Source organism: Halorubrum hochsteinianum (assembly GCF_023702125.1).
Taxonomy (GTDB): domain Archaea; phylum Halobacteriota; class Halobacteria; order Halobacteriales; family Haloferacaceae; genus Halorubrum; species Halorubrum hochsteinianum.
Genome location: NZ_CP098415.1, coordinates 106892 through 163607 on the forward strand (window position 1 = coordinate 106892; position 56716 = coordinate 163607).

At 67.0% G+C, this 56716-nt stretch carries 52 protein-coding genes, 2 tRNA genes and 2 pseudogenes (2 of these 56 cut by a window edge); 45 read left to right on the forward strand and 11 right to left on the reverse strand.

What is annotated here, in order from left to right; all coding sequences use genetic code 11:
• The 3 genes in view from NAF06_RS00590 to NAF06_RS00600 are tightly spaced (at most 60 nt apart) and all read left to right on the forward strand, a layout consistent with a single transcriptional unit that may run on beyond the window.
• Positions 1 to 1881, forward strand: the 3' portion of a protein-coding gene (locus NAF06_RS00590) for a type II secretion system F family protein (protein WP_008586054.1). It extends 372 nt beyond the left edge of the window; the window shows 1881 of its 2253 coding nt (coding positions 373–2253); the start codon falls outside the window, past its left edge; the stop codon is at positions 1879 to 1881.
• Between the two features lie 44 nt (positions 1882 to 1925).
• Complete coding sequence (locus tag NAF06_RS00595; RefSeq protein WP_008586053.1) at positions 1926 to 2576, forward strand: class I SAM-dependent methyltransferase; 651 nt, start codon at positions 1926 to 1928, stop codon at positions 2574 to 2576.
• 60 nt (positions 2577 to 2636) lie between these two features.
• Positions 2637 to 5108, forward strand: a complete 2472-nt coding sequence (locus NAF06_RS00600; RefSeq protein ID WP_008586052.1) for a methyl-accepting chemotaxis protein — start codon at positions 2637 to 2639, stop codon at positions 5106 to 5108.
• Positions 5109 to 5185: 77 nt separating this feature from the next.
• Here NAF06_RS00600 and NAF06_RS00605 read toward each other — a convergent pair whose 3' ends face one another.
• Positions 5186 to 5470: a hypothetical protein gene (locus NAF06_RS00605; protein ID WP_006628748.1), complete on the reverse strand. Its 285-nt coding sequence runs from the start codon at positions 5468 to 5470 to the stop codon at positions 5186 to 5188.
• 13 nt (positions 5471 to 5483) lie between these two features.
• Complete coding sequence (locus NAF06_RS00610; protein ID WP_008586051.1) at positions 5484 to 6008, reverse strand: DoxX family protein; 525 nt, start codon at positions 6006 to 6008, stop codon at positions 5484 to 5486.
• Between the two features lie 237 nt (positions 6009 to 6245).
• Between NAF06_RS00610 and NAF06_RS00615 the strand changes: the two genes are divergently transcribed.
• The 5 genes and pseudogenes from NAF06_RS00615 (at position 6246) to NAF06_RS00640 (ending at position 14463) form a co-directional block, all read left to right on the forward strand.
• Positions 6246 to 6316 (forward strand) — tRNA-Gly (locus NAF06_RS00615).
• 152 nt (positions 6317 to 6468) lie between these two features.
• Positions 6469 to 7543, forward strand: a pseudogene (locus NAF06_RS15540) (tyrosine-type recombinase/integrase).
• A gap of 944 nt (positions 7544 to 8487) precedes the next feature.
• Positions 8488 to 8793 carry a hypothetical protein gene (locus tag NAF06_RS00630; protein WP_152418756.1) on the forward strand — a complete coding sequence of 102 codons (306 nt, stop codon included), beginning with the start codon at positions 8488 to 8490 and terminating at the stop codon, positions 8791 to 8793.
• 1953 nt (positions 8794 to 10746) lie between these two features.
• On the forward strand, positions 10747 to 14061 hold the full coding sequence (locus NAF06_RS00635) for an Eco57I restriction-modification methylase domain-containing protein (RefSeq protein ID WP_160162881.1): 3315 nt from the start codon (positions 10747 to 10749) through the stop codon (positions 14059 to 14061).
• Between the two features lie 320 nt (positions 14062 to 14381).
• Positions 14382 to 14463 (forward strand) — tRNA-Gly (locus NAF06_RS00640).
• 577 nt (positions 14464 to 15040) lie between these two features.
• On the opposite strand, the gene NAF06_RS00645 is transcribed toward NAF06_RS00640, so the two are convergent.
• Positions 15041 to 16117, reverse strand: a complete 1077-nt coding sequence (locus NAF06_RS00645) for an NAD(P)/FAD-dependent oxidoreductase (RefSeq protein ID WP_008586048.1) — start codon at positions 16115 to 16117, stop codon at positions 15041 to 15043.
• 190 nt (positions 16118 to 16307) lie between these two features.
• On the opposite strand from NAF06_RS00645, the gene NAF06_RS00650 reads away from it, so the two are divergent.
• Positions 16308 to 16625, forward strand: a complete 318-nt coding sequence (locus NAF06_RS00650; protein WP_008586047.1) for a hypothetical protein — start codon at positions 16308 to 16310, stop codon at positions 16623 to 16625.
• A gap of 90 nt (positions 16626 to 16715) precedes the next feature.
• Complete coding sequence (locus tag NAF06_RS00655; RefSeq protein ID WP_008586045.1) at positions 16716 to 18890, forward strand: prolyl oligopeptidase family serine peptidase; 2175 nt, start codon at positions 16716 to 16718, stop codon at positions 18888 to 18890.
• 1 nt (position 18891) lies between these two features.
• Here NAF06_RS00655 and NAF06_RS00660 read toward each other — a convergent pair whose 3' ends face one another.
• On the reverse strand, positions 18892 to 19572 hold the full coding sequence (locus NAF06_RS00660; RefSeq protein WP_008586043.1) for a metallophosphoesterase family protein: 681 nt from the start codon (positions 19570 to 19572) through the stop codon (positions 18892 to 18894).
• A 517-nt stretch (positions 19573 to 20089) separates the two neighbouring features.
• A complete protein-coding gene (gene msrA, locus NAF06_RS00665; RefSeq protein WP_008586037.1) occupies positions 20090 to 20629 on the reverse strand; it encodes a peptide-methionine (S)-S-oxide reductase MsrA in 540 nt (179 codons plus the stop codon).
• A 115-nt stretch (positions 20630 to 20744) separates the two neighbouring features.
• Here msrA and NAF06_RS00670 point away from each other — a divergent pair, with 115 nt between their 5' ends.
• The 16 genes and pseudogenes from NAF06_RS00670 to NAF06_RS00745 all read left to right on the forward strand — a co-directional run bounded on the left by NAF06_RS00670 (position 20745) and on the right by NAF06_RS00745 (position 35161).
• A complete protein-coding gene (locus tag NAF06_RS00670) occupies positions 20745 to 21059 on the forward strand; it encodes a hypothetical protein (RefSeq protein WP_008586034.1) in 315 nt (104 codons plus the stop codon).
• 476 nt (positions 21060 to 21535) lie between these two features.
• Positions 21536 to 21940, forward strand: coding sequence for a 6,7-dimethyl-8-ribityllumazine synthase (ribH, locus tag NAF06_RS00675; RefSeq protein ID WP_006628740.1), 405 nt, complete (start codon positions 21536 to 21538; stop codon positions 21938 to 21940).
• Between the two features lie 28 nt (positions 21941 to 21968).
• Entirely contained in the window at positions 21969 to 23123 is a 1155-nt protein-coding gene (locus tag NAF06_RS00680; protein ID WP_008586032.1) for a pyridoxal phosphate-dependent aminotransferase, read from the forward strand.
• Between the two features lie 88 nt (positions 23124 to 23211).
• On the forward strand, positions 23212 to 23727 hold the full coding sequence (locus tag NAF06_RS00685; RefSeq protein WP_008586030.1) for a universal stress protein: 516 nt from the start codon (positions 23212 to 23214) through the stop codon (positions 23725 to 23727).
• A 96-nt stretch (positions 23728 to 23823) separates the two neighbouring features.
• Positions 23824 to 24252 carry a DUF5788 family protein gene (locus NAF06_RS00690; RefSeq protein ID WP_008586028.1) on the forward strand — a complete coding sequence of 143 codons (429 nt, stop codon included), beginning with the start codon at positions 23824 to 23826 and terminating at the stop codon, positions 24250 to 24252.
• A 51-nt stretch (positions 24253 to 24303) separates the two neighbouring features.
• Complete coding sequence (gene gatC / locus NAF06_RS00695) at positions 24304 to 24606, forward strand: Asp-tRNA(Asn)/Glu-tRNA(Gln) amidotransferase subunit GatC (RefSeq protein WP_006628735.1); 303 nt, start codon at positions 24304 to 24306, stop codon at positions 24604 to 24606.
• Entirely contained in the window at positions 24607 to 25908 is a 1302-nt protein-coding gene (gene gatA, locus NAF06_RS00700; RefSeq protein ID WP_008586025.1) for an Asp-tRNA(Asn)/Glu-tRNA(Gln) amidotransferase subunit GatA, read from the forward strand.
• Positions 25905 to 26411, forward strand: coding sequence for a DUF5797 family protein (locus tag NAF06_RS00705; RefSeq protein WP_008586023.1), 507 nt, complete (start codon positions 25905 to 25907; stop codon positions 26409 to 26411). The genes gatA and NAF06_RS00705 overlap by 4 nt, the downstream gene beginning before the upstream one ends.
• A 63-nt stretch (positions 26412 to 26474) precedes the next feature.
• A complete protein-coding gene (locus NAF06_RS00710; protein ID WP_008586021.1) occupies positions 26475 to 26939 on the forward strand; it encodes an SHOCT domain-containing protein in 465 nt (154 codons plus the stop codon).
• Between the two features lie 97 nt (positions 26940 to 27036).
• Positions 27037 to 27282 carry a YhbY family RNA-binding protein gene (locus tag NAF06_RS00715; RefSeq protein ID WP_008586020.1) on the forward strand — a complete coding sequence of 82 codons (246 nt, stop codon included), beginning with the start codon at positions 27037 to 27039 and terminating at the stop codon, positions 27280 to 27282.
• Positions 27282 to 28208 (forward strand): annotated as a pseudogene (locus NAF06_RS00720) (mechanosensitive ion channel family protein). Before NAF06_RS00715 ends, NAF06_RS00720 begins: the two are co-directional and overlap by 1 nt.
• A 100-nt stretch (positions 28209 to 28308) precedes the next feature.
• On the forward strand, positions 28309 to 29646 hold the full coding sequence (trkA, locus tag NAF06_RS00725; protein WP_008586013.1) for a Trk system potassium transporter TrkA: 1338 nt from the start codon (positions 28309 to 28311) through the stop codon (positions 29644 to 29646).
• 7 nt (positions 29647 to 29653) lie between these two features.
• Positions 29654 to 31156, forward strand: coding sequence for a TrkH family potassium uptake protein (locus NAF06_RS00730; RefSeq protein ID WP_008586011.1), 1503 nt, complete (start codon positions 29654 to 29656; stop codon positions 31154 to 31156).
• 103 nt (positions 31157 to 31259) lie between these two features.
• Positions 31260 to 32828 carry a TrkH family potassium uptake protein gene (locus tag NAF06_RS00735; protein ID WP_008586010.1) on the forward strand — a complete coding sequence of 523 codons (1569 nt, stop codon included), beginning with the start codon at positions 31260 to 31262 and terminating at the stop codon, positions 32826 to 32828.
• Positions 32829 to 32871: 43 nt separating this feature from the next.
• Complete coding sequence (locus tag NAF06_RS00740) at positions 32872 to 33309, forward strand: universal stress protein (protein WP_008586007.1); 438 nt, start codon at positions 32872 to 32874, stop codon at positions 33307 to 33309.
• A 151-nt stretch (positions 33310 to 33460) separates the two neighbouring features.
• On the forward strand, positions 33461 to 35161 hold the full coding sequence (locus NAF06_RS00745; protein WP_008586005.1) for an acyl-CoA mutase large subunit family protein: 1701 nt from the start codon (positions 33461 to 33463) through the stop codon (positions 35159 to 35161).
• A 110-nt stretch (positions 35162 to 35271) separates the two neighbouring features.
• Here the strand turns inward: NAF06_RS00745 and NAF06_RS00750 are convergent, their stop codons facing one another.
• A complete protein-coding gene (locus tag NAF06_RS00750) occupies positions 35272 to 35508 on the reverse strand; it encodes a DUF7999 family protein (RefSeq protein ID WP_008586003.1) in 237 nt (78 codons plus the stop codon).
• 134 nt (positions 35509 to 35642) lie between these two features.
• On the opposite strand from NAF06_RS00750, the gene NAF06_RS00755 reads away from it, so the two are divergent.
• From NAF06_RS00755 to NAF06_RS00820, 14 genes are all read left to right on the forward strand, one after another.
• On the forward strand, positions 35643 to 36407 hold the full coding sequence (locus tag NAF06_RS00755; RefSeq protein ID WP_008585993.1) for a phosphopantothenate/pantothenate synthetase: 765 nt from the start codon (positions 35643 to 35645) through the stop codon (positions 36405 to 36407).
• A gap of 47 nt (positions 36408 to 36454) precedes the next feature.
• A complete protein-coding gene (locus tag NAF06_RS00760; RefSeq protein WP_008585991.1) occupies positions 36455 to 36904 on the forward strand; it encodes an Lrp/AsnC family transcriptional regulator in 450 nt (149 codons plus the stop codon).
• Between the two features lie 60 nt (positions 36905 to 36964).
• Positions 36965 to 38122 (forward strand): DUF63 family protein, encoded by a 1158-nt coding sequence (locus NAF06_RS00765; RefSeq protein ID WP_008585990.1) that lies wholly within the window; start codon positions 36965 to 36967, stop codon positions 38120 to 38122.
• A gap of 109 nt (positions 38123 to 38231) precedes the next feature.
• Positions 38232 to 38747 (forward strand): hypothetical protein, encoded by a 516-nt coding sequence (locus NAF06_RS00770; protein WP_239638718.1) that lies wholly within the window; start codon positions 38232 to 38234, stop codon positions 38745 to 38747.
• Positions 38748 to 38799: 52 nt separating this feature from the next.
• On the forward strand, positions 38800 to 39975 hold the full coding sequence (gene coaBC, locus NAF06_RS00775; RefSeq protein ID WP_008585985.1) for a bifunctional phosphopantothenoylcysteine decarboxylase/phosphopantothenate--cysteine ligase CoaBC: 1176 nt from the start codon (positions 38800 to 38802) through the stop codon (positions 39973 to 39975).
• 146 nt (positions 39976 to 40121) lie between these two features.
• Positions 40122 to 41366, forward strand: a complete 1245-nt coding sequence (locus NAF06_RS00780; protein WP_008585983.1) for a monovalent cation/H+ antiporter subunit E — start codon at positions 40122 to 40124, stop codon at positions 41364 to 41366.
• Positions 41363 to 41668, forward strand: coding sequence for a cation:proton antiporter (locus NAF06_RS00785; RefSeq protein ID WP_008585981.1), 306 nt, complete (start codon positions 41363 to 41365; stop codon positions 41666 to 41668). The genes NAF06_RS00780 and NAF06_RS00785 overlap by 4 nt, the downstream gene beginning before the upstream one ends.
• Positions 41665 to 41997, forward strand: a complete 333-nt coding sequence (gene mnhG / locus NAF06_RS00790; protein WP_008585979.1) for a monovalent cation/H(+) antiporter subunit G — start codon at positions 41665 to 41667, stop codon at positions 41995 to 41997. Before NAF06_RS00785 ends, mnhG begins: the two co-directional genes overlap by 4 nt.
• Positions 41994 to 42617, forward strand: coding sequence for a DUF4040 domain-containing protein (locus tag NAF06_RS00795; protein ID WP_008585977.1), 624 nt, complete (start codon positions 41994 to 41996; stop codon positions 42615 to 42617). The genes mnhG and NAF06_RS00795 overlap by 4 nt, the downstream gene beginning before the upstream one ends.
• Positions 42614 to 43297 carry an MnhB domain-containing protein gene (locus NAF06_RS00800; RefSeq protein WP_008585974.1) on the forward strand — a complete coding sequence of 228 codons (684 nt, stop codon included), beginning with the start codon at positions 42614 to 42616 and terminating at the stop codon, positions 43295 to 43297. The genes NAF06_RS00795 and NAF06_RS00800 overlap by 4 nt, the downstream gene beginning before the upstream one ends.
• Positions 43297 to 43806: a cation:proton antiporter subunit C gene (locus NAF06_RS00805; RefSeq protein ID WP_008585972.1), complete on the forward strand. Its 510-nt coding sequence runs from the start codon at positions 43297 to 43299 to the stop codon at positions 43804 to 43806. The genes NAF06_RS00800 and NAF06_RS00805 overlap by 1 nt, the downstream gene beginning before the upstream one ends.
• Positions 43799 to 45406: a proton-conducting transporter transmembrane domain-containing protein gene (locus NAF06_RS00810; protein WP_049908845.1), complete on the forward strand. Its 1608-nt coding sequence runs from the start codon at positions 43799 to 43801 to the stop codon at positions 45404 to 45406. The genes NAF06_RS00805 and NAF06_RS00810 overlap by 8 nt, the downstream gene beginning before the upstream one ends.
• Positions 45403 to 47595, forward strand: a complete 2193-nt coding sequence (locus tag NAF06_RS00815) for a cation:proton antiporter (protein WP_008585969.1) — start codon at positions 45403 to 45405, stop codon at positions 47593 to 47595. The genes NAF06_RS00810 and NAF06_RS00815 overlap by 4 nt, the downstream gene beginning before the upstream one ends.
• Positions 47592 to 49391 (forward strand): Na(+)/H(+) antiporter subunit D, encoded by a 1800-nt coding sequence (locus NAF06_RS00820; RefSeq protein WP_008585968.1) that lies wholly within the window; start codon positions 47592 to 47594, stop codon positions 49389 to 49391. The genes NAF06_RS00815 and NAF06_RS00820 overlap by 4 nt, the downstream gene beginning before the upstream one ends.
• Before the next feature lie 40 nt (positions 49392 to 49431).
• On the opposite strand, the gene NAF06_RS00825 is transcribed toward NAF06_RS00820, so the two are convergent.
• From NAF06_RS00825 to NAF06_RS00835, 3 genes are all read right to left on the reverse strand, one after another.
• Positions 49432 to 49785: a hypothetical protein gene (locus NAF06_RS00825; RefSeq protein ID WP_008585967.1), complete on the reverse strand. Its 354-nt coding sequence runs from the start codon at positions 49783 to 49785 to the stop codon at positions 49432 to 49434.
• 107 nt (positions 49786 to 49892) lie between these two features.
• Positions 49893 to 50231, reverse strand: a complete 339-nt coding sequence (locus NAF06_RS00830; RefSeq protein ID WP_049908844.1) for a helix-turn-helix transcriptional regulator — start codon at positions 50229 to 50231, stop codon at positions 49893 to 49895.
• Between the two features lie 106 nt (positions 50232 to 50337).
• Positions 50338 to 51108 carry an NRDE family protein gene (locus NAF06_RS00835; RefSeq protein WP_008585965.1) on the reverse strand — a complete coding sequence of 257 codons (771 nt, stop codon included), beginning with the start codon at positions 51106 to 51108 and terminating at the stop codon, positions 50338 to 50340.
• Between the two features lie 106 nt (positions 51109 to 51214).
• On the opposite strand from NAF06_RS00835, the gene NAF06_RS00840 reads away from it, so the two are divergent.
• The 5 genes from NAF06_RS00840 to NAF06_RS00860 all read left to right on the forward strand — a co-directional run bounded on the left by NAF06_RS00840 (position 51215) and on the right by NAF06_RS00860 (position 55114).
• The gene (locus NAF06_RS00840; protein WP_008585964.1) at positions 51215 to 52285 is read left to right on the forward strand and encodes a glucose 1-dehydrogenase; all 1071 of its coding nucleotides are present in this window, start codon (positions 51215 to 51217) and stop codon (positions 52283 to 52285) included.
• Positions 52272 to 52907 carry a transcriptional regulator GfcR gene (gene gfcR, locus NAF06_RS00845; RefSeq protein ID WP_008585963.1) on the forward strand — a complete coding sequence of 212 codons (636 nt, stop codon included), beginning with the start codon at positions 52272 to 52274 and terminating at the stop codon, positions 52905 to 52907. The genes NAF06_RS00840 and gfcR overlap by 14 nt, the downstream gene beginning before the upstream one ends.
• Positions 52908 to 53209: 302 nt before the next feature.
• Positions 53210 to 53554: a glutaredoxin family protein gene (locus NAF06_RS00850; protein WP_006628704.1), complete on the forward strand. Its 345-nt coding sequence runs from the start codon at positions 53210 to 53212 to the stop codon at positions 53552 to 53554.
• A 166-nt stretch (positions 53555 to 53720) separates the two neighbouring features.
• On the forward strand, positions 53721 to 54290 hold the full coding sequence (locus NAF06_RS00855; RefSeq protein ID WP_008585962.1) for a DUF7110 family protein: 570 nt from the start codon (positions 53721 to 53723) through the stop codon (positions 54288 to 54290).
• 110 nt (positions 54291 to 54400) lie between these two features.
• Positions 54401 to 55114, forward strand: coding sequence for a diphthine--ammonia ligase (locus tag NAF06_RS00860; RefSeq protein ID WP_008585961.1), 714 nt, complete (start codon positions 54401 to 54403; stop codon positions 55112 to 55114).
• Positions 55115 to 55139: 25 nt separating this feature from the next.
• On the opposite strand, the gene NAF06_RS00865 is transcribed toward NAF06_RS00860, so the two are convergent.
• A complete protein-coding gene (locus NAF06_RS00865; RefSeq protein ID WP_008585960.1) occupies positions 55140 to 56393 on the reverse strand; it encodes a Glu/Leu/Phe/Val family dehydrogenase in 1254 nt (417 codons plus the stop codon).
• 77 nt (positions 56394 to 56470) lie between these two features.
• Positions 56471 to 56716, reverse strand: the end of a protein-coding gene (locus NAF06_RS00870; protein ID WP_049908843.1) for an HpcH/HpaI aldolase/citrate lyase family protein. Its footprint extends 651 nt past the window's final position; the window shows 246 of its 897 coding nt (coding positions 652–897); its start codon lies off the right edge, out of view — the gene reads right to left on this strand; its stop codon occupies positions 56471 to 56473.

Consider the following 56716-nt stretch of genomic DNA (forward strand, 5'->3'; position numbering starts at 1 on the left):
GACCTCGGGCTCGGCAGGCTGTTCGTCCTGCTCGCGGTCGTCTCCGCGACCGTCGGCGCGGGGCTGGCGCTCGGGGCGTACCTCGCCCGGTGGCAGCTGCTCGACCAGCGCGCACACGCGAGGGCGGCCGAGATAGACGCCACCCTCCCCCGAACCGTCGCGTTCATGTACGCGCTCTCGCGGTCGGGGATGGCGTTCCCGCGGGTGATGGACACGCTCGCGGAGAACGAGGCGGTGTACGGCGAGGCCGCCACGGAGCTGTCGGTCGCGGTCCGGGACATGAACGCCTTCGGGACCGACGCGCTCACCGCGCTCCAGCGGGTCTCCCGGCGAACGCCCAGCGACGACCTCGCCGACTTCTCGGAGAACCTCGCGTCCGTCCTCGGGACCGGGCAGTCGGTGTCGGCGTTCCTCAACGACCAGTACGAGCGCTACCAGGCGGAGGCGGAGGCGAAACAGGAGCAGTACCTCGAACTGCTCTCGACGTTCGCCGAGGCGTACGTCACCGCGCTGGTCGCCGGCCCGCTCTTTTTCATCACCATCCTCGTCGTCATCGGACTCGTCTTGCAGGACACGATGCCGCTCCTGCGCGTCGTCGTCTACCTCGGCGTTCCGCTCGCCACCTTCGGGTTCGTCGTCTACGTCGACAGCGTGACGCAGGGCGTCGGCGGCACCGAGACGGTCGCGGAGTCGTCGCTCTCGGACCCGGACACGCCGTCGGTCTCGGGGGTGCGCCACGCGACGGACGAGCCGGGAGACCGCGGCGGCTCCCCGCGGTTCGACGGGGGCGCAGCGAGCGGACGCGGGCCGGACGGGGTGACGGCGGACGGACGCGGGCCGGACGGGGGGACGGCGGACGGACGCGGGGGAGGGGGTCCCGGCCGCGACGCCCCCGGCGCGGACCGGTGGGCGGCGAGCCGCGAGCGGCTCCGGGCGTACGACCGTCTCCGCTGGGTCAGACAGTTGATCGCGTCGCCCGCGGAGACGGTGCTGGCCTCGCCGCGGACCGTGTTGCTCGCCGCGGTCCCGATCGCGGTCGTCGGACTGCTCGTCTTCGCGTTCCCGATCACGCTCGGGACGCCGGTGGAGATGGTCGGGCAGGTCGACGGGCCGATCGTCGTCGCGACGGCGTTCGTCCTCGCGGCGTACGCGGTCGCCTACGAGTTCGGTAAGCGTCGGGTCCGGCGCATCGAGTCCGCCGTCCCCGACTTCCTCGACCGCCTCGCCAGCGTCAACGAGGCGGGGACCGCGGTGATCGGCAGCGTCCGGCGCGTCGCCGACTCGAACCTGGAGGCGCTGACGGCGGACCTCCGGCGGACGCGCCGCGACGTGGACTGGGGGGCGGACGTCTCGACCGCGCTCCGCCGACTCGAACGCCGGGTCCGATCCCCGATGATGTCCCGGGCGGTCGCGCTCGTCACCAACGCCATCCGGGCGAGCGGCGACGTCGGCCCGGTCCTGCGGATCGCGGCCGACGAGTCGCGCGCGACGTGGTCGCTCCGGCGCGAGCGGCGACAGGTGATGCTGACGTACCTAATCGTGATCTACATCTCCTTCCTCGTCTTCCTCGGGATCATCGCGGCGCTGTCGGTGTCGTTCATCCCCGCCATCGAGTCCGCCGGCGTCCCGGGCGCGGGCGGCGGCCTCCCGGACGCCGGGAGCGGCGTCCCCTCGGGCCCTTCGGGGATCACGGACGGGATCGGCGACATCGACGTCGCGGCCTACGAGCAGCTGTTCTTCCACGCCGCCGCGATACAGGCGACCTGCTCCGGGCTCGTCGCCGGCCAGCTGGGCGAGGGGTCGGTGCGCGACGGCGTGAAACACGTCGTGGTGCTGCTCGCGCTCACGCTCGTCGCGTTCGTCGCGATCGGCGCGGTGTGACGCGGTCCGGTCGGCATTTACCCGTCGCGGCCGGAGACCCCGGTATGGACCCGCAGTCGACCGGCGATCCGCAGTCGACCTACGACCGCATCGCGAGCCACTTCTCGAAGACCCGCGAGTACGCGTGGCCCGAGGTCGAGTCGTTCCTCGCGGACCGGTCGGCGGCGCGGGCGCTCGACGTGGGCTGCGGAAACGGCCGGCACACGGAGGCGCTCGCGGCGCGCGCCGAGACCGCGGTCGGGGTCGACCTCAGCCGCGGCCTGCTGGACGAGGCGGTTTCCCGCGCCCGCGACCGGGGGTACGCGGACGCGGCCGCCTTCATCCACGCCGACGCCGCGTCGCTGCCGGTGCGCGACGGCGCGGTCGACCTCGCGGTGTACGTCGCCACGCTCCACCACCTCTCGCCCCGGGCCGAACGCGTCGAGAGCCTGAACGAGCTGGCCCGGGTCCTCGCGCCGGGCGGGGTCGCGCTCGTCAGCGCGTGGAGCACGGCCCACGACCGGTTCGACCGCGACGAGGGGTTCGACACGACCGTCGACTGGACCCTGCCGGGCGGCGAGACCGTCCCCCGGTACTATCACATCTACTCCCCCGCCGAGTTCGAGTCGGACCTCGGGGCGAGCGGCCTCGAAGTCCGCCACACGCGCGTTTCCAGCGGGAACTGTTACGCGGCGGTGTCGGCACCGGGCCGCTGATTATCACGGCGGATACTGACGGGGGTGGATTAAAGAGTCCCTGTCGACCGCCTGATGGTAATGGCCGACACCCTTCTCGAACGGATCTTGCGCCGGGTCACGCCCGACGCGGTGGCGCGGAGCTATCTCACGAAGTTCCTCGTCGCCCTCGTCGTCGTCGTGCTCGCGATCGGTGCCGTCGGAGCCGTCACGTACGCGGAGACGACGGCGGAACTGGAGTCGAGCGCGCAGGACGACTACACCGCCGTCGCGGAGCTGAGCGCGACCGACCTCGACGCCTGGGCGACCGAGCGCCGCACGACGCTCCGGACGGTCGCCGACAACGACATCTTCTCACAGGACGCCGACCGGGTCGAGGGGTACCTCTCCTCGCACCTCTCGCGCGCCGACGAGTCGGTCGTCGCCCTCAACTACGTCGATCCGACCGCCGGCACCGTCCTCGCCACAACCGACGAGGCCGACGGCGGCGAGACGGTGGTCTCGAAGGCGTGGTTCGGCGACGACCTCGTGTTCGCGGACGAGGTGTTCCGGAGCCAGCCGTACAGCGTCGACGGCGAGCGGCGGATCGCGTACGTCACGTCGACGCCGCTCGGCGAGTATCTCGTGATGGAGGTGTCGCTCGCGCCCGTCACGGCCGACCTCCGGCAGCCGACTGAGGGCGCGTTCACCACCATCGTCGAGCAGAACGGCGAGATCACGGCGAGCGACAACGACTACGCCGCCGGCTTCCGCTACGACAACGACATCCGGTCGACGCTGTTCGGCGAGGAGGACACCGTCGGGTTCCTCCCGTCCGCGACGTTCGGCTTCGCGGACGGCGGCGAGTACCTCGTCGCGTACGCGCCCTTGGAGACCGAGGACTGGCTGGTCGCGGTCCACGTCCCGCTCTCCGAGGCGTACGCGCTCTCCGGGATGATCGGCCGGAACCTCCTCCTCATCGTCGGCGTCGCGGTCGTCGGCCTCGGGCTGCTCGGCGGGACGCTCGGCCGCGGCACCGTCCTCGAACTGAACCAGCTCCGCGGGCGGGCGGCGGCGCTGGCCGATGGCGACCTCGACGTCGACTTCAAGACGGAGCGGCGCGACGAGTTCGGCGACCTCTCATCGGCGTTCGCGACGATGCGCGACTCGCTGAGCGAGCAGATCCAGTCGGCCGAGACGCAGCGCGAGCGCGCCGAGGCGGCGAAGGCCGAGAGCGACGCGTTCGCCGAGCGCCTGGAGTCGCGCGCGAGCGACTTCGGCGAGACGATGGCGGCCTGCGCCGACGGCGACCTCACCGCCCGGCTCCGCGCCGACCCCGACGACCCCGAGGCGCTCCGCTCGATCGCCACGGAGTTCAACGACGCGATGGACGAACTGGAGGCCGCGATCGCCGAGGTCGACGAGTTCGCGGTCGAGGTGGCCGAGCGGAGCGACGCGGTCACGGACGGCACCGACGAGGCCGCGGCCGCCGGCCGGGAGACCAGCGACGCGGTCGACGAGATCTCCGCGGGCGCGGAGCGGCAGAGCCGCCAGCTGGCGGAGGTCGCCGGGGAGATGGAGGACATGTCCGCGACCGTCGAGGAGGTCGCCGCCTCGGCCGATCAGGTCGCGACCACCTCCCGGCAGGCCGACGCGCTCACCGAGGAGGGCCGCGAGGCGGCCGCCGACGCCGTCGAGGAGCTCCACGGGATCGAGGCGCGCTCCGAGTCCGCGGCCGAGACGATAGAGCGGCTCGAAGCCGAGATGGCGGAGGTCGACGAGATCGTCGAGACGATCTCGGAGATCGCGGACCAGACGAACCTGCTCGCGCTGAACGCCTCGATCGAGGCCGCCCGCGCGGGCGAGAGCGGGTCCGGCTTCGCCGTGGTCGCCGAGGAGGTGAAGTCGCTCGCGGAGGAGACGCAGGAGTCCGCCGCCGAGGTGGAGTCGCTCATCGACAGCCTCCGCGAGCGCACCGACGAGAGCGTCGACGAGATGGCCGCGATCCGCGAGGGCGTCGAGGACGGCGTCGACGTCGTCGAGGACGCCGAGGACGCCCTCGAAGAGGTCTCCGAGCGGGTGAGCGAGGCCGACGACGGCGTTCAGGAGATCTCCGGCGCGATGGACGCGCAGGCGTCGTCGGTCAGCGAGGTCACCGGCGCGGTCGACGACCTCGCGGGCGTGAGCCAGCAGACGACCGCCGAGGCGACCACCGTCGCCTCCGCGGCCGAGGAGCAGGCCGCCACGCTCGGCGAGGTCTCCGAGCAGGCGCACGACCTCCACGAGCGCGCCCGCGACCTGCGGGAGACGACCGAGGGCTTCGAGGTCGACGCCGACGGGGCCGCGGTCGGAGACGACGCCGCGCCCGCCGACGAGGAGGACGCGCCCGTCGACGCAGGTGGTTCGACCGAGCCGACGGACGAGCCTGAGTCCGGGTTCGCCTTCGGCGCGGGCGAGGAGTCGTCTGACGGCGCGCCCGCCAGCACGGACGGCGGCACCGCGGACGGAGGGGCCGAACCGAGCGAGTCGGACGCCGACGGCTCCGAGCGCGCGGAGCGGTCGCTCGACGAGTAACGGGTCGAACGGAAAAGCGGTCGTCGTCGTCCGCGACGGGGCTGCCGGTCGCTTCGCGGTCGGCGGTTCAGCCTTCTTCAGTCGGCCATCGACTCGTGGCTGACGCCCCCGTCGTCCGGGAGCGGTGCCACGAGTCGGTAGGCCGCGTACAGGCCGAGCACCGCGATGCCGGCCAGCACGAAGGCGGTCCGGATCTCCGGCGAGATAAGCGGCATCGCCGTCACCTCACCCGCCTCGTTCGTGATCGGAGCCGGACTGAACGGCTGTCCGGCGAGCGTCTCGACCAGTCCGAGGACCACGATGCCGAACAGCATCAGTCCCGCGCTCAACGCCCGCGCCGCCGTGTCGATGGTGTCTGTCATTGGAAGTCACCTCTCAGCCGAGCAGGTACCGCAGCTTGGGGTGTTGCTTGACGAGCGCCGTCTGTTCGATGAGCGCGTCGAGGCCGTAGTAGCGACCGGCCGCGAGCACGATCACGGTCAGGAACAGCAGCAGTCCCATGAGGTCGCTGTTGACGACGCCGTGACCGAACTCGGCGTTGCCGATCCAGAACAGGGACATGAAGATGACCCCGCCGAACGCGGCGAACCGCGTGAACGCCCCGGCGATCAGCGCCAGCCCGATGAGCGTCTCGAACAGGGGCACGCCCGGCTCGATGAGCCACGCGAGGTTGTTCCCCATCCAGACCGGGATCCCGCCGAGGGCGGTCCCGCTCATCTGTTGCATGTACGCGGGGCCGTAGCTGTACGCGAACCCGTCGGTGAGGATCTTGGTGAACCCCGAGTGGAAGAACCACCAGCCGGTGACGACGCGCAGGAACGCGATCCAGTACGTCGCCCACGGTCCGTCCAGCGCGAACTCCGTCTCGCCGACCAGCGGATTGCTAGTTTGGTATGACATCGGTGTCACCTCACGGGTGTACGTTGGGTGGGTAGACACATATGTACCGAACAGGTTTCTAAGCGCCTGAAAAGCGTTCTAGCGCGCTGGGAGCGGTCCGCAGTATCGTGGGTCTTTAAGTGAGTTACCCGTGGATCGGCGGGCCGGTCCCGGCGACCCGCGGGGCGTTCGACACGAACACGGAACGCTTATGAAACACGTTCCGCCTACGTATGGATGCGTCATCGACCGACGCGAGCGCCGGTGGTCTAGTGGTAGGACCTGAGCCTTCCAAGCTCATGGCCCGGGTTCAAATCCCGGCCGGCGCATAAGACGGCTCCGCCGTCTTGCGATTTTACTGGGGTTCGGACTGAAAAAATGTATCCGAACACCAAGCGTTATGTAGTCAGACAGTTGAGACAACGCCGCAGTCATGCGGTTTTTAAGAAGTGTCAGGCTCACATAGAAGAGGTCAAATAGGATGACCCGAATCCCGACCGTCACTCAACCAATCCAAGACCGGCTCAGTCCCCGCAAACTCGCCGATTACAAGGATTATAAACAGAAGCTCATTCGCTGGCTATCCAAACGAGGCAAGAACCCCGAACGCCGGAAAGGATACGCTGACGGGACAATCCGCAACGTAACCTACCACGTTGACCGCTTCTATCGCTGGAAGTGGGACCGCGAAGAGGCCTACACTATCGGTATCCTACCCGAAGAGGCCGATGAGTATCTCGACAGCCTCCTCCTTTCTGAGAAGGACTACAGCGATACCTACGTCCATACCGCGCAGAAATCTCTCAAACGGGTATTCAAATTCTGGAACTACGAGCGCGGCAAGAACCTCGACTACGATTCAGAATTCTCTTTCTCGGTCAGCCAGAACGAACCCCGCGACTACCTCACCCGGGAAGAACGTCAGGCCATCCGGGAAGCCTCATTAGAGTACGGAAGCGTTCCCGCCGCCACGAGTGTATCTGGGGAGGAGTACGACCGGTGGACTGCCTATCTTGCTCAACGGTTCGAGAAGCCAAAAGAGGCCATAACCGACGCCGACTTTGTCCGAGCGAACGGGTGGAAGATACCGAGTCTTGTCGGCACCTCTCTCGATACTGGTCTTCGTCCGATGGGTTGATACCGATAACGGCGTCCTCCGAATTCCAAAAGAGGAATCATCGAAGAACGAGGGCAACTGGATAGTCGCTCTAACCGAACGGACGAGTACCGCACTATCTCGGTGGTTAGAGGAGCGCGAGAATTATACTCGCTATGAGGGAACTGACGCACTCTGGCTTACCAAATACGGAAATCCCTACGGTTCGTCTTCTCTGCGGCGTCTTCTCCACACCCTTTGTGACAACACCGGAATCGATTACGAGTATCGGCAGATGAGCTGGTACAGTATTCGGCACTCGGTCGGGACGTACATGACGCGAGAAGAAGACTTGGCTGCCGCACAGGCTCAACTGCGTCACCGCTCCCCGCGCACGACCATGAAGTATGACCAAGCACCGATAGAAGACCGTAAAGACGCTCTTGACGGGATGGGCTAAACCCAGAAGACCCCTTCTGAATTATAATTTATCCGACATATTTATGCTATTCCGGTTCTAAATGGTATCATGGGCCTAAAACCCTCGAAACGGCAGGCTGTCCTTGTTCAGGAACGCGTTCAGGAGGCAATCCACGACGACCGGCTACCCGACAGCGAACGGGCCCTATTGGAGAGTTTCAATACAGACCTCGAACGGTACCTCCGATAGCCCACATAGGAGCCGAAGTCAGCAGGAAGGCGGCGACAATACCCAGAAAATAATGGAAGACAGAGTTCATTTCGCTACAGGAAAGGCGGTACAGGATGAGGACACAGGAGCTGTTCAGATTCATGGGCGTGGGTACGATACTGATGAAATCACGCTATGGCCGTCCGACGCCGACCGCCTCGGAAAGTGGTTACAAAACCGCTCGGAGGTTGACCCTTCGTTCTATGTGTACTACCGGAAGAAGTACAGAGACCATATCGTCAAAGATGGGGATACAATCTGTAGTATTGATGTTAATGTCCCCGGTCCTGACTCTGAGAAACTAAAGCCGTTAGAGGAGGTGACAGACCAAGAGTGGCAGTTACATCGGGCTCACGCAGACTTCTGTACGTATTGTTCTGGCATGGCTCGGCGAATGGATATTTGGCCTGATATACCACCAGAAGAGCCAGAATCATTTCGTTGTCCCGAATGTGATGACCCTGTAGATAGAGTCAGTATCCAGATGGGAACGACTATCGCTGAGCATGAGGACGGCCGACAGCACGAGATAGACCATTCTGATTTTCAGGAATGGCGTCAAGGAGAGAGTCACTTTTAATTATTGCTAGTTATTGTATACGCTACCTGAATTATCCAGAACAAGCGACCGGCACGGGAATACAGGAGACAGCTTTCCTGAACTGACAGACAGCGAGCTTAATTTGTAGCAAGTTCCTATTGAGTATTCTATAATGGTGTGGAGACTTCGCTTCTATGATAATGGAGGTGTAGAGATTGGGTACGCTGAAAAGCCCGACAAATCCACCTACAACGTTGTTATTACTCATCCCGACTCTGGGTGGGACGATTTCAGAGAAAAGTTAGAATTGTATGAGCGCCACGTCCCCGACAAAGACGAGGGCAATCTACAGTCCCCAGAGTGGATTGCCGAATCGGGACCGATGATTGACGAGTGGCCGCCGGAAGCCCACTTACAGAAAGTCCAAGACGAATTTTCCTATCCGGACGTTGCGGATAGCGTACTGAATGACGAATAGTATCGACATACAATCATAGACGGAGTCCAATATTGGAGTAAGCAACTTCGGAGGTCTCGGGTTCGGTAAGACGAGTTCTGCGGGAAGGGCGGCACTCTGGCAAAACCCGGCTTATCCTGTTTCGATGTAGACCTCTGTTTCACAGCGGAGTGGTTTTTGACGCCGCCTTCCTGCTGAACTCGGAATCAAACTCGGCTACTCTGGATATTTGACTGTTCCAGATTCCGTCAGCCCCCTCTTGTGTCTCCCTTAGCCCGGTAGTTCCTACTTATAGTAATAGACGACCTCTAATATAGGGTGTCGGGGGTTTATAAGAGACTTCTCGGATGAAATGATAGTATTACCAAGAGTGATTAGACAAAAACATAGCGTATAGACTATTTGTGCGACATAACTGATTATCTCGAACGCACTACGGTAATATGTAAAAGTGTCGTTGTTCTGTCACTCTCGGGCGCGCTCCAGTATAGAGAATGACAGGACCGATATGCTTAATATTCCTATTTACCTATGACATAACGGGGCACATCTCTGGTTGGGAAAGCCCCGTTTAAGTTGGGTTTGGTTGACCCCGGAGTCGGGTTAAATCGTGGTAGGCAAACGACTATCCTGACTCCTTACTCATTAGTTGAATATGATGAGAGAATAACTGGTGACTCTATATCACCGATATTTGCCATTAAAGTAATCAAAATTTAGATATTTTATCGAGTCGGGTAAGGTCGTATTTTGAAACGCGATTCCAAGTCGTGTTCTAACTCCCCACGTACATTATATCTTGCCGTAAACTTGGTAGATTATCGACAATCGTCGTATAGCAAAACATTTGAATAACTTAGATAAATTTAGTTCGAATAATTGGGCCTGCTCATTTCGGCTCTGACAGGCCCGTAGACAGCTTTTATTCTCTTGAACGTGGGAAACCATTCAGGCAGATTAAAAATCGCTCTGCGGGCGTCCTGTTGCGTCTGATAGGGCTCTGTACCCATAGCGGTGACCCAAACATCGGTGACAGCTCATGTTTGAGTCGTTCTGGGGAGAAGTAAACAGCAATAAAGGGGGATTTAGGGGGATTAGTACTGTAGGGTCTGTATAGGATAATAGAGTCCATATAGAATATACGGATTACCCTTCTTGGAGAATCCCTATCCAGCAGGAAGGCAACCGTCTAAACCGGATAGGTCATATCAGTGTCCTCCCAACCCTATATATCCAATTTTGGACCCATATGGACGATACGGGAGGTCTCTCCGGATAATCCGCTATCTGGGAAGGTCCGCTTAGGGTATGTGAGACCTCATAGCGGACGATGAGGTCGGTTATTATACTGGACACACAGCAAATGAGGGCAGCCCGCGAGAAGTTGTTCTGGCGTATTGCCCGGACGAGGCTCACAAACCGTATGTTACTATTTATTTACATGAAATGTGTCAGTTTTCAATAATAGACAATTGACGTAATAAATCGGCAAAGCAAAATAGTCAATTATCCTATTGAATCATTTCTTTACACGCTGGCCGCCTTCCCGCTGCACTCGACGGCGTCTGAGGAGACCAAGACCGAAACGATAGCCGATAGGCTGAAGATTGATGATGGGGGACTGAAGACATGCCCGAACGGAGACCCATACTGTGACGGCCCGGTAAGTGATAGCCTGCCGTGTTTCGACTGCTTCGAAAGAGAAGGAACCTGACTTTACCGGAGACAGAAACTGTTGAGGGCTTCTTCAGGGAGTCCGTTTGGTTGGACAAAGCCGGCTCGCATTTGCGATTATCCTTCTCATCGGGTTGTTTATCCTAACCGGCTTTCTGATGGCGTTCAGGTATGATATGTTGGGGTACATCTTGCTCACCCCGAAAATAGTCGTGGTTGTTGTTTCTGGCAAGGAGAGCTATTCTATCAAGAGTGGTGAACAGAAGATTAATTAGTTTTCTTTGTATGTTGAGAATTAGTATGTCATCCTCAGCATCAGACATCCAAGTACAAGACCGTGCTATGGAGTTTGCGGAAGAAGTCAATTCAGCGGCGAGAGCCGCAGATAATGAAGATGAACTCCGCATAGATGTTGAGCGTGCTATTCGTGAGCTTGCTTCCGACCTAGAAATGGAAGTCGACCCAGAAAACGAGCGGACCGTACTATCTGGCCGGCCTGACGCGGTCTACGGGGATTTAGTTATCGAATATAAGGACCCCGACCATCCTGGAGATTGGGTTGACGAGGCTTACAACGGACGAGATGAGAATGATAATGGCCTCGTGGATTACATGTATGATATTGCCGTTGAAAGGGCACACAATCTGGAGGAACAGGAAGCAATTTTGGACCAGATGGTTGGTGTTGGGACAAATGGGCACAAGATTTTTTTCTGTCGTTATCATCCGCAACAGAGAGTTGAATCAATTGAATCGGGGCAGGCCACACTGTCTGGCCTCACTAAGAACGAAGCACAATCGGGCATAGAAGTAATTGAGGTATATGACATTCAGGACGGCGCTAGAACGTTCCTCACTTACCTGCGCTCCCTTTCGCGGAAGCCACTCACTTCTTCCAAACTGGCAGAAAGCTTCGGTCCAGAAGGTGACGTAGCAAAGGAGGTGGTAAATCAAATTTATACTACACTTCAAGAGTCTAGAGAGGAAGATAACCCCAAGGTTTCAACGCTATATAACGAGTGGAATCGTGTCTTTGGTATAGTATACGGCGAGGATATTGACCTTGTTCGGGACGATAGACAGCTCTTTGGAAATCTATACAATATTGAAGACCCGGATGTCAAGCCTCTATTATTCTCTGTCCAGACATATTACGGTCTGCTGATGAAGATGCTAGTAACCGACCTCTTAGCTTCTGTGAGGAACGCTCCTATAGAAGAGGCTGGCCTTTATGAACCAGACGATGACATTCTTAAAGAAAAGCTACAGAAGGTTGAAAAGGGTGAGCAGTTCGAAAGGGCGGGTTTAGAAAACTTCTTTGAGGAAGGATTCTTTGGGTGGTATCTCAGTGCTTGGGACGAAGACGTTGCCTCTAGTGTCCGACAACTTGCCGAAGAATTAATTCAATTTGAGCCACGGACAGCTGCTATCAAACCCGAAGTAGTTCGCGACATTTTGAAAGACCTGTATCAGGATTTAGTTCCAAGAGATGTTAGACACGGGCTTGGAGAGTTTCTGACCCCTGACTGGCTTGCCGAATATATTATAGACCAGACAGGATTTGAGGGAGACGGGAGCGTTCTCGACCCTGCCTGTGGTTCTGGAACCTTCCTTGTGGAAGCTATTGATATTGTTAGACAAAACTCGGACGAGGATGATGAGGCGGAATTGCTACAAAAGATACTGGACAACGTCGCAGGTTATGACCTTAACCCAATATCAGTTATAGCATCTCGTACCAATTACCTCATCGCCCTCGGGGACCTCGCATTTGAAAAGTCCTCTATGCGCATTCCAATATATCAGTCGGACTCTATCCTAACACCTTCAAAATACGTTGATATCACATCAATTAATTCAGGAGGTAGTAGTCTCAGTGTTATGTCTCGTGAGGGTGTATTTAAAATCCCTCGACTAGACAGCCAGGGCGAAATTGAAGATTTACTCTCTTTAACCAGTTCGCATATTGAAATGGGTTCCAGTCCAGATGAATTTATGAACGTTGTGGACTCTGAGTTGGATATTGATGATAGTTATGAACAGCAGGTGACAGAGCTATTCGAAAAGATTCAAGGATTAGATGATGATAATAGAAACGGAATTTGGACTGAGCTGCTTCGCAATCGACTCGCACCTGAGTATATGGGTGAGTTCGACTATGTTGTTGGTAACCCCCCTTACGTAAGTTGGGAAAATCTCTCTCAGGAGTATCGAGAAATAACAGAGGATATCTGGGATGAGTACAACCTGTTTGAATTTGGCGGATATGAAGCAGGCATTTCCAGAGACGATATTTCAATTCTTATGACATATGTCGCGATAGATGAATATCTAAATGACAACGGGACACTAGGATTTGTTATCCCACAATCCCTGTTCAAATCTCATAGAGGTGGATACGGGTTTAGACAGTTCAAAATATCTAAACCCCAGTCTACATGCCCTCTCAGTGTTAATGAAGTGGATGACCTATCGCGGTTTGACCCATTCGATGCTTCGAATCAGACAGCAGTAGTAGTTATAAAAAAGGGAGTAGAGACAGACTATCCAGTTCCATATCGTATTTGGAATCAAAATTCGACTATTAGATTTGACGATACCCTCCAAGAAGCTCTAGACAAAGTTGATATGATTGATGTGGTGGGTGAACCAGTTCAAGAAGGAGACCCACAGTCTGAGTGGTTAACGCTTGAGCCTGAAGCGATAAAGGCTGTGAGAAAGGTACTCGGTCAGTCTGAGCTAACTGGGCGTGAAGGTGTAAACACGCTAGGAGCAGACGGATTGTATCATGTTGACCTTCTCATGGAAGAAGGCAATAAATTTAAGATTGAGAATATCCCCGAAGAAGGTAGACAGCAGGCAATTCTTGACAAGGGTGAGGTTGAAAGAAATATAGATAAGGACCTAATATATCCGTCAGTTAAGGGAAGACATATTGATAAATGGACAAGAGATGGTGCCCTTCATCTGCTGATTCCACACAAGAATGAGCGCGGCCCACATAACGGTATTCCTGAGTCAGAAATGCGTCAAAATTACTCTAGCTCCTATCAGTTCTTTCAGGAGTGGGAGAGTGTCCTGAGAGATACGAGGAGTCAAAATAGCAAGTTCTACGATAAGTCCAAGGACCCATTCTACCTCATGGATAATGTGGGCGAGTATACCTTTGCTCCGTACAAAGCTGCGTGGAGGGAACTCCGGTCTGGAGAGGTTCAGTCCGCTGTGCTTGAGCCAGCAGATGAAGGCTTGGGCAGAGAGAAGCCCATAGCAAACACCCACAAGGTGATGTTTATTCCTTTCCAAGAGCGTAAGCCAGCACACTTAGCAACCGCAATTCTAAATTCAAGTATTACAGAATTAGTCCTAAGAGGGTATACAGGTACAATCACTGGCTTATCACCGCATATCTTAGAGACGATTAATATTCCCAGATACGACCCGAATAATTCAAGTCACGTTGAGCTAGCCGAACTTTCTATAGAGGCACACAACACCAGTTCGGGGAGCGAAATCAACAGGATTGAGGACCAGATTGATAATGTCTTGGCAGATATGTGGAATATTACAGATGAAGAATTAGAGCAAATTGGAGAGTCTATTGCTTTCATAAACTAGATTCTAAATCATTTTGTCTAACCGAACAGCAAATACTCCAAGCGCTCATGTGGCGTAGATTGTTGATACGGTTCTCTCAAAGGGAGTGAGAATTGGAAGTGGCCGGTGGACCACTCAGACAGCTGGTTCTTTCCTAGGTCGCTTTATGAAGGAATCGCAAGACAGCAATACGTCAACAATTTGCTACCCATGAGCATTCTGAGTAAATGAGCCCAAGGGCTTATTACGTAGGTTCACCCAATTTCTGGGCCGAATGTATAAATACGGGTATGGCATATATGATTGTGAACCCCAGTAAAATCTGGCGCAGGAGCGTTCCTGTGGTTGTTTGGCGTCTCGCGCGGCCAGCGCGAACCTGAGCCTTCCAAGCTCATGGCCCGGGTTCAAATCCCGGCCGGCGCATTTCTCGAACGAAGTGAGAGAAATCGCCGACGGGTTTGAACCCTACCAGTCGCGCGCAGCGAGCGGAGCGAGCGAGCACGTCTGGTTCCGGTTCAAATCCCGGCCGGCGCACTCCCTGCGGTCGTGCGCCGGCCGACCTCCCGCTCGCTTCGCTCGCGGGAGTCCCGGCCGGCGATTTCCTCGCTTCGCTCGGAAATACTGAAAGGGATTTGAATCAGCGAGTTTCGCGAGCGAAGCGAGCAGAGCGACCGTGGTTCAAATCCCGGCCGGCGCACTCCCTGCGGTCGTGCGCCGGCCGACCTCCCGCTCGCCTCGCTCGCGGGAGTCCCGGCCGGCGATTTCCTCGCTTCGCTCGGAAATACTGAGAGAGATCTGATCGGAGAGTGCGGCCTCCAGAGGCGCGTACCGCACCGCACAACCTCACGCCTCCCCAGCCTCGTCGCTCGCTTCGCTCGCGACTCCCTCGCGCGACGCTCCTCGGCTGCGAGACAGCCTCGGAGGCGCGCGCCGACCGCAGGCCGTGCGGAGCGGATGCCGTGAACCCCCTCGAAAATCGAACCGAGCGGGTGACCCGCGGTCAGTCGTCGTCCGCGGCGGGCGCTTCGGTGTTCTCGGCGGCCGCCTCTTCACGGGGGCCGCCGGCGTGGCCCTCGTGGGCGACGGCGGTCGCCATGAGGTTCGGCGGGATGGCGGGCACCTCGTCGTCGGTGACGGGGCCGTCGGCCTCGATCTCCTCGGTCGAGCGCGGGAACTCGCGGAGGCTCTTATGGATCGCAATACCGGCTTTTGCCCCCTGTCCCATCGCGACCGGGACCTGATTGTGGCCCGGCGTCACGTCGCCGACGGCAAACACGCCGTCCTCGCTGGTGCGCCCGTGGTCGTCGACGTCGACCTCGCCGTCCTCCGTCAGGTCGCAGCCGAGGCCCTCCGCGAGGGAGGTGTTGTAGTCGGAGCCGTACATCGGGAAGCCGCCGCGGTACTCGCGGCGGCTTCCGTCCTCGAACTCCATCGCCTCCAGCCAGCCGGAGTCGGGGTCGTTCTCGATGCCCGTGACGTCTTCGTGAACGATGTCGATCGGGTGCGCGCGCAGTTGCTCGTCGGTCTCCTCGCTCCACGTCGGCTCCGCGCCGCGGGTCAGGAGGTCCACGTCGTCGGTCATGTTCAGCATGATCATCGCGACGTGTGCGGCGGCCTCGCCGTGCCCCATCACGTACACCGGCTCGTCGACGAACATGTACGCGTCGCAGTGGAGACACCAGTGAAGTCCCTTGGCGTTCCGCGGCAGCGGCGGATCGGGACGCTCGTCGGAGAACCCGGTCGCGAGGACGACGTGGTCGGCGACGATCTCGGCGTCGTTCGTCGAGAGCCGGAACCGGCCGTCGTCGGTCTCGACTGCGTCGGTGACGAACCCGCGCTCGAAGGTGCCGCCGTACGACTCCACCTGCTCGCGACCGGTCTGGAGGAGCTCGTTCCCGGACGTCTCCTCGGTGACGCCGATCACGTTGTGCGTGTCGGCCATCATCGCCGCGCGCCCGCCGCCGCGGTCGATGAGCACCGTCTCGTGGCCCAGTCGCGCGCCGTACAGCGCGGTCGTCAGCCCGGCCGGTCCGCCGCCGACGACCGCTATCTCGTACTCGTCGTCTGCCGAACTCATTACCGATCGTACGCGTCCCGCCGGCTTAAATGACCCCGTGCTGTGCGCGGCCGGCGACCAGCCACGCCGGGCCGCGGCGAGGCTGCGTCGGTCCGGAGCGCGTCGCCGCCGACCTCGACGGTCCGGCTCGTCCCCGCGACCCGACCGCGTGCCCGGAAGTTTATGCCTTCGTACCGCCTTCGCTGTGCCAGTGCCCTCTCGTCTCGTACTCGCCGTCTGCCTCCTGCTCGCCGGGGCCGCCGCGGACGTGGCGACGACGTACGTCGCCCTCACCGGCAGCGAGTACGTCGAGGGGTCGCCGATCGGTCGCCTCTTCATCGCCCGGTTCGGCCTCCTCCGCGGGATGCTCCTCACGAAGGTCGCCGGCATGGCCGTCATCGGGGTTCCGGTGGCGGTCGCGGGCGGCACGCGCCGGTTCGTCGCGACGCTGATGTGCGCGGGCGTCGGCGTCCTCTCGCTCGCCGTCGCCGCGCGGAACCTCCTGTTCGTCGCCGGCGTGTGGCCCTGACGTTCGGCGTCTCCGCCTCGGAACTGATCGACCCGCGGCGGCGGCCGCCGCGACCCCAGCGGTTTTGCGTCGCCGGCGACAGGCGATCGTATGTCACGCCAGTCCGCTCCGGCCCCGTCCCCGCCGGCGACCAGACGCGAGGTCGTCACGGAGACGCTCCACGGCGTCGAGGTCGACGACCCGTACCGATGGCTCGAAGGCGACGACGAGACGGTCCGCGAGTGGACCGACGCGCAGAACGACCACGTCGACGCCGTACTCGACGACGACCGCCGCGACCGGCTCCGCCCGCGGTTCGACGACCTCGTCGAGGTGGCCGATTACGGGCCGATAACCGTCCGCGAGGACCGCTACTTCGCGACGGTCCGCGAGCCGGGGGCCGACCACGCCCGCCTCGTCGTCCGCGGCGCGCCCGACGGCGAGGACCGCGTCCTCGTCGACCCCAACGCGTGGGCGGCGAACCGCGACGACGACCGCCCGCCCCGGTCGATGGCGTGGTACGTCCCCTCGCACGACGGCGACCGCGTCGCGGTCGGCGTCACCGAGGGCGGCGACGAGAACTACGACGTGCGGGTGCTCTCGGTGCCCGATCCGAGCGAAACGGCTCCGAACGCCGACGCGACCGACGGCTACGGCGCTGGCGTCGAGGAGGTCGCGGTCTTCCCAGAGCGAGGCCGCGTCAACGCGAACAGCCTCGCGTGGGAGGCCGACGGCGAGGGTCTCGTCTACGTCGCCACCGGCGGCGCGGCAGACGGCGCGCAGATGGACAAGGAGATCCGCCGATTCCGGTTCGCGGACGGGCCCGAATCGGAGGAGGTGCTGCTCGAACACGACGATCAGCACGTCTGGCCGAGAGTGACCGTCGACCCCGACTCCGGCCTGCTCGCGGTCGCCTTCTCCGAGATGGTGGGGGGCACCGAGTGGTACGTCCGCGTCGACGGCGACCTCCGCCCCGTCCTGACCGACACCGACGCCGAGACGTCGGTCCGGTTCCACGACGGGACCGCGTTCGTCTCCACCGACCACGAGGCTCCCCGGCGGCGACTGCTCACCTGCTCGGTCGAGCGGTTCCGCGAGGGCGACCTCTCCTTCGACGAGTGCCGCGAGGTGCTCCCCGAGGGCGAGGGGATCCTCCGGTCGGCCGTGCCGACCCCCGACCGCCTGCTCGTCCACCGCCAGCGCGACGCGCACTCGCGGCTCTCGGTCCACGACCGCGACGGGGCGCACCTGCGCGACGTGTCGCTGCCGGACTACTGCTCCGTGACGTGGGTCTCCGCGGCCCGCGACGCGCCGGAGGCGTTCTTCGGCGTGACGGGGTTCGACCGACCGCCCGCGGTCCGCGGACTCGACCTGGCGGACCGTGCGGGAGGTGACCCGGACGAGGACGATTCCGGGGAGGCCGCCCCCGCCGAGTCGACCGCGATCGACTCGGTGGACCTGTCGGTTCCCGACGACCTCGTCGTCGAACAGCGGTTCGTCGACTCGACGGACGGCGCGTCGGTCCCGGTGTTCGTCTGCTACCGCGAGGGCGTCGAGGTCGACGGGCCGCGTCCGACCCTGCTGTACGGCTACGGCGGGTTCCGCAACAGCGTCACGCCCTCGTTCGGGCGGTTCCGGCTCCCGTTCCTCGCGGACGGCGGCGCGTTCGCGGCGGTGTGCGCTCGCGGCGGTTACGAGTACGGCGAGCCGTGGCACGAGGCGGGGATGCTGGCCGAGAAGCAGCACACGTTCGACGACTTCATTACGGCCGGCGAGGCGCTCTGCGAGTCGGGGCTCACCGACTCGGACCGCTTGGCGGTCGCGGGCGGGTCGAACGGCGGTCTCTCCGTCGGCGCGGTGGTCACGCAGCGCCCGGACCTGTGGGCGGCCGCGCAGTGCGCGGTCCCGCTGCTGGACATGCTCCGGTTCCACCGGTTCCTGCTCGGCGAGTCGTGGACGACGGAGTACGGCCACCCCGAGGACCCAGAGGCGTTCGAGTACCTCCGCGCGTACTCGCCGTACCACAACGTCGACCCCGACGAGACTTATCCGCCCGTCTACTTCACCACGGCCGCGAGCGACACGCGCGTCCACCCCTCGCACGCCCGGAAGATGACCGCGAGCCTCCAGCACGAGGCCGAGGGCGGTCCCTTCCTGCTGCGCACCAAGTCCGAGACCGGCCACGGGGTCGGCAAGCCGACCTCGATGATCGTCGACGAGCAGACGGACTCGTGGGCGTTCCTCTACGAGCGGTTGGACGTGGAGCCGTCCGGCGGTAACGAGTGAACTACTCGCCCTCGTAGAGGCGCTCGGCGGTGAGCTCCGGGAGGTCGGCCTCGCGGACCGCCTCGGCGACGCGGTCGATGTCGTACTCCACCCGGTGCGTCTCCACCGCGTCGACTCCCTCGTCGGTCGCGTCGAGGACCGCGTAGCCGGCGCGCGGGTCGCCGTCGCGCGGCTGGCCGACGCTGCCGGGGTTACAGACGAACCCACCCGCCACCCCGCGGACGCCCTGAACGTGGGTGTGGCCGAGGACGATGCCGTCGTACTCGCCCATGTGGCGGTCGAGGGTCGGGAACTCCTCCGGGTAGACGTAGGCGTCCTCGCGCTCGGCGGCGGGGTGGGAGTGGACGAGCAGGTAGCGGTCGCCCGCGAACGTCTCGGTGCGGGGGAGCCCGCCGAGCCACTCGCGCTGCTCGTCGGACAGCGACGCCTTCGCGCGTTCGAGGCCGGCCTCGGCCATCCGGTTCGCGCGGTAGCGCTCGGGCGTCTCGACAGTCCGGTCGTGGTTCCCGCGCACCGTCGCGGCCGCGACCTCGCGCACGCGCTCGACGCACTCGGCCGGCCACGGGTTGTAGCCGATCACGTCGCCCGCGCAGTAGACCCGGTCGACGGCGGGCATGTCGTTGAGGACCGCCTCCAGCGCGGGGAGGTTCGCGTGGACGTCCGAGATGAGGCCGATCTTCATCGAGCGACGGTTCGATCGGCGGGAGGGAATAGGTTGTGCCGAGGGGCGGCATGGAAGGAGTAGTACGCGAACTTCGTGTCCGGGGTATCGACCGAAATTAGAAACACCTCACCCGCGGTGCGGTGGCGCGTGCCTGCGAGCGCCCGAAGGGCGCGAGACAGCACGCGCGAGGTCGCCGGCGCGTAGCGCCGGCTGCCAGAGAATCTTCGATTCTCGCTGGAGTCGGTCGCCGAGCGAAGCGACGGCGACCGACGAGGCTGGGGAGGCGTGAGGTGCGGTGCTGTGCGGGGTGGGACTCGAAGGGGCAGTCGCGAGGGAGTCAGACGCTTGCTGCGCTCCTCGTCACTCGCTCCGCTCGTTCCTGCGGTGCTTGCGTCGCCTCTGACTCCCTCGCGACTGGGGCTTCGGTTGTCGTGTGATCGGTGAGAAGCGGGCAGCGGCGAGTTGCCGAAGCCCTGACGATCCTCGCCGTGTCAGCACGGAGCCAATTCGCGCAGCCGATACCGGAGGAAACTGATTACGCCGTCACCTTCTCCCGGAAGCGCTCGCGGACCTTCTCGATCTTCGGCTGTGCGTGCATCGAGCAGTAGGCGTCCTCCGGGTTCTTCTCGAAGTAGTCCTGATGCTTCTCCTCGGCGCGGTAGAACGTCTCCAGCGGCTCGACCTCGGTGACCACGTCGTCGTCGTAGCCGCCCTCCTCGTCGAGCGCCTCGACGTACCGCGTCGCGGCCTCGTGCTGGTCGTCGTCGTGCGTCAGGATGATCGAGCGGTACTGGCTCCCCACGTCCGGGCCCTGCCGGTTGAGCTGCGTGGGGTCGTGGACGGTGAAGAAGATCTCCAGAACGTCCCCGTAGGAGAGCGCGTCCGGGTCGTACTCGACCTGAATGACCTCGGCGTGGCCGGTGTTGCCGGTACACACCTCGCGGTACGTGGGGTCCTCGGCGTGGCCGCCCGCGTAGCCGGAAGTGACGCTCTCGACGCCGTCGAGTTCCTTGAACGCCGCTTCGGTGCACCAGAAGCAGCCGCCGCCGACCGTCGCCGTCTCGGTGTCTGTCATACTCCTTCGTTGGCGTCGCAGACGTATTAATGGCGCGCGGAACGAGGCGGAGAAACCGTTTCCGACGGGACGCCGACCCGAAGACATATCTCCGTGGCGCAGCGATCCCCGCTCGATGATAGCGTGGCTCGGCGGCGAGGGGAACGTGATCTCGCTGTTGATTCCGCTGTTCGGGATCTGTCTTGTCTTGATTGCCGACAGAGTGACCGAAACCAACCGCGCGAAGCGGTACTTCCTCTCCGGGTTCGTCCTCTGGTTCGGGTTCCGAGTCGTGATCGGGCTCGAACAGGGTACCCTCGTCTCTTTCCCCCGTCCGGTCGGAATCCTCGTCGCTCTCTCGCTGTTGGTCGGGTTTCTCTCCCTGACGTGCTACGGGTACTACGTCGTGTGGAGGGGACGCGACCCGATCGCGTCTCGGCTGGCATCTTGACCGCGACCCGTGAAGTTCCGGGCGCTCGGTTATACGCGACTGCTCTCGTCACGACCGGGACCGCCGAAGCCCCAGCCGCGAGGGCGACGCACGCTCCCTGTGCTCCTCGCTCAGTCGCTACCGCTCCTTCGCTGCGGTGCTTGCGTCGTCATCAGAACGCGAAGCGTTCTGATTGGCTCACGAGAGCTCCGCTCTCGTGAACGCCTGCGTCGCCCTCGCGCATGCCCTTTCGAGTCCCGCCCCGCACCGCAACCGCAGCCTCATACCTCCCCACCCTCGCGGCTCCCTTCGCTTCGCTCCGGTCGCCGCGTCCCTCGCGCGTGCGACTCGCGCCCTCCGGGCGCTCGTCGGCACGCGCCATCGCAGTTCGGTTCCCGAACACTCGTTGTCGGACTCCGGCCCCGTCCCGAACCAGTTCGCCCGGCAACCCCGCGGTCGAACGGTAGACCTTTGCCGTCGCCCGCACCAGTTCCGGTATGGTCTCGCTGGGACTGGTGGTGGCGCGGTTCAACGACTCCGTCACGGAGCCGATGGCCGAGGCCGCCCGGGAGGCGGCGGCCGACCGCGACGCCGTCGTCGTCGACGAACTGAGCGTGCCGGGCGCGTACGACAGCCCGCTGGCCGCCGACCGACTCGCGCGCCGCGACGACGTCGACGCGGTCGCGGTCGTCGGAGCCATCGTCACCGGCGACACCGACCACGACCGCGTCATCGCGGACGCGACCGCCGAGAAGCTCACCGACGTGAGCCTCGACCGGGACACCCCGGTCGCGTTCGGCGTGAGCGGCCCGGGGATGTCCGGCGCGGAGGCGCGCGAGCGGATCGACAAGGGGGCCGACGCCGCGAACGCGGCCATCGACCTCGCCGAGGAACTGGACTGACAGACACGAAGCCGACCACACACGACACATGAGCGACGCATACGACTTCTCGGAGCGGATCGGGCGCGTAGAACCCAGCGCGACGCTGGCGATATCGAACCTCGCGGCGGAGAAGGAGGCCGAGGGGGCCGACATCGTCGACCTCTCGGTCGGCGAGCCGGACTTCGACACCCCGTCGAACGTCGTCGAGGCCGGCAAGGAGGCCCTCGACGCGGGGCACACGGGATACACCTCCTCGAACGGGATCCCCAAACTCAAGGAGGCGATCGCGGACAAGCTCGGCGAGACCGGGATCGACGCCGACGCCGACGAGGTCATCGTCACGCCCGGCGGCAAGCAGGCGCTGTACGAGACGTTCCAGACGCTGATCGACGGGGGCGACGAGGTCGTCCTCCTCGATCCGGCGTGGGTCTCCTACGAGGCGATGGCGAAGCTCGCGGGCGCGGAGCTCTCGCGGGTCGACCTCGCGCCGCACGGGTTCCAGCTCGAACCCGCCCTCGACGACCTCGCGGAGACGGTCTCGGACGACACCGAACTGCTCGTCGTCAACTCCCCGTCGAACCCCACCGGCGCGGTGTTCTCGGAGGCCGCGCTGGAGGGCGTCCGCGACCTCGCGGTCGAACACGACGTCGCGGTCATCTCCGACGAGATCTACGAGCGCATCATCTACGACGCCGAGCACGTCTCGCTCGCGAGCCTCGACGGCATGGCCGACCGCACGGTGACGATCAACGGCTTCTCGAAGGCGTACTCGATGACCGGCTGGCGGCTGGGCTATCTCCACGCCACCGACGAGTTCGTCGGCGAGGCGGGGAAGCTCCACTCCCACTCCGTCTCCTGTGCGACGAACTTCGTCCAGCGCGCGGGGATCGAGGCGCTGGAGAACACCGACGAGTCCGTCGAGGAGATGCGGGACGCCTTCGCCGACCGCCGCGACCTGCTCGTCGACCTGTTCGACGAGCACGGCGTCGACGTCGACGTGGGCGACGGGGCGTTCTACATGATGATCCCCGTCGACGACGACGACCAGGCGTGGTGTGAGCGCGCCATCGAGGAGGCCGCGGTCGCCTGCGTCCCCGGCAGCGCCTTTAACGCCGACGGCCACGCCCGTATCTCCTACGCCGCGAGCGAGGAGCGCTTGCGCGAGGCGGTCGACCGGCTCGTCGCGAACGACCTGCTGTAGGCCCACCGGACGCGGCTTCCGGGCCCTCGCGCCCGGCCTCACGCCAACGCTTTTTACCCGACTCTTCGAACTTTAGCGGGGTGATGTCATGTACGAGCGTATTCTCTACCCGACGGACGGGAGCGAGGGAGCGGCGACCGCCGTCGATCACGTCCGGGAGATGGCCGGGGCGTTCGACGCGACCGTTCACGTGCTGTACGTCGTCGACGCCCGGCACGCCGACTACGGACTGAGCGGCGCGTTCCTCGCCGACGAGGGGTCCGGCGTGCGTGCCGATCCCGTCCCCGACGACAGCGGTATGCTCGGCGAGGGGGGCGACGCGGCGGAGACGCGCGCGGCGCTCACCGAGCGCGGCGAGGAAATCGTCGAGCGGGCGGCGGCGAAGGTCGGGGACGGCGGGGTGGCGACCGAGACCGCCGTCGCGACCGGCACGCCGCACGAGGCGATCTTGGAGTACGCCGACGCGAACGACGTTGACCTCGTGGTGATGGGCACTCGCGGCCGGACGGGGATCGAGCGGTACCTCCTCGGCAGCGTCACGGAGAAGGTGGTGCGCCTGTCGGACGCGCCCGTCGTGACGGTTCGCGCGGACGAGCCGGAGTGAGGCCGCGGGGCCGCCGACCGCGGGGTCGCCGGGCCGCGAGACCGACCGCGTCGCCCGCACCGACGATTTTTGTCTCCGGATCGAGTACTCGCTTCCGTGAGCGACGCCGACGCACCCTCCATCCCCGATTCGGAGCGCGAGGCCCTCCTCGACCGCGTGAACAGCCAGAGCGCCACGGTCGGCGCGAGCGTCCCCGACGAGATCGAGATCGACGGGAATCCCGTCGACCTCTCCGCGTTCATCGTCGAGACCCGGAAGGTCGACGCCGTGCCGCCGGCGACGGACCGGAAGGTCACGGCGGCGAGGGAGCGGCTCCGCACCGAGCGAGAGCGGCGCGTCGAGCGGCTGGAGACGGCGGCCCTCGACCGCGAGACGGCCGAGTCGATCGCCGAGGAGGTGATCGGGATCGACCGCGCGCTGAACGCCTTAGAAGGGATCCGCCGCCCCGGCTTCGCCGACGAACACCACGCAGACACGCTGGAGAGCCACGAGCGCTGGCTCGCGTTCGTCGACCAGGTGCGGTGACGGCGCGCCCTTCCGAAACCCTTACTCGCCGCCCGCGTGGTACGTTCGGGTATGAGCGACACCGCAGCGTCCGACGACGGCGCGGCCGCCGTCGACGCCGAAGAGGTCAGACACGTCGCCGATCTCGCGCGGGTGCGGCTCGCCGACGACGAGGTCGACGAGTTCGCGGCGCAGTTCGGCGACATCCTGGAGTACTTCGAGGCGCTCGACGAGGTCCCCGAGACGGAGCGGGAGGAGGAGCTGGTCAACGTGATGCGCCCCGACGAGATCGAGGAGGGGCTCTCGCAGGAGGAGGCGCTCGCGAACGCCGAGGAGACGGAGGACGGCTTCTTCGTCGGGCCGAAGGTGTCGTAGATGGCGGCCGACATCAACGCCTTCGTGACGGAGGAGACGATCGAGGGCGCGGACGTCGACGGCCCCCTCGCGGACGCGACCGTCGCGGTGAAGGACAACATCTCCACCGCGGGGATCCGGACGACCTGCGGCTCGGAGATGCTGGCCGACTACGTGCCGCCCTACTCCGCGACCGTGGTCGACCGCCTCACCGAGGCGGGCGCGACGGTCGTCGGCAAGACGAACATGGACGAGTTCGGGATGGGGACGACGACGGAGACCTCCGCGTTCGGTCCCACGCGGAACCCCGTCGACACCGACCGCGTGCCGGGCGGCTCCTCCGGCGGCTCCGCGGCCGCGGTCGCCGCTGGCGAGGCGGACGTGGCGCTCGGCTCCGACACGGGCGGGTCGGTGCGGTGTCCGGCCGCGTTCTGCGGCGTCGTCGGGATCAAGCCCACCTACGGGCTGGTCTCGCGGTACGGGCTCATCGCGTACGCGAACTCGCTCGAACAGATCGGCCCGATCGCGGGCACCGTCGAGGAGGCGGCTGCCGCGCTCGACGTCATCGCCGGCGACGACCCCCACGACGGGACCACGCGCGACCTGAGCGAAATCGAGGGCGCGGACCCGTCGGCGAGCTACGCCGCGGCCGCCGACGGCGACGTGGACGGGATGACGATCGGCGTCCCCACCGAACTGTTCGAGGGGGCCGACGAGCGCGTCGTCGAGACGGTCGAGGCGGCGATCGCCGACCTCGAGGCGCGGGGCGCGGAGACGACCGAGATCTCGCTTCCCTCCGTCGAACACGCGGTCCAGGCGTACTACGTGATCGCGATGGCGGAGGCCTCCTCGAACCTCGCGCGCTTCGACGGCGTGCGGTACGGCCACCGGGGCGACTCGGACGGCAACTGGAACGAGTCGTTCGCGGAGACGCGCGAGGAGGGCTTCGGCGCTGAGGTCAAACGCCGGATCCTGCTCGGCACGTACGCGCTCTCGGCGGGCTACCACGACAAGTACTACGAGAAGGCGCAGGACGCCCGCGCGTGGGTCCGGCAGGACTTCGAGGCGGCGTTCGAGGACGTGGACGTGATCGCCTCGCCGACGATGCCGGTCCTCCCGTTCGAGCTCGGCGAGAGCCTCGACGACCCGCTCCGGATGTACCTCGCCGACGCGAACACGACCCCGGCCAACCTCGCGAACCTCCCCGCGATATCGGTGCCCGCGGGCGAGGCCGACGGCCTCCCCGTCGGGCTGCAGCTCGTCGGCCCGAAGTTCGGCGAGGAGACGATCGTTCGCGCCGCGAGCGCGGTCGAGGAGCGATGAGCCTCACGGACGAGGAGCGCGAGCGGCTCGCCGACGTGGTCCGCCTCCAGCCGACGAAGAACGGCGAGCTACAGGACGCGTGGGAGATGGAGAGCGGCAGCGAGGTCCACGGCTACCTCGAAGACCACCTGAAGGAGTACTACTACCGCGACGACGACAGCCTGATCCGCACGACCGCGGAGGCGAACGACCTCGTCGACGTCGAGCCGGGCGTCGAACCCGACGCGGTCGCGAAGGGCGGCGTGCCGGAGCGGATCAGCGTCCCGGAACTGGAGGCGCGGGTCGTCGAGGTGCTCGCCGGCCCGGACGAGCGCTCGCAGTCGGTCGTCAGCGTGCTCAACGCGCTCCGGGAGGCGTACGACGACGACCCCGGGGTCGACGCGGTGCGGCGCGCGCTCCGCAGCCTCGAACGCAAGAACGTCGTCGAGGTCGTCTACCGGACCGTCCCGACGTTCCGGCTGGCGGTCGCGCGCGACGAGATCACGGTCGAGATCAGCGAGTAGGAGGCCGTTGGCGGTGAGCGGCCGCCGACACGACTTTGTACCACGCCGGAGACGGTTCGGCCGATGGCCGACGACGCGACCCTCAGCGAGCGGTTCCGCGAGAACGCGAGCGGCATCGCCGCGACGACCGTGACCGGGGTCTGGCTCGCCGCGCTCCTCGCCGACTTCGGCTGGTGGCTCCCGTTCATGCTGTTCGGGTACATCGTGATCGTCCCCGTCGTCTCGATGCTATTCGACGAGGAGTCCGAGTTGATCCACGTCGAGTCGGAGTCCGGCTCGGTCCGGGTCGAACGCGGGGAGGGGGCGGGGCGCGACGAACGACGCAGCGAGGACACCGCCGACGCGCTGGAGCGGCTGCGGACGCGGTACGCCGAGGGCGACCTCACCGACGAGCAGTTCGAGCGGAAGCTCGATCGGCTTCTGGCGACCGAAACGCCCGAGGACGCGGCCGAGTGGACCGAGCGGAATCGGGAGGCGAAACGCGACCGCGAAGCGGTCCGAGACCCCGAAGTCGAACGCGAACGATGATCGCGGAGCGGCGACGCGCCGAGTCGCCGGCCCGACGCCCGGGACCGCGGCGCGGCCGAACCTCAAGCTTCAATGCGCGCGGCCGATTCCACCGCGTATGAGCGATCAGGAGCTCCGGAAAGAGGCGCACGACCTCGACGTCACCGTCTGGGTCGGCAAGAAGGGCATCGACTCGGTCGTCGACGAGCTGGGCGACCAGCTCGACGACCGCAAGCTGGTGAAGGTGAAGTTCCTGCGGGCGGCCCGCGGCGGAACCACGACCGACGAGCTGGCCGACGAACTGGTCGACGCCGTCGACGCCGAGCTGATCGAGACGCGCGGGAACACGGCGGTGCTCCACTAATGGCGACCTCGGCGGTCGCGCCCGGAACCGCACCCACGGCACCGGTCACCGACGCGTTGGAGCCGTTCCTCGGGCCGTTCGCCGGGCTCGTCGTCTCGGCGTCGATATTCCTCGCGGTGTTCGTCGCCGTCTTCCTGCTCAACCGCGCCCTCGTCGCGCCGCTCGTCGGCCGCGTCTTCGACAGGCAGGGGCTCGACGAGCACGCGCGCCGCCCGCTGCGGAAGATTGTCACCTTCCTCGTGCTGTTCGCCGGCGTGACCGTCGCGTTCGGGGCGACCGGCTACAGCGGGTTCCTCCGCTCGCTGGCGACGGTCGCGGCTGCCGCGACGCTCGCGGTCGGGTTCGCCCTGTAGGACGTGATCAAGAACTTCGTCGCCGGCGTGTTCATCTACACGGACAGGCCGTTCCGCATCGGCGACTGGATCGAGTGGCAGGGGAACTCCGGCGTCGTCGAGGACATCTCCTTCCGCGTCACGCGCGTCCGGACGTTCGACAACGAACTGCTCACGGTGCCGAACAACGTGCTCACCGGCGACGTGATCAAGAACCCGGTCGCGAAGAAGACGCTGCGATTAAAGTTCGTCTTCGGAATCGACTACGGCGACGACGTCGAGCGCGCGACGGAGATCATCGTCGAGGAGGCCGAGAAGAACGAGGCGATACTGGACGACCCCGCGCCGTCGGTCCGACTGACCGAACTCGCGGACTCGTACGTCGGCCTCCAGTCGCGGATCTGGATCGACGACCCCTCCCGGGCGGACTTCGTGAAGACCCGCGCCGACTACGTGAAGGCGGTCAAGGCGCGGTTCGACGAGGAGGGGATCTCGATCCCCTTCCCGCAGCGGACCGTCTCCGGGCGCGACGCGTGGTCCGAGCCGTCGTCGTTCGGCGGGCCGGGCGAGCCCGGACCCGGCACAGATTCGTAGCGGGCCCCCTGCGACCCGGGCGGCGGCTCGTAGCGAGCCCCCCTGCGACCCCGGCGGCGCGATAGTAACGAACTTGAGGGTCGGGTAACTCGTTGTGCCCATGCATGTGGTCGTCATCGGGGCCGGCGAGGTCGGCACGAGCATCGCCGCGAGCCTCGCGTCGGACCACGAGGTCGTCGTCGTCGACGTCGACCCCGACCGGGCGGAACAGCTCAAGTACGAACTCGACGTGCTGACCATCGCCGGGGACGGGACCACCTCCGAGATCCAGACGGCGGCCGACGTCGGCCGCGCCGACATGGTCATCGCCTGTACCGACGACGATCAGACGAACCTCGTCGCCTGCGGCACCGCGAAGACCCTCGGCGACGGGTTCACGATCGCCCGGGTGAAAAGCACCGACTTCCTCCGCACGTGGGAGGGCAACGAGGGCGCGTTCGGCGTCGACTTCATGGTGTGTACCGACCTCCTGACCGCGGAGAACATCGTGCGAGTCATCGGCCTGCCGGCCGCGATCGACGTCGACCCGTTCGCGAGCGGACTCGTCCAGATGGCCGAGTTCGAGATCGCCGAGGGGAGCCCGGTGGCCGGACAGACCGTCTCCGAGGCCGACCGCTTCGAGTCGCTCACGTTCGTCGGCCTGTTCCGCGACGGCGAGATGACGATCCCGCGCGGCGACACCGGCATCGCCGTCGGGGACCGCGCGGTCGTGATCGGGAGCCCGGAGAGCGTCCAGTCGTTCGCGACCGACGTGGCCCCGGAGACGACGCCGGACCGGGCCGACGAGATCGTCGTCGTCGGGGGCAGCGAGATCGGGTATCAGACGGCCAGACTGCTCGAAGAGCGCGAGTTCAAGCCGCGGCTGATAGAACAGGACGCGGACCGCGCCCGGTGGCTCGCGGAGAACCTCCCGAACACCGTCGTGATGGAACACGACGCCACCGACACCGAGTTCCTCACCCGCGAGCACGTCGACGAGGCCGACATCCTCGTCACCGCGCTCCGCTCCGACGAGAAGAACCTCCTCGTCTCCGTGCTCGCCAAGCGGCTGGGCGTCAACCGGGTGATCGCCGTCGTCGACAGTCCGGACTACGTCACCGTCTTCGAGGAGATCGGCATCGACATCGCGATCAACCCCCGCACCGTCACCGCCGAGGAGATCACGCGGTTCACCTACGAGAGCGTCGCCGAGAACATCGCCGTGCTGGAGAACGACCAGGCCGAGGTCCTCGAACTCGAACTCACCGAGGGGTGCGGACTCGTCGGGCGGCCGATCTCGGAGATCGTCGCGGAGAGCGACGTGCGGTTCGTCATCGGCGCGATCACGCGCAACCACGAACTGGTCACTCCCCGCGGAGACACCGTGCTTCAGGCCGGAGACCACGTGATACTGCTCGTGGAGTCCGACTCCGTGAGCGACATCGCCTCGATGGCGTGAGAAACCCGTGAACGCCAAGATCCGCGTCGGGTGGCAGGCGAGCGTGGGGCTCACCGGAGACGTCCTCGCGGCCCTGTCCGTTCCTCTGGCCTTTCCGCTGCTCGTCGCCTTCTACTACGGCGAGTCGCCCATCCCCTTCCTCGCGGCGATCGCAGTCACGCTCGCGCTCGGCGCGGCGTTCCGGACGGTTCAGGACCCTTCGGTCGACCTCGGGCCCCGCGAAGCGTTCCTCGCGGTGGCGCTGATATGGTTCCTCGTCGCCGCGGTGGGGGCGATCCCGTTCGTGATCGCGGGCGTCGGGACGATAGCGCACCCCGTCAACGCCATGTTCGAGTCGATGAGCGGACTGACGACGACGGGCGCAACCGTCCTCCGGGACTTCTCGCTACACTCCCGGTCCGTGCTGATGTGGCGGCAGGTGATCCAGTGGCTCGGCGGCCTCGGCATCCTGATCTTAGCGACCGCGGTGCTCTCCGAGCTCGGCGTCGGGGGCGCGCAGCTGATGGAGTCGGAGTCGCAGACGCAGGACGTCAACAAGCTCACGCCGAAGATCTCGCGGACCGCACAGCTCATCTGGGGGATCTACGTCGGGCTCACGGCGCTCGCGGTCGTCGTGTACTTCGGGCTCGGGCTCGCCGTCGACCCGCAGATGGACCTGTACAACGCGGTCGCCCACGCGTTCACGTCGGTCGCGACCGCCGGCTTCTCTCCCGAACCGCTGTCGGTCGGGGCGTTTCACCCGCTGATCCAGTGGGCCGTCGTCCCGTTCATGGTGATCGGGTCGACCAGTTTCGTCCTGATCTACTTCGCGATCAACGGCGAGCCGATGCGGCTCCTCCGCAACGAGGAGTTCCACTTCTACCTCGGCGCGATGGGGACGCTGTCGTCGGTCGTCGCGCTCGGACTCTTCTTCGACCCCGCCACCACGTTCGGCGTCGAAGGGACGATACGCCACGCCGTGTTCAACGTCGCGTCGATCGTGACGACGACCGGGTACGCCAGCACCGACTACGTGCTGTGGGCACCCGCGGCGAAGCACATGCTGTTCATGGGGATGTTCATCGGCGGGATGGTCGGGTCGACGACCTGTTCGATCAAGTCGCTGCGGTGGCTGGTGGCGTTGAAGTCGTTCAAGCGGAACCTCTACACCGCGATCCACCCCGAATCCGTGCGGCCGGTCCGGATCTCCGGGAAGTCGATCGATGAGGGCGCGATCCGCGACATCTACGCGTACCTCCTGTTGAGTATCGTGATCTTCTTCCTGCTCGCCGTGGTCATCGTCGTCGACGCCGAGCGGGCGGACCTCCGCGTGGACGAGTTCGAGGCGCTCGGGGCGGCGGCGACGACGTTCCTCAACATCGGTCCCGGCTTCGGCGACGCGGGACCGTACGGCACGTTCGCGACGTTCCCGCTCAGCACCCGCGCCGTGATGGTCGTGCTCATGTGGATCGGCCGGATCGAGATCATTCCAGTGCTCGTGCTGTTCACGAAGGCGTTCTGGACGTCGTGACCGACCGCGGACTGACGCCGGCGCGCCGCCGAGACGCCGGTTCCGTGTCCCCTTCGACAGTTTAATACAGCGAACGGGCGACTGCCGGATCGATCGAGTAACTATGTCGTGGGGCGTCAACTGGAAGGCGAGCGTGGGGCTTCTCGGCGTCGGGATCAAGTATCTCGCGCTCACGATGCTGGTTCCGCTGACCGTCGCGGTCGCGTACGGCGAGGACATCTGGGTGTTTCTCGTCTCGCTGGCGCTCGTGGCGGCGCTCGGACTGGCGGTCGAGCGGGTCGATCCGGACCCGGATCTCGGGCCCCGCGAGGCGCTGCTTTTCGTCTCGCTCGCGTGGCTCGCGGCCGCGGTGATCGGGACGATCCCGTACCTCCTCGCCGGCTACGGCACGGCCTCGACGGTCGGCCTTCAGGTCGGGTCCGTCGGCGCGTTCACGGAGTCGGTCGTCAACGCCCTGTTCGAGTCGATGAGCGGGTTCACCACCACGGGCGCGACGGTCCTCGGCGAGATCAGCGTCGACCGGCACTCCCACGCGCTGCTGATGTGGCGGCAGCTCACCCAGTGGCTCGGCGGGATGGGGATCATCGTCCTGATGATCGCCATCCTTCCCGAGGTCGCGGTCAACGGCGCACAGCTGATGGAGTCGGAAGCGCCCGGACCGGAGCTCCAGAAGCTCACGCCGAAGATCGCCGAGACGGCGCGCGCGCTCTGGCTGATTTACTTCGGCTTCACCGTCCTCCTCGTGGTCCTGTTGTACGGGCTTCACCTGCTCGGAATGGCGGACAACATGAATCTCTACAACGCGGTCGCGCACGGCTTCTCGACGCTTCCGACGGGCGGGTTCTCGCCGCAGGCCGACAGCATCGGTGCGTTCTCGGCGGTCGTCCAGTGGGTGTTCATCCCGTTCATGGTCGTCGCCGGCGTCAACTTCGCGCTGTTCTGGCACGTCTTGCGCGGCGAGGTCGAAGTCATGCTGGAGAACGCCGAATTTCGCGCGTACGCCGGCGCGCTCGCCGTCGTCACCGCGCTGCTCGCCGTGCTCCTCTTTCGCGGTGCCGCCCCACCGATCGAACTCGGCGGGACGACGCAGGGCGTCGCCGGGAACTCTCTTCGGCAGGCCGCGTTCCAGATCGGATCGCTTCTGAACTCCACCGGCTTCGCCACCGCCGACTTCGCACAGTGGGACACGCACGCGCAGGTGCTGCTCCTGTTTACGATGTTCATCGGTGGCTCCGCCGGATCGACCGGTGGCGGCGTCAAGGTCGTCCGCTGGATCATCGCCGTGAAGGCGATCCGGCGCGAGCTGTTCACCACCGCACACCCGGACGTCGTCCAGCCCGTTCGTCTCGGCGGGAACGTCGTCGACGAGGACGCGATCCGAGGGATCATGGCGTTCACCCTGCTGTACATCGTGCTGTTCGCGCTCTCGGCGGTGTTCATCGCGCTCGACACCACGCGGGTGGGGATCCAGCTGTCGGTGTTGGAGTCGATCAGCGCTTCGCTCGCGACCATCGGGAACATCGGGCCTGGGTTCGGACGGCTCGGACCCTTCGGGAGCTACCTCTTTTTCCCGGACACGTCGAAGCTGCTGATGATATTCCTGATGTGGATCGGGCGGCTGGAGATCGTCCCGGTGCTCGCGGTGTTCATCTCCGCGGTCGACGGTCGGTGAGTCGGCGGCCACCTTCTTAACCCGCGGCACCGAACGTCGCCGTATGAGTTCACCCGACGGCGGACCCACGGAGCTGCTCGGCCACGCCCTCTTGCCGGTCGCAAACGAGGACGACGCGCTGGCGACCGCACGGGCGCTCGAACCGTACGACCCGGAGCGCGTGACCGCGCTCCACGTGGTCGAGAAAGGTGAGGGCGTCCCGGACAAGACGCCCGTCGAACAGTCCGAGGAGCTGGCGGCCGAGTCGTACGCCGCGGTGCGGACGGTGTTCCCGGACGCCGAGGAACACACGGCGTACGGCCGGCACGTCGCCGAGGAGATATTCGACGCGGTCGACGCCGTCGGCGCGACGGCCATCGTCTACCGGGCCCGCGGCGGGAACCGACTCATGCGGTTCCTCTCCGGGGGCATCTCCGTGAAGCTCGTGACCCACGCGCCCGTCCCCGTCGTGGCGCTTCCCCGCGAGGAGTCGGACGACTGATCGGACGGTCTCCTCCCGCGGTCTCCGCGATCTCGACCGCGACGTAACGGAAATCGCGCGTCTCAGCCCGAGACGGCGGGTCGCGCAATCTTCGTTGCGACCGCAACGTTCATAATCAATCTTTATAGATCGCGGGCGGCTACCGTGACCCATGTACGACGACGACGATCTCGCCGCGATCCGCGAGGCCAAGGAGTCGTGGGAGGCGGAGACGCTCGATCCGACGCTCGACCGCCACGGGGAGCGGAAGGAGCGCTTCGCGACCGTCTCGAACCGCGAGGTCGACCGGATCTACACGCCCGCGGACGTGGCCGACCTCGACTACGACGACGACCTCGGCTTCCCCGGCGAGGAGCCGTACACCCGGGGCGTCTACCCGACGATGTACCGCGGGCGGACGTGGACGATGCGGCAGTTCGCGGGGTTCGGCACCGCCGAGGAGACCAACGAGCGGTTCCGCTACCTGATCGACGAGGGACAGACCGGCCTGTCGACCGCCTTCGACATGCCCTCGCTGATGGGGATCGACTCCGACGACGAGATGGCGCTGGGCGAGGTCGGCAAGGAGGGCGTCGCGGTCGACACCCTTCGCGACATGGAGGTGCTGTTCGACGGCATCGACCTCGCCGAGGTGTCGACTTCCTTCACGATCAACCCGAGCGCCCCGGTGATCTACGCGATGTACGTCGCGCTCGCCGACGAGCGCGGGATTCCCCGCGAGGAGCTCCGGGGCACCCTTCAAAACGACATGCTCAAGGAGTTCATCGCACAGAAGGAGTGGGTGATCCCGCCGGAGCCCTCCCTCGAGTTGGTGACGGACACGATCGAGTTCGCGGTCGCGGAGACCCCCAAGTTCAAGCCCATCTCGGTGTCGGGCTACCACATCCGCGAGGCGGGGTCGACCGCGGTCCAGGAGCTCGCGTTCACCCTCGCCGACGGGTTCGCCTACGTCGAGGACTGCCTCGACCGCGGACTGGACGTCGACGAGTTCGCCCCGCAGCTCTCCTTTTTCTTCAACTCCCACAACTCGCTGTTCGAGGAGGTGGCGAAGTTCCGCGCCGCCCGCCGGATCTACGCCCGGGTCATGGACGAGTGGTACGACGCGGAGGCCGAGGCGTCGAAGCAACTGAAGTTCCACACACAGACCGCCGGCCAGTCGCTGACGGCCCAGCAGCCGCTCAACAACGTCGCGCGCGTCACGATTCAGGCGCTGGCGGGCGTGCTGGGCGGGACCCAGAGCCTCCACACCAACTCCTTCGACGAGGCGCTCGCGCTCCCCTCGGAGCAGGCGGTCCGGGTCGCGCTGCGGACCCAGCAGATCATCGCCGAGGAGTCGGGCGCGGCCGACATCGTCGACCCGCTCGGCGGCTCCTTCGCGGTCGAGAGCCTCACCGACGAGACGGAGGCGGAGGCGATGGCGTACATCGAGGAGATCCGCGAGATGGGCGACGGCTCCGTGCGCGACGGGGTCCTTCACGGCATCGAGCAGGGGTACTTCCACCGCGAGATCCAGGAGTCGGCCTACGAGTACCAGGAGCGCGTCGACGAGGGCGAGGAGACGGTCGTCGGCGTCAACGCCTACGAGATCGACGAGGACACCCGCCCGGACCTCCTGAAGATCGACGAGACCACTCGGGAGCGACAGCTCGACCGGCTGGAGTCGGTGAAGGCCGACCGCGACGACGACGCGGTCGCGGCCGCCCTGGACGACCTCCGCGACGCGGTCGACGCGGGCGAGAACGTGATGCCCGCCGTCGTCGCGGCCGTGAAGGCGTACGCGACGATGGGGGAGATCATGGCGGTGTTCGAGGCGGCGTACGGCACCTACCGCGAGCGGATCGGCGTCGCGTGACGGCCGGGAGGAGGCGTCGCGTGACGGTCGGGCGAGAGAGAGGCGTCGAGCGACGGCCGGGCGAGAGAGGTCGCGTGAGGGTCGGGCGGACGGCGACGGCGGGCGGGGGCTCAGGCCACTTCGACCGGCTGCGCGGACTCGGCACGCCACGCGTTCCCCCGCCGACCGGCCCGTCGGAGTTCGACCCGGACCACCGACCCGGTGTCGAGTTCGCTGAGCACGTCCTCGACCTCCGGGCCGTCGTACTCGACGACGTGAACGGTCCCGTTGCGCGGGTGTTCGCGGAGGGTCGTCGTTCCGTGGTCCTTACACGGTTTCACGACGGTGTACGTGCTTGTACGGTCCATGAATCGACCGAGAATACGTGTCGGCGAAAGTTAACCATTATGTCGATACCTTTCCGGCTGGACTCGGCGCTGACCGCTCGGGGTCGCGCGCCCGGGAACGCGCCCTTTTACTCGGCCCGTCGAGTACCGCGGGCATGGACGAGACGGAGATCCCCGAGGACCACCCGCGCTACGCGTCGCTCGTGACGCGTCACCGGATCGAGGCGGGCGTCGAGCGGGGGATCACCTCGAAGCAGGGGCTGATCGCGCAGGGTCGCGGCGAGGCGTTCGACTACCTCCTCGGCGAGCGCACGCTCCCGAGCGCCGACGGGGCCGCCCGCGCCGCGGCGGCCACGCTGCTCCTCGCGGAACGCCCCGTGATCTCAGTGAACGGCAACGTCGCGGCGCTCGCGCCGGGCGAGACGGTCGAACTCGCCGACGCGGTCGACGCCGACCTCGAGGTGAACCTGTTCAACCACACGGACGAGCGCGTCCGGCGGATCGCCGACCACCTCCGCGACCACGGCGCGGGCGAGGTGAAGGGACTCGCCGGCGACGGCGAAATCCCGGGGCTCGACCACGCGCGCGGCGTCGTCGACGCCGACGGGATCGAGGCGGCCGACGTCGTCGTGGTCCCCTTAGAGGACGGCGACCGCGCGGCCGCGCTCGACGCGATGGGGAAGACGGAGGTCGTGATCGACCTCAACCCCGGGAGCCGCTCGCCGCGGACGGCCGACGTGCCGATCATCGACAACCTGCTCCGCGCGGTGCCGAACGTGACGGCCCACGCGCGGGACCTCGCGGACGCGACGCCGGCCGAACTCGAAGCGATCGTCGACGGGTTCGACGCCGACGCCGCGCTTGACGCGGCCGAGGCGACCATCCGCGACGGGTCGTTCGCGGACGCGGACGACGCGTAGTCCGCCTCGCCGGAAGGCAAAAGCCCGCGCCGCCCGTACCGGTCGATATGGAACTCGACGAGACGGACCGGGCGATCCTGCGGATCCTCCAAGAGGACGCGCGGACCCCGTTCTCGGAGGTCGCGCGCCGGATCGACATGTCCAGCGCCACCGTTCACGACCGGGTCAGCCGCCTCGAAGAGGCGGGCGTCATCCGGGGGTATCACGCCGACATCGACCCGAAGGCGGTCGGGTATGGGGTCGGCGCGTTCGTCGGCCTGCGCGTCGAACAGGGCCGCGAGGAGGACGCGCTCGAACGGCTCCGCGGCATCGACGGGGTCCGCGAGATCCACCTCACCACCGGCGAGTGGGACGTGATCCTCCGGGTCGTCGCCGCCGACACCGACCGGCTGCGAGAGCTGATGTTCGAGCGGATCGCGGAGACGGACGGGTTCTCGCGCTCGCAGACGATGGTAATCCTCGGCACCGACTACGAGCAGCCCGGACCGCCGCTGTAGGGGGGTCGGCGCTCGCCCGCGACCGGAACGCTCAACTCGGGACCTCCCCGAACGGTGACCATGAGCACAGCGGTCGCGGACCGGTTCGACCTCTCGCCGGAGCGGGCCTGGGCCGCCGTCGTCGGCGGGGTGACGGCGCTCCTGGCCGTCGGTTCGGTCGTCTTCACGCGCGTCGTCTACGACCGGTTCCTCTGGCGCTACTTCTGGGGCCCGGTCGTCGCGGACGGCGAGGGGGCGCAGTGCGCGGTCCGCAACCCGGACGGTACCACGGACCTGCTCGGCGGCGAGGCGGCGTGTCAGTCGGCGAGAGCCGCCGGCGAGGTGGTCGCCTCGCCGGGGTACACCACCCTCTCGACGGTGAGCTACGTGGTGATCCTGCTTGCGATGCTGATCGGCGTCGTCTTCCTCCTCCGCCGGCTCGACATCGCGACCGAACTGCGGTTCTTCTACGCGCTGTTCCCGTTCATGCTGTTCGGCGGGGCGATGCGGACGGTCGAGGACGCGGGCGTCGCGGCGACCGCCGCCGGCGTCGACCCTCTCGTCCCGTTCCCGGCGAGCGCGGTGCTGATCAGCCCGTTCATCTACTTCACGGTGTTCCTCTTCACGCTCGCCTGCGTGATCGCGGCGTACGCGCTCGAACGGCGCGGCGTCGTCGACGACTACGCGCGGCCGCTGTTCGCGTCGGGCGCGGCCGGGCTCGCGCTCGCGGTGGGCTACCTCGCCGTGCTCGCCGCGACGACCGGCTACGTCACCTTCTACCCGCAGGTGCTCGTGCCGACGCTCGTCATCGCGACGGCCGCGACCGCGGGCACGTGGGCGCTGGCGACCCGACGGATCCCGACGATCCGGCAGGGGACGGGGGCCGCCGGGATCGTGATCATCTGGGGCCACGCGGTCGACGGCGTCGCGAACGTGATCGGGCTCGACTGGATGCCCGCGCTGACCGGGACCGCGAACCTCGTCCCGAAACACGTCGTCAACGCCCTCATCGTCGACTGGACCGGTCGGCTCCTCCCGGCGTCCGTCTCCGCCGTCACCGGCGACGCGTGGCCGTTCCTCCTCGTGAAGCTCGCGGCCGCGACGTTCGTCGTCTGGGTGTTCAACGGCGAGATGTACGACGAGTCGCCGCGGTACTCCCTGCTGCTGTTGATCACCGTCCTCGCCGTCGGTCTCGGTCCGGGGACCCGCGACATGCTCCGCGCGACGTTCGGCGTCTGAGCGGGTCGGGGCCGGGCCCGCGGCGCTCGACTGAGGGACGTTCGACCGGGTGCCTCCCTCCAGGGCGCTCGTACGGAACCGACAAGTGGGCCGAGCGCCGAGCGCGGACGTGACAGACACACCGCGACGGCGCGTGCTGGCGGCAGCGGCGACGGGATCGACGCTCGGTCTCGCCGGTTGCGGCGACCTCGGCGGGTCGGACGGCGACGCGGCGGGACAGACCGACAACGGGACCGACGGGAGCGACGCGGGCGGCGACGGAAGCGGGTCCGGCGAGGACGCCAGCGCGACGGTCGCGCTCGACGTCCAGTCGGAGATCCAAGCCGCACGAGAGGAGGTCCGGACGCGCGTTCAGGAGGGGAACCTCTCGCAGGAGGACGCGCAGGCGGAACTGGCCGACGCGCAGCGCGAGATCGTCGCGGCCGCCGTCGACGACCTGGAGTCGTACGCGGCCGGCGTCGACGGCCTCGGGATCGACGAGGCGAACGAGCGGGCCGGTGCCGTGCTTGTCAGCGGGCCGGCCGCGGCGATCCTCGACGCGCTGGGGGCCAAGCCGGTGAGCGCGCTGCTGTCCGCGGACGACTTCCCCGCGCCGCAGGAGGGCGGACAGGCGAACGGCTCCTGAACGCGACCGCAACGACACCTTATAAGCCGTCGGGGGCGGAACGGTCTCGGTAATGCTGGATGGGGTCAACGTCGCGCTGGGCGTCTCCGGGAGCATCGCGGCGGTGAAGGTCGTCGAACTCGCCCACGAACTGCGCCGGCAGGGCGCTCGCGTCCGCGCCGTCATGTCCCCGGCGGCGACGAACATCGTCCACCCGTGGGCGGTCGACTTCGCGACGGACGAGCCGGTCGTCACCGAGATCACGGGCGACGTCGAACACGTCGAACTGTGCGGCCGCGACGGGTGGGCCGACGTGCTCCTCCTCGCGCCGGCGACCGCGAACACCGCCGGAAAGGTCGCCGCCGCCGTCGACGACACCCCCGTCACCACCTGCGCGACGACCGCGCTCGGCGCAGACGTGCCGGTCGTGATGGCCCCCGCGATGCACGAGCCGATGTACGACCACCCGGGCGTCCTCGACGCGCTCGACCGCCTCGAATCGTGGGGCGTCCGCTTCGCGGACCCGCGGATCGAGGAGGGGAAAGCGAAGGTCGCGGCCGAGGAGGACATCGTCGTCGAGGTCGCGCGGGCGACGACGCCGCAGCGCCTCGCCGGGACGCACGTCGTCGTCACCGCCGGCGCGACGAAAGAGCGGATCGACCCGATCCGAATCCTGACGAACCGGGCGTCGGGAAAGACCGGCCGGGCGGTCGCCAGAGCGCTCTACGCCCGCGGCGCGCGGGTGACGCTCGTTCAGGACGGCCCCGAGGTCCCGTACGCCGACGTGGTCTCGGTCGAGACCGCCGACGGGATGATGGCGGCGTGTCGCCGGTCGGCTGCGACCGCGGACGCGCTGATATCCGCGGCCGCCATCTCCGATTTCACCGCCGACGCGGTCGACCAGAAGATCCGGTCCGGCTCGCCGCTGTCGGTCGAACTGGAGCCGACGCCGAAGCTGATCGACTCGGTCCGGGAGGCGTACCCCGACCTCCCGATCGTCGGGTTCAAGGCCGAGACCTCCGGCGACGACGCGGCGATGGTCGCCGAGGCCGAGCGGATCCGCGACCGCGTCGGACTGTCGTTCGTCGTCGCCAACGACGCGAGCGTGATGGGCGGCGACGAGACGCGCGTCCTGTTGGTCGGCGAGTCGGGGACCGATCCGGAGGAGGTCGCCGGCTCGAAGGACGCCGTCGCGGGCCGGATCGCGGACCGGCTCGCGGCGACGCTCGACGCGCCGGCGTCCGTCTGACGGGGGCGCTCCCGGGAGTCGCATCGCCCGCCCCCGGCAGGCTCCCCGCGGATACAAACTGTTTTGAGGCGGTGGAGTAACCACACGGATAGAGATATCCATGTGTAACGAGACGGTCACGCACGGCTCCGTGGGAGGTGTGGTGGGTGGCTGACGCCGACTCCCCGTCCGACGCCGGCGATCCCGGCGACGGCTCGACCGACTCGCTCGGTTCGACCGCGGCGGCGGACGCCGACGCCGCGGGCGGACCGGCGGCGGCCGGTTCGGTCATCGTTCCGGTCGAGCCGACCTCCACGCTTCGCTCGACGATCGCGCACGTCGCGGAGGCCGCGGCGACCGGCGGCGCGCCGGCGATCCACCTCGTCGAGATCGCCTCGTGGCGGAACGGCGACCCCGAGAGCGACGAGCGCGCCGCCGCGGCCGAGCGCGTGCTCGAACGCGCCGCGGCGTGGACGGCGGCGGACCTCGACGACTCTGAGGCCCCCGGTGCCGCGGACGTCGAGGTCGTCACGGCGGTGATCGGCGCGGACGACTACCTGTTCGGTGCCGACGACTACGTCCGCGTCCTCGCGGAGTACGCCGAGGCCAACCGGGCCGACCGCGTCGTGCTCGACCCCGAGTACACGCCGGTCGGGAACACGACGCTGCTCCAGCCGCTGGAGTTCGCGCTCTCGAACACGTCGCTGTCGGTCGAGACCGCGCCGGTCGACCGCCCGACCCGTCGCGAGCGCTTCCGGACCGAGGCGACCACCGGCCGGTTCCTGGCGCTGTTCGGGCTCTCGCTCGCCTTCTACCTCCTGTTGGGCGACCCGACCTACTGGTTCGACGCGGTGACGGGGGTCGCGACGGCCGCGATCGTGTCGGTCACCCTCTCGCGGGTGAGCCTCGACTCGAACCCGGCGATCCCGCGGACGCCGATGCGCATCCTCCGCGGGCTGGTGTACGTCCCCGTGCTGCTCTTCGAGATCCTGAAGGCGAACCTCGTCGTCGCGCGGGTCATCCTCGACCCGCGGCTCCCGATCGAGCCGACGATGAACCGGATGCGCGTGATCGTCGGGAGCGGCCTCCCGCTGATGACGCTCGCGAACTCGATCACGCTGACCCCCGGGACGCTGACGGTCCGCGCCCGCGACAGCGACCTCTACGTCCACTCGCTCCTCCCGTGGGCCCGCGAGGGCCTGTTCGACGGCTCGCTGGAGCGGTGGACGCGGTTCGTCTACTACGGCCGCCGCTCGGCGCGCCTGCCGACGCCCCGCGAGCGCGACGACGTCGCCATCCTCCAAGGGGACGACGCGACCGAGGAGCTTCCGATCGCCGCCGCCGACGGCGGTGACGTGACGGCCGAAGGGGAGGATCCGACGGCCGACGCGGAGGAGGTGACGGACCGATGAGCCTCGCGGACGCCACGCTCGCGGCCGGCTACACCCTCGGCGACTTCCTCCTCGTCGCGGCCGCCGGCTTCGCCGTCCTCGCGGTGGGGATGCTCTACCGCGCGGTCGTCGGCCCGACGATGCAAGACCGCGTGCTGGCGGTGAACGTCCTCGGGACGAACACCGTCGTCATCCTCGCGATACTGGGCGCGGCGCTCGACGAGCCGACGTTCCTCGACATCGCCTTAGTGTACGCGCTGTTGAACTTCCTGATGGCCATCGCCATCTCGAAGTTCACCGTCGAGCGGGGTGGTGTGCTGTGAGCGCCGCCGCGCTGGAGACGGCCCGGGTCTGGCTCGTCGTCGCGGTCACGCTGCTCGGGCTGTTCTTCACGCTCGTCTCGATGACGGGCGTCCTCCGGCTGCCGGACGTCTACTCGCGGGCGCACACCGCCTCGCAGGCCGACACGCTGGGGGCCGGCTTCGGCCTCGCGGCCGTCGCGCTCACCGTCGGGCTGGCGGGGGCCGGGTTCAAGTCCGTCCTCCTGCTGTTCTTCATCTTCCTGACGAACCCGACCGCGGCCCACGCGATCGCTCGGGCCGCCTTCGAGGAGGGAATCGTGCCGTGGACGGAGGGGGACGACCGCCGATGACGGGGACGCTCGCGGCCGGCGCGACGGCGCTCGCGTCGGTCGGTTCGTCCGCCGCGGGGCTCCCGGCTCCGCCCGTCGCGCAGGTGACCGCCATCGAGGCGAGCCTGTTCGTCTTCGTGGTGCTGACCGCGCTGTTCACCGCTTTGGCGCGCGACGTGCTCGCCGCGGTGATCATCTTCGGGGCGTACAGCCTCGGGATGGCCGCGCTGTACACGTTCTACCGCGCGCCGGACGTGGCGATGACCGAGGCCGCCATCTCCGCCGGGGTGACCACGGTGCTGCTGCTGCTCACGCTCGCGAAGACGACCCGACGCCAGCACGAGGCCGCCTTCGAGTCGGTGAACCTCCCCGCGGCGGGAGCGGTCGGGCTCCTGTTCGGCGGACTGCTGCTCACGATGGGCGACATCCCGGCGGTCGGCTCCCGGGACGCGCCGATCTGGTCGAACCCGGACGTGAGCCAGTGGTACATCGCGGAGACGTACGCCGAGACCCACGTCGAGAACGCGGTGATGGCCGTGCTGGCGGCGTTCCGCGGGTTCGACACCTTCGGCGAGGCGGTCGTCGTCTTCGCGGCGGGGATCGCCGCCCTCATCGTCCTCCGTCGGGAGGTGTTCGCATGAGCGGTTCCGACGCCGACGACGGGTTCGACCGCGACCGGCCGCCGCGAACCGGCGGTCGCCTCGACTCGGACCGCCGGCAGGGCACGCCGTACACGGAGAGCCAGGTCATCATGCCGACGGTGAAGATCGTCGCGCCGTTCGCGTTCACCTACGGGCTGTTCGTCACCTTCCACGGCGGTAGCTCGCCGGGCGGCGGGTTCCAGGGCGGCGCGATCGTCGCCGCGGTCGTGTTCATGATCGCGTTCGCGTTCGGCATCGAGGCCACCCGCCAGTGGCTCGCGAACACGGTGGTCGTCGGACTGGCGGTCGGCGGCGCGCTCGTGTTCGCCGGGATCGGACTGGTCCCGGTGGCGCTCGGCGGCGCGTTCCTCCAGTACGAACGGCTCCCGATCCCCGACCCGGTCAAGTACGGGATGGAGGGCGTCGAGATCCTCGGGATCGGGACCATCGTCGCCGGCGTCCTCATGGGGCTGTTCTTCGTCCTCGCGAACGGCTTCAGCGACGCCGGGGGATTCGCCGACGCCGACGCGTTCGCCGACGAGACCGGCGGCCCCGGCACCGACGACCCGGGCGACGGCCCGACCGCCGGCCCGACCGACGGGGCCGGATCGGCTGACGAGGCCGGCTCTGCCGACGCCGGCGCGCAGGGACCGGCCGCGACCGACGGGGGTGAGCGGTGATGATCGCGCTCGCCGCGGCCGGCGGTGCCGTCGAGATACTCGCGACGAGACACGCGTACGTCGCGTTCGCGCTGCTGCTCTGTATCGGACTCTACATGATGATTGCCAACCCCAACCTCGTGAAGAAGATCATCGGACTCAACCTGTTCCAGACGGCGATCTTCCTGCTGTTCATCGCCTCGGCGTACGTTGACGGCGGGGCGATCCCGATCGTTCCGACCGGCGGCCCCGACGGCGGCCTGTACGTCAGCCCGCTCCCGCACGTCCTCGTGCTCACCGCCATCGTCGTGGGCGTGAGCCTCACGGCGGTCGCGCTCGCGCTGTGTATCCGGATATACGACGAGTACGGCACGCTACGGACCGACACCCTCCGGGAGCTGCTCCGCGACGAGGGATCGATCCCCTCGGCGGGGTCGGGCGACGCCGGCTCCGAGACGCCGAGCGCGTCGGCGGCGGCGCTCGGCCCCGGCGAGACGGGCGACGCGACCGGGGGTGACGGCGATGACTGACGTGCTCCTGCCGCTCGCGGTCGTCGCCCCCATCGTCGCGGCGACGCTGCCGCTGGCGCTCGGACTGCGGTACGACCGGATCGGGTGGCCGGTCGCGGCGGTCGGAGCGACGGTCACGGCCGGTATCGCAGCCGCGATCGCCGCGGAGACGGTGATAAACGGCCCGTTCAGCCACGCGCTGGGGGGCTTCCTCCCCCCGATCGGGATCGAACTCGTCGCAGACCGGCTGTCGGTGGCGGTGCTGCTGCTCGTGGCCGCGGTGTCGGTCGCGACGCTCGCGTTCGCGCGAGTCGCCGGCCCGCACGAGAACCCGTTCTACAGCGCGTACCTCCTGCTGGTCGGCGGGCTGGTCGGCATGGTCCTCACCGGCGACCTGTTCAACCTGTTCGTCTTCCTGGAGATCACCGGGCTGACGACGTACGCGCTCATCGCCTCGGACCGCTCCGGCGCGAGCGCGTACGCCTCACTGAAGTACCTCGTCGTCGGGACCGTCGGCGCGTCGCTGTACCTGCTCGGCGTCGGCTACGTCTTCCTCGCGACGGGGACGCTGAACATGCTCGACGTTCAGGCGCAGATCGTCGCGCAGGCCGGCTACGGCGACCCGCTGGTCCGCGCGGGCTACGCGTTCATCGCGACCGGACTCGCGCTGAAGATCGCTCTGTTCCCCGTCCACTCCTGGCAGCCGGACGCCTACCAGCGCGCGCCCGACTCGGTCACGACGGTCGTCGCGGCGCTGGTCTCGACGGCGAGCGCATACGCGCTGATCCGCGTGACCTACACCGTGTTCACGGTCGACTTCTTCGCGGCCAACGAGGGGATCGCGACGGCGCTGCTCGTCGTCTCGACCGTCTCGATCGTCGCCGGCTCCGCGCTCGCCGCGATGCAGTCGAACCTCAAACGGATGTTCGCGTACTCCTCGGTCGCGCAGTTCGGCATGATCGGCGCGGCGGTCGCGCTCGCGAACGAGACGGCGCTGCTCGGCGGGATCGTCCACCTGATCGGCCACGGGCTGGTGAAGTTCGGCCTCTTTTTGGGGATCGGGCTGCTCGCGCTCGGCTACGGGACCCGGCGGATCGAGAACCTCGCGAGCGCTGCGCGCGCGGCCCCGTACACGTCGGGCGCGCTCGCGGTCCTCGGGCTCGTCCTCGTCGGGATCCCGCCCTCGATCGGCTTCCTCGGCAAGTGGTACATCGGCGTCGGGGCGGTCGACGCCGGCCTCGCCGGCGGCGGCGCGGTCGGGATCGCGGTCGCGGCGGCGATATTCGTCAGCACGCTGTTCACGCTGTCGTACGTCGCGCGGATGATAGAGCGGTTCTACTTCGCCGGTGCCGGGCTCCCCGGCGACCACGGCGACGCGGACGACGCCGACGGCCACGGGGACGCGGCCGCGACCGACGGCGGGGAGTCGCCCGCCCGGACCGCGAGCGGCCTCCCCGCGCCCGTCGCCGGCGCGCCGCGCTCGTCGCTCGTCCCCGACCGGGTGCCGACGGCGTCGCTGGTCGCGCTCGTCCTCGCGGCGTTCGCGGCGGTCGCGCTCGGCTTCGGCGGCTTCGCGCTCGCTGAGTGGTTCGACCCCTTCCTCACGGAGGCCTTCGCATGACTGACGTCGTACTACAGGACCCACGACCCCTACTGGCGGTTCTCGTCTCGTTCGTCGCGGCGATCCTCATCGTCGCGTCGTACCGCTCTCCGAACGTCCGCGAGGGGTGGACGCTCGTCGCGTCGCTCGCGAAGTTCGGGATCGTCGCGTCGATGCTCCCGGCGGTCCTCGACGGGGCCGTCTTCGAGTACTCGCACGGGGCGTTCCTGCCCGGGATCGGGACGCCGATCGAGTTCGTCCTGCGGGCGGACGCGCTCGGGATGCTGTTCGCGTTCCTCGCGAGCGGGCTGTGGATCGTCACCTCCTTCTACAGCATCGGCTACATGCGCGGGCTGGACGAGCCGAACCAGACCCGCTACTTCGCCGCGTTCGCGGTGTCGCTGTCGACGACGATGGGGATCGCGTTCGCGGGCAACCTCGTGACGATCTTCGTCTTCTACGAGCTGCTGTCGATCGCGACGTACCCGCTCGTCGCGCACGACGAGACGGCGGAGGCGCGCTCCGCGGGCCGCAAGTACCTCGCGTACACGATGTTCGGCGGCGGCGTCCTCGTCTTGGCGGGGACCGCCCTCGTCTACCTGCTCGCGGGATCGGTCGCGTTCACGCCCGGCGGCATCGCCGAACTCGCGAACGCCGACCCCGGGCTGGCGATGCTCGCGTTCCTCCTGCTCGCCGTCGGCTTCGGCGTCAAGGCGGGGATCATGCCGCTCCACCAGTGGCTCCCGGAGGCGATGGTCGCGCCGACGCCGGTCTCCGGCCTGCTCCACGCGGTCGCGGTCGTCAAGTCCGGCGCGTTCGGCGTCTCGCGGGTCGTCCTCGACGTGTTCGGCCCGGAGCTCGTCTTCGACCTCTCGCTGCCGTTCGGCTTCACCGCCGGGCTCGTGCTCTCGACGATCGGGGCGGTCACGCTCACCGCGGCCTCCCTCATCGCCCTGCGGAAGGACCACCTGAAGCGACGGCTGGCCTACTCGACGATCAGCCAGCTGAGCTACATCATCCTCGGGCTCGGCCTGTTCGGCTGGTACGGGCTGGTCGGGGCGCTCTTACACATCCCGGCGCACGCGTTCATGAAGCTCACCCTGTTCTTCTGTGCGGGCAACATCCACGCCGAGACCCACACCGACTACATCTCGCAGATGGCGGGGATCGGCAAGCGGATGCCGCTCACAATGGGGGCGTTCACCGTCGCCTCGCTGGGGATGGCGGGGATCCCGCTGCTCGCCGGCTTCGTCAGCAAGTACTACATGCTGATCGGCGGGGTTCGGATGGGCGCACAGCTCACCCCGGTCGCGTACTACCTCGTCGGCGCGCTGCTACTCTCCGGCGTGCTCAACATCGCGTACTTCTGGCCGGTGATCTACACCGCGTTCTTCGAGGCCGAGGACGCCCACGACGCGAAGCCGCTCGTCGACTTCCCGCTCGGCGGCGAGTCGCGGTCGATCGTCGCGGCGACGGACGGTCGCGGCGCACCCGACGACGTCGCGACGGACGGTCGCGGCGCACCCGACGACGCCGCGACCGACGGCGGCCGGGCGGGTGACGAGGACGACGAGAGCGCCGGCGACGCCGACGACCTCGACGACGTCATCGACGACGCGGACGCGGGCGACGGGGGCGACTCCTCGCCCGACGCCGCGGACGGAGTCGACGAGTCCGAGGTCCCGGACGCCGACCTCGACGACCTGCCGACCGACGAGGACGGTGTCGTCCGGCCGGACTTCGACACGAGCGAGCGCGACTTCTCGGAGCCGGCCGAACGGGTCGACACGGGCGACTACGCCGTCGACCAGAAGCCCTCCGACGCCGACGTGCCGTTCGGTCCCGGGCGCGCCGACGCGCCCGACGAGCCCTCGGACGACATCGCCGGAGCCGACCGCGCGGCCGACGAGACTGCCGCCGACGAGACCGCCGCCGACCGCGGCGACGCTGACGCTCACGTCGACGACGCGCACGGCGACGATGCCCACGACGACCATCACCACGGCGGGCCGCCGGCGGGCGGGTGGGAGCACATCGCCAGTCTCGACGCCCTCCGCGGGCGCGAGTCGACGTGGTTCACGCTCGGCCCGATCCTCACCGTGATGAGCCTCGCGGTGCTGCTCGGCGTGGTCCCCCACGACATGGGCTTCCTGGAGCTGATCGAGCTCATCGTCGACACGCGGCTCCCCGAGGAGGTGATGCGGCCATGAGCGCGTCGGCCGGCCTCCTCGCCTCGATTCCGCCCTACGTCCTGATCGCGTTCGCGGCGCTCGCGGTGCTGGCGCTGCCGCTGCGGTCGGGGCACGCGGTCGCCGCGCTGGCGACGGCGTTCACCTTCGCGCAGGCGGTGCTGCTCGGCGACGGCGGGACGGGCGCGCACCTCGCGACGCAGTTCCTCGGGTTCGACGTGGTGTTCTTCAACGTCGACCAGTTCTCCCTGCTGATGGGCGTCGTCGTCGGGTTCCTCGCGACGGCCGCGGTGCTGTACGCCTACGGCAGCGAGGCCCCGACGTGGATGACCGCGTTCGCATTGCTGTACGTCGCCACGACGCTGGGGACCATCTACGCCGGCGACTGGCTCACCCTGGTCTTCTTCTGGGAGCTGACGGCCGTCACCTCGACGCTGCTCGTCTGGCAGCACGGCGGGGCGGCGGTGCGGGCCGGCTACCGGTACGCGCTGTTCCACGGCACCGGCGGGACGGTCCTGCTCGCGGCGGTCGTCGTCCATGGCGCGTCGATGCTCGGTAGTGTGCCCGCGGGCGAGATATTCCTGTTCTCGTCGACGACCGGGATCCACGCGTCCGCGACGGTCCTCGCGGCGGTCGGCATCGGGGTCAACTGCGGATTCATCTTCCTCCACAGCTGGCTGCCGGACACCTACCCGCGCCCGCACGTCGCGGCGTCGGTGTTCCTCTCCGTGTTCACGACGAAGACCGCCGCCTACGTGATGTACCGCGCGTTCCCGGAGGGGGGCATGTGGCTCGCGTACCTCGGCGGGTTCATGGCCGTCTACGGCGCGTTCTTCGCGCTGCTCCAGTACGACCCGCGGCGGCTGCTGTCGTACCACATTCAGGCCCAGCTCGGCTACATGCTCGCCGGGTTCGGGCTGGCGACGTACGTGGGCGAGTTCGCCGTGGTCGGCGGGTTCGCGCACCTGTTCAACAACGTCCTCTACAAGAGCCTGCTGTTCATGGCCGTCGGGGTCGTGATCTACCGGACCGGCGTCGAGGACATCCGCGACATGGGCGGGCTCTGGCGGGTGATGCCCGTCACGTTCCTCGTGTACCTCGTCGGCGCGGCCTCCATTACCGCGGTGCCCGGGTTCAACGGGTTCATCTCGAAGGGGATGGTGATCGACTCCGCCCACGAGGTCCACAACTTCGAACTGCTGTTCGGCGAGGGGCTGCTCTGGTGGCTGCTCATCCTCGGCGGCGTGGGCACGTTCATGTCGTTCATCAAGCTCGGCTACTACGTGTTCTTCCACGGGTCCGCGACGCTGTCACCGGACGACGCCACCCCGTTCCAGACCGGCGGGATGGTGCTGGCGGCGGGGGCGTGCGTCTTCTTCGGCGTGTTCTACACCCAGCTCATCGAGCTGATGCCGTTCACCGACCTGATCCTCAGCAAGGAAGTCTACTTCAAGCCGTACAGCCAGAGCCACCTGACCGAGAGCGCCGCGCTGCTCGTCGCCGGCTTCGTCGGCTTCTTCTCGCTGAAGCGGCCGCTCGGCTGGCTCGCCCACCGGATGCCCGACGTCGACGCCGTCCTCTTCCCGGCGGCGTTCTACCTCGGCCGCGGCTCGGTGTGGGGCGTCACGGAGCTGTGGGCCGCCGTCGACCGTGCGACGATGGCGGTCGCCGGCGCGGCCATGCGGACCGCCTCCGACCCGCGTGAGGTGCTCTCCCGAGCCGGCGTCGACGTCGAGATTCGGGCCGGGATCGGCCGGAGCGTCCTGTTCCTCACGCTGGCGGCCGGGATCGCGCTGTTCGCGTTCCTGCTGGCCTGACGCGGGGCGGCGGGTCCAGTCGCGGGCGGCCCGCTCGTTTTCAGTCGTCGTCGACGCGTCTGGCCCGCTCGCTGAGCGTGAGGAACGCCACGGTCCCGACGAACGCGACCGTAAATCCGAGGACCGAGCCGTCGCCGGCCCCGGTGTAGTGCGCGAACAGCAGCGGACTCGTGGACACGCCGAACAGGCCGACCCCGTACCCCAATCGGTCGACTCGGTCGTCGAACCGCGGCGCTTCCGCGAGCAGCGAGAGGTCGAACGCGACGTGGAAGTACGTCACTCCGGCGTAGATTGCGGCCGTGCCGGCCGACACGGGAACGGACGAGACGAGGCGGTGAACGCCGAGACCGACGAGGAGGCCGACGCCGGCCGCGACGAGGAGGGCGCGTTTCACGGCCGTCCGGTTCGACGCCGGTCGGAAAAACCCGGCGTCGGCGAGGGAACGTTCGCGGAGGGGTTCCGTGCGGTGAGGGAGCGCTCGGAGGGTGGACGCCCGCGGCGTCAGTGCTCCTCGTACGCGAGGTTCATCATCCACTGGGAGAAGGCGTCGGCCTGCGCGTCGACCTCCTCCTCGCCGATGAACGGCGAGAGCATGTCTCCGGCCATCAGAAGCGAGAAGTCGAGATCGCGCGGGGCCGGCTCCAGGTAGTAGGTGTTGTGCCCCTCGTAGACTGTGTCCTCGCGCCGGATGACGCCGGCCTCCTCTAAGCTCTCCGCGATGCGGCTCCCCTTCCGCGAGGAGACGTCCAACTCCTTCCAGAAGTCGCTTTGGTGGATCCCGCCGGTCTCGCGGATGAGTTCGAGGCCGGCGCGCTCGTCCGCCGACAGGTCGGACTCGATTTCGGACCGCTCATAGTTTCACACGCCTCCCGAATCGCTTAAAACTGGCTTTCCGCACGGAGACTTCGATCCCGCCGCGCCGGCTCGCTCCGGTTCGCGCCCCGCCTCACTCGCCGGCGAGCGCGAAGTCGGCCGGCAGCGACACCGGCTCGGTCGGCGTCTCGCAGGGCGGGCCGTCGGCGTACGCGACCTCGGAATCGTCGCCCGTTCGGACGCTGGTGAACGACCGCGTGCCGAAGTCGTCGCCGTGGAGGCAGGCGTCGTACTCGTGGTCCGCGAGGATCTCGCTCGCGCGGTCGAGCCACGACGCCCCGGACTCGCCGGGCTCGGGGACGAGGGCGGCCGCGACCCGTCTGGCGCTGTCGGCGCGCTCCTCGCCGAACTCCCGCCGCCGCTCGGGAATCGCGAACCGCTCCGCGCCGTTCACCACGCCGCCGACGTTGCCCACGACGTGGACGCCGGGATCGAGCCGGGTGACGACGAGGCGGCCGTCGTACGTCAGCAGGAACGCCGCCCGGTCGTCCGCGAGGACGAGGTTGAACCCGTCGTACGCGCGCTCGTTGAGGTCGTCCTCGACCGTTCGCACCGCCTCCTCGGCGGAGTCGGCCGTCAGGCAGTCGCGGACGAGCAGCCCGCGGGAGCGGTCGCCCTCGCCGTCGGCATCGAGCCACCGGTTCGTGACGGCGACGACGAGTCCGCCCTCGGCGACGCCGATCCACGTACCGCCGGCCTCGGCGTCGCGCGGTGCCAGGTACCGGGCGTTCTCGCCCCGGAGGGCGGGCGGTTCGCTCGGGCGGTCGAGCGCCTCGTCGCGGGTCGCCGCGAGCGCGACGGGCGCGTCACCGAACGTCCGCCACGCGAGGGTCAGGGTACACACGGCGTCCGATACGCGCGACCGGCATGAAAACGCCACGGAGGATCGGGCGCTACCGTTTACTCACAATAAAAGAAATCTTTTGTCGGCTGACCTCCTGAGTCGATTCATGAACGCGATTGCCGTCTACGAGGGAGCCGACGAACCGGTCGTGACCGAGAAGCCGCGACCGGCCCCCGCGCCCGGCGAGGCGCTGGTTCGGACCCTCCGAGTCGGCGTCGACGGGACCGACCACGAGGTCATCGCCGGCGGACACGGGGGCACCCCCGCGGGCGAGGACCACCTCGTCTTGGGCCACGAGGCCGTCGGCGTGATCGAGGACCCGAACGACACGCCGTTTGAGGTCGGCGACGTCGTCGTCCCGACGGTGCGGCGGCCGCCCAACGGTGCCAACGAGTACTTCGCGCGCGGCGAGCCGGACATGGCCCCCGACGGCGAGTACCACGAGCGCGGCATCGTCGGCGCGCACGGCTTCATGGCGGAGTACTTCACCAGCCCGGCCGAGTTCCTCGTCGAGATCCCGCCGGAACTCGCGGAGTGGGGCTTCCTCGTCGAGCCGATATCGATCGCCGAGAAGGCACTCGAACACGCCTACGCCTCCCGGTCGGCGTTCCACTGGGACCCCGAGTCGGCGCTCGTCCTCGGGAACGGGTCGCTCGGGCTGTTGACGGTCGCGGCCCTCGACGAGTCGTTCGACCGGAGATACTGCCTCGGGCGGCGCGAGCGCCCCGACCCGACGATCGACATCATCGAGTCGCTCGGGGCGACGTACGTGAACTCCAACGAGACGCCGATCCCCGAGGTGCCCGACTCGCACGAACCGATGGACCTCGTCTTCGAAGCGACCGGCTACGCGCCCCACGCCTTCGAGACGATCGAGGCGCTCGCGCCGAACGGCGTCGGCGCGCTCCTCGGCGTCCCGGGCGACTGGGAGTTCGAGATCGACGGCGGCCGGCTCCACCGCGAGTTCGTCCTCCACAACAAGGCGCTCGTCGGCAGCGTCAACTCGGGCTACGGGCACTTCGAGTCGGCGATCGAGTCGCTCTCGGGGTTCTCGGAGTCGTTCTTGAACGATCTGGTCACGGGCGTCCACGGGCTCGACGACTTCGAGGCCGCGTTCGCGGATGACGACACGACTATTAAAACGGCGGTCGAATTCGGGTCATATGAAGAACGTTGACGACCTGATAGACAGCGCCGCCGAGCTGGCGGAACACGGTCTCTCGAAGGGCGAAATCGCGGACGAACTGAACGTCTCCCGGGAGACGGCCAGCTGGCTGGTCGAGCGCGGCGGCGGGGCCGACGCCGCCGAGTCGGTGGGCGAGACGACCGCGTCCGCCGACATCCACGTCGACTGGTCGGCGCTCGGTCGCGACTCCACGCGGCTCGGCTACGCGGCGAGCGCGATGGCCGACCTCCTGGCAAAGCAGGGGGAGGCGGTCGACCTCACCGTCGGGATCGAGAAGGCCGGCGCGCCGCTCGCGACCGCGGTCGCGGACCGGCTCGACACCGACCTCGGCACGTACGCGCCCGCGAAACACCAGTGGGACGAGGGCGACATCGACGAGCAGGGGGGCGGCTTCTCGCGGAACTTCGCGGCCATCCGCGACCGCGACTGCTACGTCGTCGACGACATCATCACGTCGGGGACGACGATGCGGGAGTCGATCGACGCGATCCGCGAGCAGGGAGGCGAACCCGTCGCCTGCGTCGTGCTGGTCGACAAGAGGGGGTACGACGAGATCGACGGCGTGCCCGTCTACTCGCTCGTCGACGTGGTCCGCGTCGACCGCGAAGAGTAACGGGACGAGCGACCCCACGAAGCGCGCGCATTCCCGTTCTCTCCGCTTCCGGCCTCTCTCTCCTTCCGGTGGCGCGTGCTCGCGAGCGGCGCGGAGCGCCGCGAGACGGCACCCGCGAGGGAGTCGGCGGTCCGAAGCGAAGCGGAGGACCGCCGACGAGGCTGGGGAGGCGTGAGGTGCGGTTGCTGTGCGGGGCGGGCGGGGCTCGAGGGGCCAGTCGCCGCGTGAGATCCGACCGTCGCCTTCGAACCGAACACGTTCGGTGCGGAACCCATTTGCCTCGGTAGCGCGTACACGTCTGTATGACGTTCAGTCCCGAAACAGACGCCGACCCCGAGGAGATCGACGAGCGCGTCGAGACGGTCATCGCCGACAACGACGTGGTGCTGTTCATGAAGGGGAACCGCCTGATGCCCCAGTGCGGCTACTCGAAACGCGCCGTCGAACTGATCGGCCAGCACGTCGAGGAGTTCGAGACGGTCGACGTGCTGCCCGCGCTGCCGCAGTACCGCGAGGCGCTGGAGTCGCACAGCGGCTGGGAGACGATCCCGCAGACGTTCGTCGACGGCGAGTTCGTCGGGGGGAGCGACGTGCTCGCGGAACTCGACGAGCGCGGCGAGCTCGCCGCCGAGCTGGGTGCCGACTGAGGCTCCGATCCGGCGTCCGGACCACACGCCACCGAGCCGAATCCGCTCCCGATCCTTGCTATTGGAAGGGCAGGCCATATAAACCCACGGTGCCTACATAGGGTAGAAGCAGCCGTTGCCGCTGCCGCCCCGACCACCGGTTCGACCCCACCGCATTCCACAAACAATGACAGGCCGCGTGTTCCGACTTCATTCGACGCTCGAACTGCCACTCGAAGACGTAGAGACGTACTTCGACGAAGATCCCGACCTGCCGCCGGAGATCGACGACATCGACATCACGCGTCGAAACAACACACTCATCATCAAGGCCCTGTCCGACGACGAGTCGATCAGCAAGTACACCCCGACCGCACAGCTGAAGGCGTCCGTCACGGAGACGCGCGTGTGGGAGGAGGAGCCGCCCCGCGCCGGCGGCCCGCAGTGGATGGACGACGAGGAGGAGGAGATCCCCTCCGAGCTGGTCGAGTTCGCCTGCTTCAAGGGCGACCGCGAGACCGTCCTCCAGAACTCCGCGCTCCAGTACCCGATGTTCCTCGTGCTCCGCGAGATCGCGACCCTCTCCGAGAAGGGCACGCTGACGGCGATCACCGAGGAGGACGACGAGCTCGAAGCGACCCGGATCGTCGAGGGCGAGCGGCGTCCCGCGAGCATCGAGGTCGTCGAGAGCCCGCAGGGCTCGGGCGAGGGCGACGGCGGCGTCAACTGGCGCGACAACGAGTTCATCTCGGACTGAAACGGCGCGCTCGGCGCGCATCGGGACGTCCGCCCCGCCGTCCCGCTCCACCGACGCTCAAACGGCGTCCGACCGTCGACCCTTTATGGGTGCGTCTCCCCCCCACAGTCATGACCGACTGGGTGAGCCTCTTTTCCGGCGGCAAGGACTCCTCGTGGGCGCTGTACCGCGCCCTAGAGGAGGGACTCGACGTCTCGCGACTGCTGACCGTCCGCCCCGCCGGCGACTCGTACATGTACCACACGCCGGCGACGGAGCTCGCCGCGCTCGCCGCCGAGAGCGTCGGGATCGACCTCGTCGAGGTGTCGCCGGACGACTTCGGCGCGGGCGACGTCGACGACGCGGGCGCGCAGGGGGACGCCGAACTGGAGCCGATGGAGGCGGCGCTCCGGGAGATCGCCGCCGAGAGCGACGTCGACCTCGCGGGCGTCACCGCCGGCGCGGTCGAGAGCGAGTTCCAGACGAGCCGCATTCGGGCGATGTGCGACCGCCTCGGGATCGACCTGTTCGCGCCCCTGTGGCAGCGGGACCCGGTCGAACTCGCCGAGGCGATGTTCGACGCCGGCTTCGAGATCCGGATCGTTCAGGTGGCGGCGTACGGCCTCGACGAGTCGTGGCTCGGGCGGCGGTACGACGCCGACGCGCTCGACGACCTGCTCGCGCTCCGCGAGGAGTACGGCGTCCACCCGCTCGGCGAGGGCGGCGAGTTCGAGACGTACGTCGTCGACGGCCCGCACATGGAGCGCCGCATCGACCTCACCTACGACGCGGTCTGGGAGGGCGACCGCGGGCACGTCGAGATCCGAGACGCGCGGTTAGAATAGTCCCTGTCCGCCGTCGAACCCCCCGTTACGGCCAGTTTCCGGCCTGATCGTAGGCGTTCACGATACGGCCGATGCCGACGACGTACGCCGCGGTGCGGAGGTTCGGGACCTCGTTTGACTCGTAGGTGTCGACGAGCGTGTCGAATGCGTCCGTGATGACGCGTTCCAGCTCCTCGTTGACGCGCTCCTCGGTCCAGCCGAACCGCTGTCGGTTCTGGACCCACTCGAAGTAGGAGACGGTGACGCCGCCCGCGTTCGCGAGGATGTCGGGGACGACGTGGACGCCGCGGTCGGCCAGCACGTCGTCGGCGTCGGGCGTGAGCGGCCCGTTGGCCGCCTCGACGATCAGGTCCGCGCGCACGTCGGCCGCGAGGTCGCCGTCGACGGCGTTCTCCAGCGCGGCCGGGACGAGGCAGTCGACGTCGAGCGTGAGCAGTTCGTCGTTCGTGATCGCGTCGGTGCCGTGGTAGCCGGTCACCGATCCGGTCTCGGACTTGTGCGCCTTCACCTCGCGCGGGTCGAACCCGTCGGGGTCGTGGATTCCGCCCGAGGAGTCGGAGACCGCGACCACGTCAGCGCCGAGGTCGTCGAGCAGCGCCGCGGCGACGGAGCCGGCGTTGCCGTACCCCTGAACCGCCACCGTCGCGCCCGAAAGGTCGCGGCCGAGCCAGTCGAACGCCTCGCGCGCGGACAGCGCCACCGAGCGACCGGTCGCCTCGACGCGCCCCTCGCTGCCGCCGGAGTCGATCGCCTTCCCCGTGATGACCCCGGGCGCGGTGGTGTTCTCCAGCGTCTCGTAGGTGTCTTTGATCCAGTTCATCTCCCGTTGACCGGTGTTGACGTCCGGCGCGGGGATGTCGCGGTCCTCGCCGATCATCGGGCGCAGCTCGGTCGCGAACGCGCGGGTGATCCGCTCTAACTCGTCGGCGGAGTAGTCGGCCGGATCGATCGCGATCCCCCCCTTGCCGCCGCCGTACGGAACGTCGACGACGGCGCACTTGTACGCCATCCAGCCGGACAGCGCCTTCACCTCGTCGCGGGTGACCCCCGGGTGGTAGCGGATCCCGCCCTTGTACGGGCCGCGGTCGCCGTTGAACTGCGAGCGGTACGCGCGGACGGTCTCCAGCGAGCCGTCGTCGCGCTCGAACGTCAGATTCGTCTCCAACACCCGCTCCGGGTTCTTCAGGCGCTCGATGACGCCCGGGTCGGTCTCGAGGACCGCAGCCGCGTCGTCCACCTGCTCTCGCAGACTCTCGAACGGGTTCGCCTCCGAACTCATACGTTTACGTCTCCGCGCCGGTGGTTAATTGTGACGACCGCGGGGGTCGGCGGGCCGCGCCGGCACGACGCCCGGCGTCAGTAACCGCCGTCCGGACGACGGTCGCCCTCCGGCGCTCGGTCGAGGATCCGCTCCGCCTGCGCGATCAGCGGCGCGTCGATCATCTCGCCGTCGACCTCGAAGACGGCCTTCCCCTCCGACTCCGCCTCGTCGCGGGCATCGAGGACGGCCGTCGCCCACTCGACGTCCTCGGGGTCCGGGGTGAACGCCTCCGTGATCGGTCCCACCTGCGCCGGGTGGATCGCGAGCTTCCCGTCGTAGCC

Excerpts from the sequence above, each read along its gene's own strand:
- NAF06_RS00800 (WP_008585974.1), top strand. The coding sequence starts at position 42,614 with ATGAGCGGTTCCGACGCCGACGACGGGTTCGACCGCGACCGGCCGCCG.
- NAF06_RS00860 (WP_008585961.1), top strand. The coding sequence starts at position 54,401 with ATGACCGACTGGGTGAGCCTCTTTTCCGGCGGCAAGGACTCCTCGTGG.
- NAF06_RS00760 (WP_008585991.1), top strand. The coding sequence starts at position 36,455 with ATGGAACTCGACGAGACGGACCGGGCGATCCTGCGGATCCTCCAAGAG.
- NAF06_RS00810 (WP_049908845.1), top strand. The coding sequence starts at position 43,799 with ATGACTGACGTGCTCCTGCCGCTCGCGGTCGTCGCCCCCATCGTCGCG.
- NAF06_RS00655 (WP_008586045.1), top strand. The coding sequence starts at position 16,716 with ATGTCACGCCAGTCCGCTCCGGCCCCGTCCCCGCCGGCGACCAGACGC.
- NAF06_RS00795 (WP_008585977.1), top strand. The coding sequence starts at position 41,994 with ATGACGGGGACGCTCGCGGCCGGCGCGACGGCGCTCGCGTCGGTCGGT.
- gatC (WP_006628735.1), top strand. The coding sequence starts at position 24,304 with ATGAGCGACACCGCAGCGTCCGACGACGGCGCGGCCGCCGTCGACGCC.
- NAF06_RS00750 (WP_008586003.1), bottom strand. The coding sequence starts at position 35,508 with ATGGACCGTACAAGCACGTACACCGTCGTGAAACCGTGTAAGGACCAC.
- NAF06_RS00820 (WP_008585968.1), top strand. The coding sequence starts at position 47,592 with ATGAGCGCGTCGGCCGGCCTCCTCGCCTCGATTCCGCCCTACGTCCTG.
- NAF06_RS00645 (WP_008586048.1), bottom strand. The coding sequence starts at position 16,117 with ATGAGTTCGGCAGACGACGAGTACGAGATAGCGGTCGTCGGCGGCGGA.
- NAF06_RS00740 (WP_008586007.1), top strand. The coding sequence starts at position 32,872 with ATGAGTTCACCCGACGGCGGACCCACGGAGCTGCTCGGCCACGCCCTC.
- NAF06_RS00705 (WP_008586023.1), top strand. The coding sequence starts at position 25,905 with ATGAGCCTCACGGACGAGGAGCGCGAGCGGCTCGCCGACGTGGTCCGC.
- NAF06_RS00660 (WP_008586043.1), bottom strand. The coding sequence starts at position 19,572 with ATGAAGATCGGCCTCATCTCGGACGTCCACGCGAACCTCCCCGCGCTG.
- NAF06_RS00670 (WP_008586034.1), top strand. The coding sequence starts at position 20,745 with ATGATAGCGTGGCTCGGCGGCGAGGGGAACGTGATCTCGCTGTTGATT.
- NAF06_RS00710 (WP_008586021.1), top strand. The coding sequence starts at position 26,475 with ATGGCCGACGACGCGACCCTCAGCGAGCGGTTCCGCGAGAACGCGAGC.
- ribH (WP_006628740.1), top strand. The coding sequence starts at position 21,536 with ATGGTCTCGCTGGGACTGGTGGTGGCGCGGTTCAACGACTCCGTCACG.
- NAF06_RS00855 (WP_008585962.1), top strand. The coding sequence starts at position 53,721 with ATGACAGGCCGCGTGTTCCGACTTCATTCGACGCTCGAACTGCCACTC.
- NAF06_RS00605 (WP_006628748.1), bottom strand. The coding sequence starts at position 5,470 with ATGACAGACACCATCGACACGGCGGCGCGGGCGTTGAGCGCGGGACTG.
- NAF06_RS00600 (WP_008586052.1), top strand. The coding sequence starts at position 2,637 with ATGGCCGACACCCTTCTCGAACGGATCTTGCGCCGGGTCACGCCCGAC.
- NAF06_RS00850 (WP_006628704.1), top strand. The coding sequence starts at position 53,210 with ATGACGTTCAGTCCCGAAACAGACGCCGACCCCGAGGAGATCGACGAG.
- gfcR (WP_008585963.1), top strand. The coding sequence starts at position 52,272 with ATGAAGAACGTTGACGACCTGATAGACAGCGCCGCCGAGCTGGCGGAA.
- msrA (WP_008586037.1), bottom strand. The coding sequence starts at position 20,629 with ATGACAGACACCGAGACGGCGACGGTCGGCGGCGGCTGCTTCTGGTGC.
- NAF06_RS00755 (WP_008585993.1), top strand. The coding sequence starts at position 35,643 with ATGGACGAGACGGAGATCCCCGAGGACCACCCGCGCTACGCGTCGCTC.
- coaBC (WP_008585985.1), top strand. The coding sequence starts at position 38,800 with ATGCTGGATGGGGTCAACGTCGCGCTGGGCGTCTCCGGGAGCATCGCG.
- NAF06_RS00595 (WP_008586053.1), top strand. The coding sequence starts at position 1,926 with ATGGACCCGCAGTCGACCGGCGATCCGCAGTCGACCTACGACCGCATC.
- NAF06_RS00715 (WP_008586020.1), top strand. The coding sequence starts at position 27,037 with ATGAGCGATCAGGAGCTCCGGAAAGAGGCGCACGACCTCGACGTCACC.
- NAF06_RS00685 (WP_008586030.1), top strand. The coding sequence starts at position 23,212 with ATGTACGAGCGTATTCTCTACCCGACGGACGGGAGCGAGGGAGCGGCG.
- NAF06_RS00635 (WP_160162881.1), top strand. The coding sequence starts at position 10,747 with ATGTCATCCTCAGCATCAGACATCCAAGTACAAGACCGTGCTATGGAG.
- NAF06_RS00680 (WP_008586032.1), top strand. The coding sequence starts at position 21,969 with ATGAGCGACGCATACGACTTCTCGGAGCGGATCGGGCGCGTAGAACCC.
- NAF06_RS00745 (WP_008586005.1), top strand. The coding sequence starts at position 33,461 with ATGTACGACGACGACGATCTCGCCGCGATCCGCGAGGCCAAGGAGTCG.
- NAF06_RS00805 (WP_008585972.1), top strand. The coding sequence starts at position 43,297 with ATGATCGCGCTCGCCGCGGCCGGCGGTGCCGTCGAGATACTCGCGACG.
- NAF06_RS00735 (WP_008586010.1), top strand. The coding sequence starts at position 31,260 with ATGTCGTGGGGCGTCAACTGGAAGGCGAGCGTGGGGCTTCTCGGCGTC.
- NAF06_RS00785 (WP_008585981.1), top strand. The coding sequence starts at position 41,363 with ATGAGCCTCGCGGACGCCACGCTCGCGGCCGGCTACACCCTCGGCGAC.
- NAF06_RS00610 (WP_008586051.1), bottom strand. The coding sequence starts at position 6,008 with ATGTCATACCAAACTAGCAATCCGCTGGTCGGCGAGACGGAGTTCGCG.
- trkA (WP_008586013.1), top strand. The coding sequence starts at position 28,309 with ATGCATGTGGTCGTCATCGGGGCCGGCGAGGTCGGCACGAGCATCGCC.
- NAF06_RS00840 (WP_008585964.1), top strand. The coding sequence starts at position 51,215 with ATGAACGCGATTGCCGTCTACGAGGGAGCCGACGAACCGGTCGTGACC.
- gatA (WP_008586025.1), top strand. The coding sequence starts at position 24,607 with ATGGCGGCCGACATCAACGCCTTCGTGACGGAGGAGACGATCGAGGGC.
- NAF06_RS00630 (WP_152418756.1), top strand. The coding sequence starts at position 8,488 with ATGGTGTGGAGACTTCGCTTCTATGATAATGGAGGTGTAGAGATTGGG.
- NAF06_RS00765 (WP_008585990.1), top strand. The coding sequence starts at position 36,965 with ATGAGCACAGCGGTCGCGGACCGGTTCGACCTCTCGCCGGAGCGGGCC.
- NAF06_RS00815 (WP_008585969.1), top strand. The coding sequence starts at position 45,403 with ATGACTGACGTCGTACTACAGGACCCACGACCCCTACTGGCGGTTCTC.
- NAF06_RS00865 (WP_008585960.1), bottom strand. The coding sequence starts at position 56,393 with ATGAGTTCGGAGGCGAACCCGTTCGAGAGTCTGCGAGAGCAGGTGGAC.